The sequence below is a fragment of the Bacillus cereus group sp. BcHK124 genome (assembly GCF_027712065.1).
Taxonomy (GTDB): domain Bacteria; phylum Bacillota; class Bacilli; order Bacillales; family Bacillaceae_G; genus Bacillus_A; species Bacillus_A pacificus.
The window spans coordinates 345,176-402,846 of record NZ_JAQFPJ010000001.1 but is presented as its reverse complement, the minus strand read 5'-3'; the positions used below and the strand labels follow the sequence as shown (position 1 = coordinate 402,846).

Below are 57,671 nucleotides of genomic sequence, written 5' to 3'. Positions count from 1 at the left end.
GTCAGTCTGTCTCCATGATAATGAATTTATAGTAGTTGTTGCAAGCCTATAACAACAATTCACTTCTCTATCATTCATCGTATTTGAGAAAATATAGAAAAACAAGCCCTTTGCATAAGCAAAAGGCTTGTCATACGGAACTTTATTTTTTCTTTGATAACCAATCAGCTACTTTAGCGGCTTGATCAGCTGGAACTATATTGGCAGGCATATTGCCTTTTCCTTTCGAAAGAATTTCTTTAATTTCATCCTTTGAAAGTTTCCCACCAATTTTTTGTAAATTAGGTCCTACCGCCCCTTGTAACTGATCACCGTGGCAGCTCGTACAGCTTTGCTTCACAATATCCTCTGGCTTGGATGCTGTTTGTGCTGGCTTCCCGCCATTTTTTGCATCAGCTAACTCTTTAGATTTATTTAGCCCCTGAAATGAAAATACAAACATAACGATAATACCCAATGCTGCAATAAGAGCGAACGGAATCAGCGGATTACGTTTCATATCTCTTCTCCCCCCTCTATACCCCTAAATAGTTAGATGATTCAGTCATTTCCATTGTACTTGAAAACGCTCTATCAGAAAAGAGTAAACTACTAATCGTTAAAAATATTCCATAAATTCAGTTTATTGTTTTTTATTGTTATATCGCTTATTATTTCGATAATTATTAACGTTTCTCATCATATTTTTCACTTTTCTACATATATTTTTGTATAGAATAAACAAAATTAATCGAAAAATCGAAAAATGAGCATTTGCAAATCAAAAGACAATTCTGTAAAATAAATTACAAGAAATTGTAATCGTTGCTGACAGCTAAAGTTTAACAAAAATTAACAAAATAAAAAAGTTTACTTCACAAAAGTGAAGTAAACTTAAAGGTAGCCTATTCTAAGAAATCCTTAAGACGCTTACTACGGCTTGGATGTCTCAATTTACGAAGTGCTTTTGCTTCAATTTGACGGATACGTTCTCTCGTTACGCCGAATACTTTCCCAACTTCTTCAAGCGTACGAGTTCGTCCATCATCTAAACCAAAACGAAGACGTAGAACATTTTCTTCACGATCTGTTAGTGTATCTAACACATCTTCTAATTGTTCTTTTAGCAATTCATACGCTGCATGGTCCGCAGGCGATGTTGCTTCTTGGTCTTCAATGAAATCACCTAAATGGGAGTCATCTTCTTCACCAATCGGTGTTTCAAGAGAAACTGGCTCCTGTGCAATTTTCAAGATTTCACGTACTTTTTCTGGAGCAAGATCCATTTCTTCACCAATCTCTTCAGGAGATGGTTCACGTCCTAAATCTTGTAATAATTGACGTTGTACACGAATTAACTTATTAATCGTTTCAACCATATGAACTGGGATACGAATTGTTCTTGCTTGGTCTGCAATCGCACGTGTAATTGCTTGGCGAATCCACCAAGTTGCATACGTACTAAATTTGAAACCTTTACGATAATCGAACTTTTCAACCGCTTTAATTAGACCCATATTCCCTTCTTGGATTAAGTCTAAGAAAAGCATACCACGGCCCACGTAGCGCTTTGCAATACTTACTACAAGACGTAAGTTTGCTTCTGCAAGACGACGTTTCGCTTCTTCATCGCCTTCTTCAATACGCGTTGCAAGTCGAATTTCTTCTTCTGCAGATAGTAAATCTACACGACCAATTTCTTTTAAATACATACGAACAGGATCGTTGATTTTAACCCCTGGTGGTACGCTTAAATCATTGAGGTCGAATTCTTCTTCCGATTTTGCTATTTGGCGATTATTAGGGCCTTCGTCGTTGTCATTGTCGCCAACTAAGTCGATCCCTTGTTCACCTAAATATTCATAGTATTCATCCATTTGATCGGATTCAATTTCAAATCCATTCATGCGTTCTGCAATCTCTTCATATGTAAGAACGCCACGTTTTTTTCCGAGCTCAGTGAGTTGTTCTTTCACTTGCTCAAGGGTCATTTCAGTTTCAATTTGTTTAGAACGAGCTGGTTTGTCAGCCATCTGTTCCCCTCCTTACGCGAGATACAAACATTCATTATACTAAAAATTTATCAAAAAAGCTATTTTCTCGCTTTTTGATTTTGTAAATATGCTACATAATATTTAGCAGCCTCTACAGGATCTGTCTTTTCCATTTGTTTTATCTTGAAGATGATTTCCATCTTTTCAAGTTTTTCTTGATGACGTCTAAGCGTCTCCAAATGGCCTTGTAACACTTCTTCTGTGTATTCTGGATTAATAAATTCATCCGTCGAAATATCAGTAATAATATTTTTCAACTTTTCATCAGAGAGCCAACTTAAAAATGTTCCGACTGAAGGTTCATTTCCCTTTTCATAATATGCGTATAGTTCATATAAAATCCCTTTATGTTCTTCTGTATGAAAATCTTCTATGTGGGATTCCATACGAACGGCCACTTCTGGACTTTGCAACATATGGTAAATAATTTCTCTTTCAGCCCTTTCAAAACCTGTTAACTTCGGTTTTGCTTGAACAATTTGAGACGGTTTAGAAACCTGCTTTACTTGTTTTTGTTGTACCTTTTGTTCTTTGCGATATTGGTGCAATTGATTCAAAAGTGTTTCCATTGAATACGAAAATTCTTGCGATAATGACTTCAAATATGATTCTGCCTGCATCGCATCCTGTAACAACGATAACTCTTTTAAAACACTTTTCACATACTCTTCTTTGCCCGACTCATCTTGCAAATTTTTCCCTAAACGCAAATGATTTATTTTAAAACCAACAAAACTTATACTTGATTTCACAAGATTTTCAAAAGCAGTTGTCCCATATTGTTGCACATATTCATCAGGATCAAGCTTATCTGGCAAGGATGTAACTTTCACTTGGCAACCAACTTGCAACAATAATTGCCCTGCTTTCATCGTCGCTTCTCGCCCTGCTTTATCACCATCATAGCAAAGAACAACAGTTTCAACGTTACGTCGCAGAAGTTTTGCTTGTTCTTCAGTTAAAGCCGTTCCCATTGTCGCAACGGCTTCTTCCACACCACTTTTCACCGCAGCTAGTACGTCGGCATACCCTTCAAAAAGGACCACTTGCCCACGTTTTCTAATAAACGGCCTTGCTTGGTGGAAGTTATACAACAATTTACTTTTGTGAAAAATTGGTGTTTCTGGACTATTTAAATATTTCGGAGTGTCATCTCCTAATGCCCTTCCACTAAACGCTATCACTTTACCTTGTAACGTATAGATTGGAAACATAACTCTTCCACGGAAGCGATCATAATGACTACCATCCTTCTCGCTTCTTATGAGAAGACCAGCTTGTTCCATACTAGACAACGATAAACCTCTTTTTTGTAAGATTTTCGTTGCTGCATCCCAAGCAGGTGACGCATAACCAATTTCAAACTTCTCAATCATCTCTTTTGTAATACCACGTTTTAACAAATACGAAAGTGCTTCATTTCCTTCTTCTGTATTTACTAATAAATGATGATAATACTTTTTCAAAAGTTCATGAGCCTGTTGCATGATGACAGTGTCATCAGATATGTCTTCTTGTTGTCCTTGCCCTGATGTATACTCTGCAACCGCAATTCCATTTCTTTCACCTAGCTTTTGAACAGCTTCGGTAAAAGCCAGTCCTTCCATTTTCATTAGAAAGGAAAATACATTTCCACCTTCTCCACATCCGAAGCAATGAAAAATTTGCTTGTCAGATGAAACAGAGAATGAAGGAGAATTCTCACCATGAAACGGACAAAGGCCGAAATAGTTACGTCCCTGTTTTCTAAGTTGAACGTATTCACCAATCACTTCGACAATATCGGATGATGTCCGAATTTGTTCAACAACTTCTTCAGGAATTCTGTTCCCCATAACTCCATCTCCGTGTCGTATTTTGTATTCGATATAAATTAAAAAATTCCTTTATAATTCGACAATATTTTTTCTAAACTTATTAGAAAATGTTGTCGATCACGTTATCAAGCGATTTTGCAGACCCTTTTCTGCGTAACTTCGCAGATACGTACCTACTATATAAAATTGTATCCATTTGCTCATCTATTACAAATGTACCTCATGGAGACAATACATATGCATTTTTTCACAAGAAGACTAGCAAGCACCATATCCTATGTGATCACGAGATCTGTTTTTTGCATGTTGATACATATAAAGAAATCAACTTTTGCTTATTCAGCATCTACATAGATCCAAATTCCCTCGCTGCTTCCTTAAACGATGAGCATACGATGTGACAAACAAAATTTTGACATGAAATTTCGTTCCAACTCGCACAATTGTCAGCCTTCACAGTATATGCATCTGCATCAACTCATACCATATTGATGTTTTGCATATTTCTGTATTCTACATCCCTTCTGCGAATCCTTCCATAATGTGCGTTTTCTTGTATAGATTTTGTCGATTTAACGTAATTACATGTCATTTCTTAAATCCTATCCCTAGTTTATTCTGAAAAATTAAAGTCTAAACGTAAAATATAGGTTTTTATCACAATTTTTTATTATAATATATTTTCTTCAACTACGCTACATATCCCTTTATTTTTTCATCTTCTATTTCAGGATAGCGAAACCCTACTTTTAACATAATAAAAAGACAGAAGAATATAAGTATAACCACTTCACTATCATCTATTACGAAATCAGCAGGCACTGTGTTTCTCACGAGCGAAAAAAGCACATTCACCTTTGGTAAATGTGCTAAAACATTTTTTGGTTTTGCACTGCATTCACAATAATGTTAGCTGTTTCTTCAATCGCTTTGTTCGATACATCAATTACTTGACAATTTATTTTACTAACTACATTCTCAAAGTGATCAATCTCTTCTTTAATACGATTAATATTGGCATATGTTGCTCCATCACTTAGTCCAAGTGATTTCAATCGCTCTTTTCGAATATGATTTAACTTCTCTGGCGTAATTTTCAAACCGAAGCATTTTTCTTTAGCCACTTGATATAATTCTTCAGGGGGATCTACTTCTGGTACTAGTGGTACGTTGGCAACTTTCAAACGTTTGTTATGAGCTAAATATTGAGAAAGTGGTGTTTTTGATGTGCGCGAAATCCCAATTAACACGATATCTGCTTTTAAAATACCACGTGCATCTCTACCATCATCATACTTCACAGCAAACTCAATCGCTTCAATCTTTTTAAAGTATTCTTCATCTAATCTACGAACAACGCCAGGCTCATATCTAGGCACTTGCCCTGTAATTTCTTCAATTTGATCAATTAGAGGGCCGATAATATCATATGCCTCTACACCTTCTTTTGCAGCCTCTGTCACTAAATATTGGCGCATGTCAGGCTTTACTAACGTAAAACAAATAAGTGCTTGATTGCTCTTAGCAATCGAAATCACTTCTTTTAATGTCCCTGTATCTTCTACATACGGCACACGTCTAATATCAGGAGCAAATGGGAATTGCCCCATTGCTGCTCGAACAACCAAATCAGCCGTTTCTCCTACAGAGTCAGATACGACATATACGATTTTATTATCCATTACATTACCTCACTTTAAACAAATTACACTTATTCGTTATTTACTAAGTTTACAAACGCACGTGTAATATTTGTTTTTGTAATTCGTCCAACCACTTCTAAACCTTGTTTCGTATCTTTTACAACTGGCATCGCATCAATCTGTCTTTCTATTAATTCCATCGCAATATCATATAAAGAATCTTCTCTACGACACATCGCAATGTTTGGCATCCTTGTCATGATAATATTAACCGGAAGTGAGGTTAAATCCTGCTTCCCTAAGCTAGCTCGTAATAAATCTTTACGAGATACAACGCCTACTAATAGAGTCGATTGATCTACAACGAATAATGTACCTACATCCTCTAAAAACATAGTACAAATCGCATCGTATACCGATACATTTTTATCAATTACAACCGGTCTAGATTGATAATCTTGTACTTTAATTTTCTTAACAGCTTCAGATAATAACTGCCCCCCAGTTTTACCCGTATAAAAATAACCTACGCGTGGACGTGCTTCTAAATAACCAGCCATCGTTAAAATTGCTAAGTCTGGTCTTAGCGTTGCACGTGTTAATCCCAATTGCGCAGCAATTGACTCCCCTGTAATAGGACCGTGATCTTTTACAATCTGAATGATATGTTCTTGCCGTTTATTCAGCTCTATGATAATCACCACCTTTAATGCACAACGAAAAAAGTTATACTATCTCTTAAATATTATATACTAAATATGCTATTCGAAAAAGAAAGGATGTAAAAAGGACCGTATACGGCCCCAAATTATATTTGAAACTTATCAAGTTGTTCTAAGAAACGTCTTGATTTCAAATAAATCCCGCAATATTCATCATAATATGTATTCAATACTAAACGCATTTGTTTTTTTGTACTATCCTTCACTGATACATTGCCAAGTCTATGTAAATCGAAGTGGTAGAAAAGACGCAATAATTTATGAACGGCTTCCCCCACTGGTATACGATACTGATCTTGTTCAGCATGACGTGAGCACAGAAAACCGCCCTCCCTAACAGAGAAGGCGACAAAATCTGTTTCTTGATGACAAATCGCACATGTATCAAAGTACGGGCGCATCCCTAATACCGGAAGCATTTTCGTTTGATAAATTAATGATAATACTTCTGGATCAACACCCTCACACATATAATGCAACGTTTGATATAACATTTCAAATAAATATGGATTATGTTTTTTATCTTCTGTTGCTTTATCAGTTAACTCAACAATAAATGATGCATAAGCAGTTAAAAATATATCCTCGCGAATTTCTTTCATAGTTGAAATAATCTCGCCTTGTTGCAAAGTTCCAAGTCCAGATCCCATTTGAATAAGAAAATGACCATGTGTCATAAGTTGCGAAACAGATGCTAACCGGCTTTTCGGTTTTTTCGCTCCTCTTGCCATTGCACTTACCTTACCCAATTCTCTTGAGAATATTGTAACAATCTTGTTCGTTTCTCCGTAATCTGTCGTACGGATAACGATGCCCTCAACTTTTTGAAACATGTTCGTCACCATCCAAGGTTTGAACAAAACGGGTCAAGAAATTGGAGAGTCTAGATGCGCTAGCTCCTCTTCATGTTGATCCATCTCATCGTTTACGTCTTTTTCCATTTCTTTCAAAAGCAAATACGTCTCAATGCTTCCTGTTTTGGAGAAAAACTTCCAGGTAAAATCTAGCATAAGAATCCACCTTTCTCAATAAGCGTAGCCTATAAACCAATTTCCTTTGTTGTTATTAAATTGACCCATTTTGTCCATTTTCATGTGAGAAAAATTTTTCCTAATTTATCAAAACTCATAAAAACCAATAATCAGCGGATGAACAAAACATCCGCTGATTACAGCTTTACTCTATTTTAATACTCGTCTTCGCGGAAACCAAGGTCACGAAGCTGAGACATTTTATTACGCCAATCTTTTTGCACTTTTACCCATACTTCTAAAAATACTTTAGAACCAAGTAATGCTTCAATATCAAAACGCGCTCGCTTACCGACTTCTTTTAACATCTTCCCTTGTTTTCCGATAATAATCCCTTTTTGCGACGGACGTTCAACAACAATCGTTGCATTGATATAAACTGCCCCGCCTTCGCGTTTTTGAATTGCATCGATAACAACAGCCACAGAATGCGGCACTTCTTCACGTGTTAAATGTAGTACTTTTTCACGAATAAGCTCTGCAATAATAAATCTCTCCGGATGATCCGTTACTTGATTATCTGGGTAGTATTGTGGTCCTTCTGGTAAATACTTTTTAATTGTACCAATTAGAGCTTCCACATTATTACCGTCTAATGCAGAAATTGGTACGATTTCTGCAAAGTCGTGTAATTTGCGATATTGATCAATTAACTCTAATAATTGTTCTGGGTGAACTTGGTCAATTTTATTAATAACTAAAAATACTGGTTGTTTCGTTTCTTTTAACTTCTCGATGATGAATTCTTCACCACGACCAAAGCCTTCAACAGCATTCACCATAAATAGAACGATATCAACTTCTTTTAATGTCGTTTGCGCCATCTTCACCATGAAGTCGCCTAGTTTATGTTTCGGTTTATGTATTCCTGGTGTATCAATGAAAATTACTTGTGAATCATTTTCTGTATATACGCCTTGAATTTTATTACGAGTTGTTTGTGGCTTGTCACTCATAATAGCAATTTTTTGACCAATAATACGATTTAAAAATGTAGATTTCCCAACATTCGGTCTGCCAATAATAGAGACAAAACCTGATTTATAACCTTTTCTATTCATGTAAATCCTCCGCTAAAAATGCTCCTGGTAACAATTCTCCGACTGTTGTCTCTTGAACGTCACCATGTAAATTTGATAGGTATACTTTCGTATCCTGTTTACATAATTCTACCATAACTTGTCGACATGCTCCACAAGGAGGTACTGGACGCTTCGTATCCGCCACAATTGCGATAGCTACAAACTCTTTATCTCCTTCAGAAACCGCCTTAAATAAAGCTGTTCTTTCTGCACAGTTACATAAACCATATGATGCATTCTCAACATTACATCCACGATATACTTTTCCATCGCGCGTTAATAATGCTGCACCTACTTGAAATTTAGAATATGGTACGTACGCTTGTTTACGCGCTTCGATTGCTTCTTGAATTAATTGTTTACTATTCATATTCCCGCATCCTTCCTGTTCCCAGCTGTGAATAGATACACTCTCTTATTAAAGGCCTTTACGGCACCTTCAAAGCTTAATAAAAGCTTTGGAATGCAACTATACCACATACGGTAAAAAGATAATAGCACCAATTATAACGGCTATTATCGCAAACAACAAAACTGCTCCTGCTGCGACATCCTTTGCGACTTTCGCAAACGGATGTATATCAGCAGTCGCTAAATCTACTGTTTTTTCCACAGCCGTATTTACCATCTCTAAGCTCATTACAATTCCTATTACAATAAGTAATATCATCCACTCTACTTTCGTAATATGGAAATAAAAGCCGCAGCATATAACAATGACTGCGGCTACATAATGAATTTTCATATTTCGTTCATGACGAAGACAAAAGAATACACCTGCTATAGCATATCCAAAACTATCTATAAGTTTTCCTTTTTTCATCTTCCTAATCCAAATGCTTCTAAAATTTCTTTTTGTCTTCCAAACATTTCTTTTTCATCCTCTTCTGTCATGTGGTCATAACCAAGCAAATGTAAAAAGCCATGTAACGCTAAAAAGCCAAGTTCACGATCAAAAGAATGTCCATACTCTTCAGCTTGTTCTTTCGCTCTCGGAATAGAAATAATAAGGTCACCTAACATACGCGGCATTTCTGCGCCCACAATTTCCATTTCCCCTTCTCCCATTTCTTCCATAGCAAAGGAAATGACATCAGTAGGCTGATCTTTATCTCGGTAATCACGATTAATCTCGCGAATGCGTTCGTTATCTACAAATGTCACTGATAACTCCGCACCATCCTCTATTTTTTCCATTTGAGCTGCTTTTCCTAATATCTCACGAATTAAATTCACATATTCTTCTTTCACTTCTTCTGTTTCATCAATGAAATCAATTAATAAACTCATTCTTTCTCCTTTTCTTCCGGTGGTTCCGGATATGTAATACGCGAATGGAAAATACCATTTAACGTTTCACATAACGTTTTTCCAACGATTTGTAGTTCCTTAAATGTCAAATCACATTCACTAAATTGCCCATCTTGCAGGCGATCTTTAATAATACTTTGCACTAAATTATTAATTTGCTCTGGCGTTGGGTGATTCATAGAACGTACCGCCGCCTCAACACTATCCGCAATACCAACGATTGCCGATTCTTTAGAAGTTGCTTTTGATCCCGGATATCGGAACATCTCTTCTGTATATTTTTCTTTATCTTCTTTAATCGCCTTATAATAAAAATATTTAAGAAGCGTTGTACCATGGTGTTGCCCAGCAATATCAATAATTTCTTGCGGAATATGGTATTCTTCGAGCATCTTTACTCCATCGGTTACATGAGCAATGATAATTTCTTTACTCGTCACAGGATCTAATTTATCATGTGGATTCTCAATTCCCATCTGGTTTTCAATAAAGAATTGCGGTTGTACTGTTTTTCCTACATCATGATAATACGCCCCTACACGCGCTAATACACCATTTGCTCCAACTGCTTCACAAGCTGCCTCAGAGAGATTCGCTACCATTACACTGTGATGATATGTTCCTGGCGCTTCTAATAAAATTCTACGCAAAAGCGGATGATTCGGACTTGATAATTCCATAAGCTTCATACTCGATACAATTCCAAGTCCACTTTCTAAATATGGTAATATCCCCATAGCCAAAACGGATGAGATAATTCCTGAAAGGGAAGCCATTAATAATTGCGTACCAATTTCAAGAGGTGAAAAATTCCCATTACGTAATAATAATAACGCCGCCAAGACGACTACATTTAAGATAGATACGAGTATACCAGCTTGTAAAATCATCGTACGACGATTTTTTTCTCTTAAGAAAATACTCACTGATAATGAACTTAATAACACATAAATACCCACACTATAATTTAGTGTACTTGTTACTCCTTCATTAAACATAATACTTCCGCACACAGAAAAAATCATACTTGTTAAAAATACAAATCGATCGCCAATCATTAGTTTTACAAGTATCGTTCCCATCGCAACTGGGACAACATACGCAATTCCTGCATATTCAAGCTTTTGAAACAAACTAATAATTTTCATTAAAACAATCGTGATAGACAAAATTGTAATATACGCTAAAATGTACGGTTTGTCTTCTCTTTTCCGCTGTAAAAATAATTCAAACTGCTTATGCATAAAGTATAGTAACACACCAATGAGCACAGCTAATCCAACATAAGGCTGAAAACTATTACCTTTCTCTAATAAACCGACTAATTTCAACTGATTATACATATCACTTGAAATTGTTTCACCTTCTCTAACAATAACTTGTCCTTGAAGAATATAAACAGGTGGAACTAAATCTTCTTCTGCTTTCTTCTTCTCTTTCGTTACAGCAGGATCATAGAAATAATTTGCTGTAATCGCATATGATCCTAGTGCATTCACAGCTTCTTTCAATCCGCTATTCACATTCAGGCTTTTCATTTCATTAACAAATCGCTCTTTCGCTGCCATTTCTTCGGACATTTTAATATTTCCACCCATGATAACGCTAACAGACGTTAAAGCCGCATTCTTTGCTAATTCTAATTGATCCGGTTCTGCATTAATAAAGTATAATAAATTCTCATCCGATAATTCCTTCGTTAAATTAGATGGCAACTTCTTCTTCAACTTTTCTAATTTATTCGCATCGGTCATCTTTTTTTGCTCTTCAGGTCCAGCAGCTTTCATCTCCTGAATTACTTCATTCACCTTAGCAAAAACATCATTTACAATATCTACTCTATTTTGTTTATATTCACTTCTATATGTATATTGATCCCCGACTTTTTGAGCGGCCTCTTGTTTTTTTCTTTCCGTTATAACCTTATCTTCAATTTTAATAGGAGAATGAATTGTTTTTTTCGCAATAGAATACATATCAACATCTAATTGCTCTGGTTTCACATTATTCATAAGTGCAAAAAACAGCACTGCCCCTAATAAAACGTAAGAAATCCAACTTAGTTTTTTCGAATGTTGTAAATTACGAAACCACTTAGAAATTTCTTGAGATCTTAACATGATTTCAATACCTTCTCCTCTCTAGAAATAAAGTGAAACTATTTATAGCTTTCATTTCTTCTAGCCAACGATACTTTTAGGTAACATTTTTATACACCAGTACCTATAGTTTATTTCTCTTATCTTTTATGATAGTAAAAAATATGCCGTTCGCCAACCTTAATACAAAAAGAAATGATCCTGACAAATAGGATCATTCCATTTTATCATATGCCTCAATAATACGTTGTACCAGTGGATGCCTTACAACGTCCGTTTGTTCTAACGTAATGAATGAAAGACCTGATACACCAGATAAAATGTTAGCAGCTAGCGTAAGCCCTGATTTTACCCCTTTTGGTAAGTCTACTTGCGAAGGGTCCCCCGTAATAACCATTTTAGAACTAAAACCTAATCTAGTTAAAAACATTTTTATTTGTGCACCCGTTGTATTTTGCGCTTCATCTAAAATAACAAATGAATCATCGAGCGTACGTCCTCTCATATAAGCAAGAGGCGCGATTTCAATTACACCTCTTTCCATCATACGCTGCGTATATTCTTGTCCAAGAATATCGTGCAGAGCATCATACAATGGACGTAAGTACGGATCTACCTTCTCTTTCAAATCACCTGGTAAAAACCCTAAACTTTCTCCAGCTTCTACAGCCGGTCTCGTTAAAATGATTTTCTTTACATACCCTTGCTTTAAAGCTCTTACAGCCATTACTACAGCTAAGTATGTTTTCCCAGTCCCGGCAGGTCCTATTCCAAATACAATATCATTTTTCTTCATTGCATGAATATATCTTCTTTGTCCCATCGTTTTTACACGAATGGATTTACCCTTTGCCGTTTTAAAGATTTCTTCTTCATATAACTCTTCAAATTGAGCAATTTTCCCTTGTTGTGCGAGCTGAATTGCATACGCAACATCTCTTTCTGTAATTGACACACCTTTTCGAATAACAACAAGTAGTTGTTGTAAGATTTTTTCTACGAGTGTCACAGTTTCAACTGCTCCAGATGCATGAACAGTTTCACCTCTAGTTACGATTGATACATTCAGTTCCCGTTCAATTACTTTCAAATGAGCATCATTGACTCCAAAAAGAGCGATTGCTTCGTTAGTATTTTCCAATTGTTGGTTCATTTCTACTAATTGTTCTGCCATTACTCAGTCTCCTTGAATATCGGATTCGGATATTGGTTGTGGCTCTGCAATATTTTCAATCACAGTATAATGCAAAGTGACTTTTAGTTGATCCGCCTCAACCTCTTTACTCAAAATCTTATCACTTACAATCATAGCATGTTCATCCAATTTTTTCTTTAGTTCTTTTTCAGCCATTTCTTTCGCTACTTTCATTGCCTGTTTTTCTGTATATTCTCGGTTCGCCTCTTCCTCTTCTCGCACTACATCTTTTTCATATGCAATCGGCAGTGTAAAACCAAATAATTTCACATCATGTTTTACACTTTCCGTACGAGAACGTTTATACTTATCATGCTGAAATCCCCATATTTTTATTTTCGTACTCCCAAATGTAAGGTAATGCTCATTATACGTATTACCAGTATATACTTGAAATTGCGTCTTGAGTGGTACATTCACCTCAGATGTGTACCACGTTTCTCCATATACAATACCTTTCGCCGAAACAATCGTTGGACTCTCCTCATTACCGTATATCCCTGATACGAGAAGCTGCCCTTTTTCTACATGATCATTTTTTAAAACGACTGGTTTTCCAACTTCAACAAATGTTTTTGTAACAATCGCTTCTTTTTTTGCCACTAAATTTTGCGGCCTTTGTTCTTTTTCTTTTTTCGGCTCATTTTTTTCAACGATTTTAAAATGGTACGTCGTTCCCCTTACTTCTAGTCCTGCCCAAGTAATCGCATTAATATTGTCCGTCAAATGACGTTGTACATCTTCTACACTAGGCATTTGGAATTGTAATTTTCCTTTTTTAATACCCATTTTGTCCAATTCTTTCATCAATATATATTCTGTTTCAGGTTTCGCTCCTGTAATTTCAATTTTCCAAACCATATTCGATAATGCAATCATGCCAAAGAAGAAAATTAAAAAACCAATTAAGAATCCACTATTTTTAATTAAGCGCTTATTCCAAAATGGAAAACCGTAACGCCCAATAAAATATAGTTTACACTCATTTTTTCTATAAATCGGCTTTATTTTTTTCACATCTCGTAATAGCATACAAAAAACTAACGTTTCATCGGCAATTTTCTTAACGTCCCAAACTAATAATTTTCTACGCACACATTCGTTAACGAACCGCTCCGCTCCTCTACCTTCAATTCGTACCTTTACATATCCAAGCCACTTTATAAACCATTTATTTTTCATCTACTACCTTCACTACCTTTCCAAAAGTAGACACACTACTTTTCACTTTAATTAGCAAAATAGCTCGTACGAAAATGAAATAAAGAGTTTTATTTTCCATAAATAGCGGGATAAAGTGAGACTTTAATCAGCCCTCACCAATCGGACTTTAATGGACAGCCCGACCCCCACCTAACTTCTTTGCTTTCGCTGAATTTTGAGGCGTAGGCTTACTGCCCATTAAAGCGGGATAAACTAAATAGTAGGGGCAAATCATTAGAATAAAGAAGAAAAACTTCACATACGGAAGTTTCCCTTACTTCTCTTTCTGTTCGTCTTCTAAAAACGTCACTTGCTCAATTATCCCTTCAAGCAAAAGTTCTTCCGGAAGGATTGTTTTAATAACAAAGGACTGCCCCTTAATTAATAACTGACCATGCTTTAACAACAATCTTACTTCTTTATCTGAAAATACTAATAAACCTCGATGATTTTCTATATAGATATGCACTTGCCCAACAAGCGTGATCCGAGGTAGATCCATTAGCACATCCACTGGTAGGTCTATTTGCTTCGTTAACCAATTCTTCATTTGTTCTAATTTTTTCATCCCAAAAGACCCCCTCTCATCCCATATGTATGAAAAAAGAGCTTGTAATATCACGTCCGAACTGAAAAAAAGCATAAAAAAACGTCTCATAAGAAATGAGACGTTTTTTTATGCTAATAGCTGGATAACCAGCTTATTCACAAGCGATCCATCTGTTTTACCTTTTACTTTCGGCATAACAGCAGTCATCACCTTACCCATATCTGCTTTAGAAGTCGCACCAACTTCAGAAATTACTTGCTTGATTATATCAACTAGCTCTTCTTCCGTTAATTGCTCCGGCAAATATGCGCTTAAAATCTGAATTTCACTTTGCAGTTTATTAACAAGGTCTTCACGACCAGCTTTTTTAAATTCAAGGAGGGAGTCCTTATGCTGTTTTACTTCACGAGCTAAAACTGTTAGTTCCTCTTCTTCAGTAAGAGTATGCTGTAGTTTAATACCTTCATTTTGTAAAGCAGCCTTAACCATACGAATGACGGTTAATTTTTCTTTTTGTTTATTCTTCATCGCTTGTTTCATATCATCGTTTAAACGACCGAGAAGACTCATAACTTACACCCTCTCTTAGAATTTACGCTTTCTTGCCGCTTCAGATTTCTTCTTACGTTTTACACTTGGTTTTTCATAAAACTCGCGCTTTCTTGCTTCAGCAAGTGTACCAGTTTTAGAAACCGATCTTTTAAAACGGCGAAGTGCATCCTCCAAAGACTCGTTTTTACGAACGACTGTTTTTGACATTCTCTTTCCCTCCCTCCGAAACATCACACTTACATACTAACTCCAGCATGCAAAAAGAAACACTTCTTCAGCATGTCTTTTACGATTATAATACATTTTATCACTTCAGGTCAACTATTTGGCAGAATAAAAGAAGAATAGATGCTCTTCCTTTTTCAAAAACTATGCAGATAGCTGTTATCCTTTCCCCTGAAGGCAACTATATTTTTATCATTACACCTTTTTTCATGCAGGAACGTACGAAACAACTACTCATTTCATACATTTTCAGTACTTAACTTCTCCACTAAAAAAGAAAGCATGCAAATCGTTTCCGTTTGCATGCTTTTTTATCCCGATTGGTCCGGGCTAATAATGAGCGGGGAATGAATCCCACGCTCATTAAAGTTTCACTTTATGCGCTTGCTGATTCCTTTTTCACATCATCTTCAAGGACACGAACAAATTGCGCTTCGTTATATGGATAACCAGCTTTTGTGATTTTTACTTTCACTAGTTTACCGATTAATTCTTCTGATCCTTCAAATACAATTTTCAAGTAGTTATCTGTATAACCTACATATAGGCCTTCACGGTCGCCCTCTTTAAATTGTTCTTCTGGAATAATTTCAAGTACTTCTCCTTCAAACTGTGATGCATACTCTTTCGCTAATTGATTAGATAGTTCAATTAAACGGTGAACACGATCATTCTTCACATCTTCAGGAACTTGATCTTCCATACGCGCTGCAGGTGTTCCTGTACGTTTTGAGTACGGGAATACGTGCAACTCAGAGAAGCGATTCTCTTTAATGAAATTGTATGTTTCCATGAATTCTTCTTCTGTTTCACCTGGGAAACCAACGATTACGTCTGATGTAATCGCAAGACCTGGTAACGCTTCTTTCAAACGATCTAAGCGCTCTTGGAAAAATTCCATCGTATACTTACGACGCATACGCTTTAATACAGTATTAGATCCAGATTGCAACGGAATGTGTAAGTGACGTACAACTACTTCAGACTTATCTAACACTTCAATTACTTCATCTGAAATCTGACTCGCTTCAATAGAAGAAATACGAAGACGTTTTAATCCGTCTACTTCCGCTTCCATATCACGAAGTAATCCAGCTAAGTTATAATCTTTAATATCTTCACCGTATCCACCTGTATGAATACCTGTTAATACGATTTCCTTATAGCCTGCATCTACTAATTGCTGCGCTTGTTTAATAACTTCTTTCCCATCGCGAGAGCGCATTAAACCACGCGCCCAAGGAATAATACAGAATGTACAGAAGTTATTACAACCTTCTTGTATTTTTAAAGATGCACGTGTACGGTCCGTGAAGTAAGGTACATCAAGTTCTTCATATACACGTGTTTTCATAATGTTACGCACAGCATTAATTGGCTGACGCTCTTTACGGAATTCTTCGATGTATCCTAACATCTTTTCACGATCTTGTGTACCAACTACAATATCTACACCTGGAATCGCCATAATTTCCGCTGGAGATGTTTGTGCATAACATCCTGTTACACAAATAACCGCATCTGGGTTTTGACGAACAGCACGTCTAATAACTTGACGACTTTTCTTATCCCCTGTATTCGTTACTGTACATGTATTAATAACATATACATCAGCTTTTTTTTCATATTCAGTTCTTTCATATCCACCTTGTTTAAACAATTGCCAAATGGCTTCTGTTTCATAGTGGTTTACTTTACAACCTAACGTATGGAACGCAACAGTTGACATTGATCATCACCCCATCAATTCAAAATGATACGAAGCAGCACTTAACGCATATAACGGCGCCGTTTCTGTTCTTAAAATTCTTGGTCCTAAACTACATGGTACAAATTTATGTTCACGAAGCGCTGTAATCTCTTCCTCAGCCAAACCGCCTTCTGGGCCAAATACAATCAATAACTTTTGACCTGGTTTCATCATCGTTAAAGCTTTCGCAAAATTAGATTTCTCGCCTTGTTTCGCTTCCTCTTCGTAAGCAACAAGGCAAACATCATACTCACCACTCATTGACAGCAATTGTTTAAACGATGCTGGGGCGTGTACTTCTGGAATTTCACTTCTATGTGATTGTTCCGCAGCTTCTTTCACAATTTTTCTTAAACGCTCAACTTTTTTATCAGCTTTTTTTGCATCCCATTTTACGATAGAGCGAGATGCTTGAAATGGTAAGAATGCAGCTGCCCCAAGCTCAGTTCCTTTTTGAAAAATTAACTCTAGCTTGTCTCCTTTCGGCAGTCCACTTGCAATCGTCACGAAAACAGGAAGTTCACTTGACGCCTCTACCCATTCTACAATAGCCGTATTAATAAATTCACTGGTAATTTCATCAATTGAACATACGGCTGTTTTTCCGTTTACACAGCAATAAATGTGATCTCCAGCTGACATACGCATTACTCTTGCGATATGATGGACGTCATCACCTACAATGCGAATACTTGTCTCATTTACATATTTCTCTTCTACAAAATAACGTTGCATATAATCACCTTAGTAGAGTTTCGTTCCTTTCGTAAGCCAATACTTACGAAAAGAACGAAACGTTATCATTTTTCATATAACAAACGGCAAGTCCCTCACCTTATAGTGAGAGACTCCCCTTTTCATTATAGACTAAAATCTATATTACGCATTTCGTGCAATAATTGCTACCCAATCTTCCATTCGTAACACTTCTTCAATTGTAAATCCAGCTTTTTCTAACGCTTCAGAAATTACTTTTTCCTTCGCAGCAATAATGCCCGATGTAATAAATAATCCGCCTGACTTCACAACTCTCGCTGCATCTTCAGGGAATAATAGAATAATTTCTGCTAATAAGTTAGCTACGATTAAATCAACAGGACCTTCAATACCTTCTAAAAGACTATTTTGTCCAACAGATACAATATCATCTGTTTTATTTAAACGTACATTCATTTCTGCACTTTCAACCGCAACCGGATCTAAATCATATGCTTGAACAGAAGACGCACCTAATTTCGCTGCTGCAATACTCAGTACACCAGAACCTGTTCCTACATCAATGATCGTATCACCTTGCTGTACTGTTTTTTCTAAAGCACGGATACACATCGTTGTTGTCGGATGAGTTCCCGTTCCAAATGCCATACCTGGATCTAATTCAATAATTTTTTCTTCCGGAGAAGATGGTGTATATTCTTCCCAAGTCGGCACAATTGTGAATGTATCAGAAATTTGTACTGGATGGTAATATTTTTTCCAAGCAGTAGCCCAATCTTCTTCATTGACTTCGTTAACGGTAATATTTCCAGTACCAATTTCGATGTCGTAAGATGGAAGCACATCAATAGATGATTTTACACCTGCAATTGTTTCATGTAAAGAATCCGTTTGCGGGAAATATGCTTTTATTAATACACCTTCCGCCGGATACTCATCTGGGTTCAATGCATAAATTTCACCATATTGTTGCTCGCGCTCTTTCGTCAACTCTGCCGGATCCTCAATCGCAACTCCACTAGCACCAGCTTCATGTAAAATATGAGAGACAGCTTCTACTGCTTCTTCTGTTGTATGAATACTAATTTCTGACCATTTCACAATTTACCAACTCCATTTTTTATTTCCATTATTCCCCTTTGAAAGCACGTTTAAGCTTTCCGAATAAACTATCATCCTGCTCTTCTTGTCCTGCAAATTCACGCAATAAATCTTTTTGCTGTGAAGTTAATTTCGTCGGTACAACAACACGCACGACTACATATTGATCTCCTTGACCGTATCCACGTACGTTCGGAGCACCCTTTCCTTTTAGGCGGAATTCTGTTCCTGTTTGTGTTCCTGCTGGAATTTTCAGCTTCACTTTACCATGAACAGTAGGAACTTCTACTTCATCACCAAGTGCCATTTGCGCAAATGTTAATGGCATTTCACAAATAATGTGATCTCCTTCGCGCTCAAAGAATTCATGATTTCTTACATGAACAACAACATATAAATCTCCTGCTGGGCCGCCATTTACGCCCGCTTCACCTTTTCCAGATACACGGATTTGTTGACCATTATCGATACCTGCTGGAATTTTAACGTTGATTTTTTTACGTTTACGTACTTTACCAGAACCGTGGCATGTCGTACATTTTTCTTTAATGATTTGCCCAGTTCCTGAACAATGACCACAAGCTTGACGGTTTACGATACGACCAAATGGTGTATTTTGTTCTACACTTACTTGCCCTGATCCTGAGCAATGTTTACATGTTTCTTTTGAAGTTCCTGGTTTTGCCCCGCTACCTTTACAAGTATCACATGGATCTTCTACTGGAATCTCAACATTTAACTCTTTACCAAAAATAGCTTCTTCAAAATCTAAAGTAACTTGATATTGTAAGTCAGCACCTTGACGCGGAGCGTTTGGATCACGACGTCTGCCGCCACCGCCGCCAAAGAATGAACTAAAGATATCTTCAAAACCGAAGCCACCGCCGAAGTCTCCTCCGCCGCCAAAGCCACCGAAGCCTTGATTAGCACCAGCATGACCAAATTGATCATATTGCGCACGCTTTTGATCGTCGCTTAATACTTCGTATGCTTCTTGCACTTCTTTAAACTTTTCAATTGCATTTTCTTCTTTACTTACGTCTGGATGGTATTTTTTAGCCAAACGACGATACGCTTTTTTTATTTCATCTTTTGAAGCACCCTTGCTAAGTCCAAGGACCTCATAATAATCTCGTTTACTCATAAATTTACAACCCCCGAATCTTTCACATAAACGTAATTTTAACACCGAAAGAAAGTGCTTTGCAACAAAGTTTCCTCACTTACAGTATGCAAAGTAAAAAACTTAAGACCCTCACACATTCCTTCTCATTCGTGAAAAAAGCCAAAGCCAAGGCACGCTTGACTTTGACTTTTTGTCATCTTACTTATTATGTTTACAGTTGAATTACTTGTCTTCTTTTACTTCTTCAAACTCAGCGTCTACTACATTGTCTTTCTTCGCGCCAGCATCTTGTGCTCCTTGTGCACCTTCTGCTTGCCCTGCAGCTGCTTGAGCTTGCTCATATAGTTTAACAGTTAGTTGTTGTACGATTTCTTGTAAAGCGTCTTTTTTCGCACGGATTTCCTCAAGCTCGTTCTTCTCAATCGCAGCTTGTAATGCTTCTTTCGCTTCTGTTGCTTTTGCAACTTCAGCTGCATCTACTTTACCTTCTAAATCTTTTACAACTTTATCTGTTTGGAATACAAGTTGGTCAGCTTCGTTACGAAGTTCAACTTCTTCCTTACGTTTTTGGTCAGCGTCAGCATTTGCTTCTGCTTCTTTTACCATACGATCTACTTCTTCATCAGAAAGACCTGAAGAAGATTGGATTGTAATAGCTTGTTCTTTGCTTGTTCCTAAATCTTTTGCACGTACGTTAACGATACCGTTCGCATCAATATCGAATGTTACTTCGATTTGTGGAATACCACGTGGTGCTGGTGGGATATCCGTTAATTGGAAACGTCCTAACGTTTTGTTGTCAGCTGACATTGGACGCTCACCTTGTAATACGTGAATGTCTACTGCTGGTTGGTTATCAGCAGCTGTTGAGAATACTTGTGATTTACTTGTTGGAATTGTAGTGTTACGCTCGATTAATTTCGTGAACACACCACCCATAGTTTCAATACCTAAAGAAAGTGGAGTTACATCTAATAATAGTACGCCTTCTACATCACCAGTAAGTACGCCACCTTGAACTGCAGCACCTAATGCTACAACTTCATCCGGGTTTACACCTTTATATGGTTCTTTACCAGTTTCACGTTTAATAGCTTCTTGTACAGCTGGGATACGAGTAGAACCACCTACAAGGATAACGCGATCTAATTCACTTGCAGATAGACCAGCATCTTTTAAAGCACGACGAGTTGGTTCTAATGTTCTTTCAACAAGGTTTGCTGAAAGCTCTTCGAATTTCGCTCTTGTTAATGTTAATTCTAAGTGTAATGGACCAGCAGCTCCAGCACTAATGAATGGCAATGAAATTTGTGTTTGTGTTACACCTGAAAGATCTTTTTTCGCTTTTTCAGCTGCATCTTTCAAACGTTGAAGTGCCATTTTATCTTGGCTTAAATCAATGTTATTTTCTTTTTTGAACTCAGCTACTAAGTGATCGATGATAACTTGGTCAAAGTCATCTCCACCAAGACGGTTGTCACCAGCAGTTGAAATAACTTCAAATGTTCCATCTGCTAACTCAAGGATAGATACGTCAAATGTACCGCCACCTAAGTCATATACTAAGATTTTTTGCTCTTCATCTTGTTTTTCTAAACCGTAAGCAAGCGCTGCTGCTGTTGGTTCGTTAATGATACGTTCAACTTCTAAACCAGCGATACGACCAGCATCTTTCGTTGCTTGACGCTCTGCATCGTTGAAGTATGCAGGTACTGTAATAACAGCTTTCGTTACTGTTTCACCTAAATATGCTTCAGCAGAAGCTTTTAAGTTTTGTAAAATGATTGCAGAAATTTCTTGAGGTGTATATTCTTTACCCTCGATTTCTACTTTGTAGTCTGTACCCATATGACGTTTAACAGACATGATTGTATTTGGGTTTGTAATTGCTTGACGCTTTGCTACTTCCCCAACTTGACGTTCTTCATTTTTGAAAGCTACAACAGAAGGTGTTGTACGGTTTCCTTCTGGATTTGGGATAACCTTTGGTTCTCCACCTTCCATAACAGCTACACAAGAGTTTGTTGTACCTAAGTCAATACCGATAATTTTACTCATGGCGAATCCTCCTACTTTTATGTAAATTATTGATTTACTTTTACCATCGATGGGCGAATTACACGGTCTTTTAATTTATAACCTTTTTGGAATTCTTCCACAACCGCATTTGATTCAAATTCGCTGTCTTCTACTTGCATAACAGCTTGGTGTTCATGAGGATCAAACTGTTTACCAACAGCTTCAATCGCTTCTACACCTTCTTTTGTCATCGCTTCTAACAATTGACGATATACCATTTCCATCCCTTGTAATAAGGACTTCATTTGCTCATCATTTGCTTCCACTTGCATCGCTCTTTCAAAATTATCAAGAGCTGGCAAAATATCTGAAACAAGACTTTGTGCTCTATATTTTTCAGCAGCCTGTTTATCCATTTGAACACGACGCTTATAATTTTCAAAATCAGCTTGTAGACGTAGCATACGGCCTTCCGTTTCCGTCAGTTTCGCTTGCAATTCATCTACTTTTTCTTGTAAAAGAGCAGCCTCACTTTTTTCTTCAACAGATTCTTCGCTGTCTTCAGATGTTACGGCTTCTTCAACTTGTGCTTCTTTTACTTCTTCTTTCACTTCTTCTACAACTTGTTCGTTACGCTCTTCCACAATTTTCACCTCCTTAAAAGGTATTAGGTATCATGCATAGCATGATTACCTAAGTATAGTTATATATTACACACAGTGATGTATTGCTTATCACTTGAGCGAATGTATTCTTCTTTATTCTTTATTTTTTTAGTCCATCTGTAATTTGCCTTGTAAATAACTGCAACAAACTAATTACACGAGAGTATTGCATTCTCGTTGGACCTAAAATTGCAATTGTTCCAACCTGTTCTTCTCCGATTGAATATGTTGCAGAAATTAAACTGCAATCCTCCATAGCCGTTGAAGAGTTTTCCCTACCAATTTTCACTTGAATACCAACTTGTTTATGACGCAAAATATCATAAAACTCAGCTTCGTTATCAATCATGGTAAGTAAAGATCTAACTTTTTGAATGTCATGAAACTCTGGTTGCGAAAGCATATTTGCCTTCCCTCCAAAGTATATCTTTTCCGATAACGGAACTTGAAATGTACCATCCAATATTTTTATTGCACTATCGTAATTATGAACATACCCACGCAATACCGTAACAATCTCCTTAAAGATTTTATTATGGAGTTCCGACATTGGTACGCCCGATAGCTTTTCATTTAAAATATTAACCATTTTTTCTAAATCTGATAAATCAACAGATTCCGGAACGGTAATCGTTTTGCTTTGTACATGCCCTGTATCCGTTACAATAATAGCGACTGCAGTTTGACGATCAAGCGGAACAATTTGTACGTTTTTAAGTTTATTTGTGCTTAACTTCGGTCCAAGAACAATGGCCGTATAATTTGTAAGCTCTGATAAAATTTGAGCTGATTGTTGTGCAATCTTTTCCGCTTCAAAAATTCTTTCAGCAAATAAATCTTTAATTTGTACAATTTCATCGTTCGGTAAATTTTGCGGCGCTAAAAGATGGTCTACATAAAATCGATATCCTTTTTCAGAAGGAACACGTCCAGAAGAACTATGCGTTTTCTCAATAAATCCTAGTTCCTCTAAATCAGCCATTTCATTTCGTATAGTAGCTGAACTAAATGTAATTTCATCTTTTTTAGCCAACGTCCTTGACCCAACAGGTTGCGCTGATCCAATAAAGTCATCAATAATTGTTTGTAAAATTAAGAGCTGACGTTCCGTAAGCATCTCATCATCACCTCTGTTAGCACTCTTTGTCTTCGAGTGCTAAATCTATTAATAACTTACCAAAATTGACATTCAATTGTCAACGGAAACGTCACGAAATAATGAAACTTTTTCACGTTAATGGAACATTTAATTAGTCAATCAAAAATGATTGGAATACTTCATTCCCTAATAATTTTCCTTTTCGCGTTAAACGAACATATCCATCGCTCTCTTCAAGCAATCCTTGTTCTTGGTTGTTTTGTAACTGCTTCGCGAAAACTTGATCCATTTCCATATTAAATTTCTTTTGAAACGCTATTTTAGATACACCTTTTGTTTTTCGGAGTCCTAAGAACAACTCTTCTTCCATTTTTTCTTTCTCCGTCACCACATGAACATCTAAATACGGAAATCCGGTTTCATCGATCTTATTGAAATATTGCTTGAGCGGCCCTACATTTTGGATACGTTCTCCATTTACATAACTATGCGCTCCAGCTCCAAATCCATAATACTCTTCATTATTCCAGTATGTGAGATTATGTCTACTTTCATTATTACCTTTTGAAAAATTACTAATTTCATACTGGGTATAGCCATGTTTCTCCATTTCATCCATTACCATTTCGTACATTTTCGCTTCATGGTCTTCACCTGGAAGTCTTAATTTCCCTTTATTCATTAAGTTATAAAATACTGTTTTCGGTTCCACAATTAATGAATATGCCGAGAAATGTTGTACACCAAGCGTAAAAGCAATGTCTAATGTTTCTTTTACATCTTCTATCGTCTGTCCTGGCAGAGCATAAATAATATCTACATTTATATTTTTAAATCCTACTTCCTGCGCTTCTCTAATTGCTACAAACGCATCTTCTCTCGTATGCTTACGTCCAATTTTCTCAAGCAATTCATCTCGAAATGTTTGCACCCCAAAACTAATTCGGTTCACTCCACCTTCTAGCAATACATTTAATTTCTCTTTCGGCAAATCACCTGGATTCGCTTCAAATGTTAATTCACAATTCGGGGCAAACGGACGTAAACGACGATTTATAATATCTAATAATTTCTTTGTCTGTTCCATATTTAATGCTGTCGGAGTTCCCCCGCCAACAAAAATCGTTTTCATACTATCAAACGGTACCTTTTGAACTGTATTTATTATTTCTTTCTCTAAATACTCTAAATATTGATCGACCGGCTGGCGTTCAATAAACACTTTATTAAAATCACAATAGTGACAAATATGCTGACAAAACGGAATATGAATATATGCAGCTTGCACCAAAAATAACTCCTACCTTTCTAAAAAGAAAACCTCCGCGCTCGGGAGGCTTCTTTTACTTCTCTAACGTATTACGAATTTGTTCCATTCGCATTTTTCCCCAATCATACATCATTTCAACGATTGGTAAAAGCGACATGCCTAATTCCGTCATATAATATTCCACTCGCGGAGGAATTTCTGGGTATACTGTTCGATCAACAATCCCATCTTCCATTAACTCTTTTAATTGGTTTGACAAAACTTTATGAGAAATGCTCGGAAATAATCGTTGTAATTCACTAAAACGATGAGGCCCTTCCACACCAAGATGCCATAATATTACAACTTTCCACTTTCCACTAATAATAGAAAGCGTCAATTCCTTTTCACAATTAAAATTGCCATTTTGTATTTTTTCTTGAATATCTTTTCGAATATTTTCGGACATTAACAAACTCCTAACTCTATATGAACTAAAAAGCTCTCTCACTATTGTAAATGAGAGCTACTCAGATGTCTAAAAAGTAATTATACGTAAAAAAGAAGTCGCATAAACGACTTCTTTTTTCATTCCAACTATTAGTTGTCATCCATTTTCAGTACAGCCATGAATGCTTCTTGCGGTACTTCTACAGAACCAACAGACTTCATACGTTTTTTACCTTCTTTTTGCTTATCAAGAAGTTTACGCTTACGAGAAATGTCACCACCGTAACATTTCGCAAGTACGTTTTTACGCATCGCCTTAATTGTAGAACGCGCTACAACTTTGTTTCCGATCGTCGCTTGAATTGGCACTTCGAACTGCTGTCTTGGAATTAATTCTTTTAATTTTTCTACGATTACTTTACCACGGTCATACGCTGAATCACGGTGTACGATAAATGATAGAGCATCGACTTGCTCAGAATTTAAAAGAATATCCATTTTCACAAGTTTAGATGGTTTGTAACCAATTAACTCATAATCAAATGATGCATATCCTTTCGTATTTGATTTCAACTGATCGAAGAAGTCATATACGATTTCTGATAATGGGATTTCATATGTCAATGTAACACGCGTTTCATCTAAATATTGCATATCAATAAACGTTCCGCGTTTACCTTGGCAAATTTCCATTACAGCTCCAACATAGTCATTCGGAACCATAATTGCCGCTTTAACAAATGGCTCTTCAACACGATCGATTGTCTGTGGATCCGGCATATTAGACGGGTTATCGACAATCATGTCTTCACCATTCGTTAAGAATACTTTATAAATAACACTTGGCGCTGTTGTAATTAAATCAATTTTAAATTCACGTTCAATACGCTCTTGAATGATTTCCATATGAAGAAGTCCTAAGAATCCACAACGGAAACCAAATCCTAGCGCTTGAGATGTTTCTGGCTCAAACTCAAGAGCAGAATCGTTTAATTCTAATTTCTCTAGCGCATCACGTAAGTCGTTGTAACGTGCAGAGTCAATCGGGTACAGACCACAGAATACCATTGGATTTAATTTACGGTAACCAGGTAATGGCTCAGCTGCTGGACGTTTCGCATGTGTAATCGTATCACCAACGCGTGTGTCACCAACATTTTTAATCGATGCCGCTAAGAAACCTACATCACCTACTGTTAACTCATCACGTTGCGTAGTTTTCGGTGTAAACACACCTACTTCTGTTACTTCAAATTCTTTTCCAGTTGCCATCATACGTACTTTATCGCCAACTTTTACCGTTCCATTTACAACACGGATATACGCAATTACACCGCGGTATGGATCATATAAAGAGTCAAAGATCATACATTGTAACGGTTCTTCTGAATCACCTGTTGGTGCTGGCACTTTTTCAACGATTTGTTCTAGAATCTCTTCGATACCAATCCCAGCTTTTGCCGAAGCAAGTACAGCTTCTGATGCATCTAACCCAATTACATCTTCCACCTCTTGGCGTACACGCTCTGGGTCTGCACTTGGTAAATCGATTTTATTAATAACCGGTAAAATTTCTAAATTGTTATCAAGCGCTAAGTATACGTTCGCTAACGTTTGCGCTTCAATACCTTGCGCTGCATCTACTACAAGAATTGCACCTTCACAAGCCGCTAAACTACGAGATACTTCGTACGTAAAGTCGACGTGTCCTGGTGTATCAATTAAGTGAAGAATATATTCTTCGCCGTCTTTTGCTTTATAGTTTAATTGTACTGCGTTTAATTTAATTGTAATACCACGCTCACGCTCTAAATCCATAGAGTCAAGCAACTGAGCTTTCATTTCACGTTGTGTTAACGCGTTTGTTTTCTCTAAAATACGGTCTGCTAACGTTGACTTTCCGTGGTCAATATGAGCAATGATAGAGAAATTACGAATTTTGGACTGTCTTTTTGCTCTTTCTTCTTTGTTCATCTATGTTCTCAACTCCTAATAGTCTCGCCAATATACACTAGCACTGATTATATCAATAGAGCAGCAAAGATTCAATGAAAACTCGTGCTGCTTACGATACAAATCATTCTATTTATATCTTATGCGAACAAACCATAAGAGACAAACCTTTTTCAAATTAAAGAACGGCTGCCTTACAAACCTGTAAAACAACCGTCCTCCGTTTGACTCTTAACTAAAAATCCCTTTTACTTTCCCAACAACTATATCTGTTCCAAACTTTGTTATTTCATAGGCAACGCTTGCTATCGCCATACCCATTCCTTCTACAATATTAAAACTTTTTAAGCTTTCTAATTGTTTTTGTTTTTCAGTAGCGGAAAACGAACTCTCCAAAGTTTCTGATTCAGTGGCCTCACCTTTTGTTCCTGTCATATGAGCGATTTGTTCATACGACATTTGCTGATAACCTTTCATACTTTTCAACCCATGATTTGCAAGTGCCACCCCTGCTATTACCATAAGTAAGCATATAGCCACACTACATATACATAAAAGCGAAAAGCGACTTACATGATTATCGTCACTTCCCATCAATGTGTATATGCTCCTGTATTATCTTGGTCAATTTGATGATGCAGCGCTGCATTTAAACCACTTGCTATTACATTTGCCATATCCTCTATGAAGGCATCCACTTCTTTCGGAGTCACCATTAAATTATGACCAAGAGGAGATAACACTTCATAAATTAATTTTCTCTTCTCTTCATCTCCCAGTGTACCTACAGCACCTAAAAACATATTCCGGCTCTTTTCATCCGGCATATCCTCTTCTGTTAATTTTTTCTTTTCTCCAAATGTAAAACCAGCCGGCAACAAAGATCGGGAAGGTTTATTTCCTTCTTTCATCTCCCGGCCAAAATGTTTCAAAATAAAATCAATTGTATCGCTTGTAATCGAAACGGCATCCACCACAGTCGGAACACCAATTGCGATAACAGGAATACCTAATGTTTCTTTACTGAGTTCCTTACGTTTATTCCCAACACCCGACCCAGGATGAATTCCTGTATCAGAAATTTGTATCGTACTATTTACCCTTTCAATAGAACGAGCAGCTAACGCATCAATTGCAATGACAAAGTCTGGTTTTGTCTTCTCAATGATTCCATAAATAACATCGCTCGTTTCAATCCCTGTAATCCCCATTACCCCCGGCCGAATTGCACTAACAGGCCTAAACCCTTCTTCTACACTTTCAGGCTGCAATTGAAACAAATGTCTCGTTACCAATACATTTTCTACAACTATCGGTCCAAGCGCATCCGGCGTTACATTCCAATTTCCAAGACCAACAATTAAACAACTCGCTTCTTTCGTAACGCCAACCTCTTCTAAGAAATAAGAAAATTCTTTTGCAAAAATACGCTCTACTTTTTGTTGCAGCTCCGTATCTTGTTGACGTATACCTTGTACTTCAAGCGTTAAATAATTTCCAGGTTTTTTACCCATCGAGTCAGAGGCAGCTTCATCAATTGTAACTTTTGTAACGGTAATACCTTCTTCTTCCCTCTCTTTTACAATAACGCCTTCTATCTCTTTTTGCTCTTCTTGACGCTCTTGCAGCATTTGATGCGCCTCTACAGCAAGGTCCGTTCTAACACTATATTTACTTAAATCTAATGGTTCTTTCATCGTATCTCCTCCGTCATTCATAGTAAATATCGTTAGATTTCCCAAAGTTATATAAGGTCATTCTTTCCTTTACGTGAAATTTCATAGATATACTATTGCAATTCTCTTCACCGTTTGATAGAATATCACTTGTTCTATGTTAAGAATCGAGTCATTCGATTGCACCAGGGAGGTGAAAAGTATGGCAAACATCAAATCTGCTATCAAACGCGCTAAACTTAGCGAAGAGCGTCGTGCACATAACGCTTCTATCAAGTCTGACATGCGTTCTGCTGTTAAAACTGTAGAAGCTTTAGTTACTAATAACGATCTTGAAAATGCTAAAGAAGCTTTCAAAACTGCTTCTAAAAAACTTGACAAAGCAGCTCGTAAAGGTCTTATCCACCAAAACGCTGCAGCTCGTCAAAAATCTCGCTTAGCGAAACAAGTAAACGCGTAAGGCGTTTAAAAAACGATCCATTCGGATCGTTTTTTTATATACAAAAAAGTTCACGCTCTTAGCACGTGAACTTTTTTTGTTTCATCACATATGATTTAACCGCATTAAGAAAAACTCGAGCACAAGTTTTTTATCCATTTTTCCCGTTTTCATACTATAATCAGCTTCCGCTAATTCCATTATCACTTTTTTTAATTCTTCAAAAGAGAAAAACTTCGTTTGATTCATCGCTAATTTTACACGATATGGATGCACACCAATATGAGACGCGATTTGATTTTGACCGTAACCACGCTGCTGTAACTCTTTCACTTGATGCAGTAAACGGAATTGACTTACTAATAACGCAAGCAATTTAATAGGTTCCTCCTGCTGCGTAAATAATCCATCCAAAATTTGCATCGCACCCGCGATATCTTTTTTTACCACTTTTTCTGTCAAAGCAAACACATTTTGTTCAACTGATTTTGGCACAAGCTCTGCAACGAGTTTCGGTGTAATATCTCCGCCCATACCGACATATAACGTTAACTTGTCCATTTCCTTCGCCAACATCGTTACATTACTTCCCACAAGCCCTAACAACAAACTAACAGCCGCATGATCAATATGCACATGCACTTCATCTGCCCGAGCAACAATCCACTTCTGAACATCCTGCACTTGCATTGCATTCGCTTCTACTACATCCGCTGTTTTCTTTAATAGTTTTGTAATTTTTTTTCGTTCATCCAGCTTTTCGTAAGGCGCAACAAAAACAAGAATAGAAAAGGGAGAAGGTTCCCCAATATATTCTTCTAAAATTTTTATATTTTGTTCTAACTTTTCTTTTTGTGAAGTTAAAAAGAGTGGTGATTTTATTAATAACACTTTACGTTCTCCGAAAAAAGGAAGTGTACGTGCATCCTCAACCACATCCTCTAAATATGCTTCTTCTAAATCATATGTCACAACATTAAACTCGCGATCTTCCTCTTCAAGCGCTTCTGTTGTAATAAGCTTTATCGTTTCATTTATAAAAAACGCTTCTGTTCCATATAGTAAATATAACGGAGCAAACTGCTTCTTTTTAATCTTTTTATGTATATCACTCATACTTTTTCCTACTCCCTAACTTGGCAATATATATTTATACTAATGCCCTAGCTTTTGTTTTACAAGTACAAAGGAACAGGCAATATAACCCGTCCCTTTATTTATATTAAACGCCACGCAATAAGCCCCGGGTTTCTTATTGGTGTGCGGTAATCACCTTCCCTTTATTATTCGCAATAAAAATTCGAGTATAAGTGCCAACTGTTAACATGCTTGGAAACAAAAACTCACGTTACTTCATGATCTAAAAGTAGTAAAAACGCTCTATTTCTCTTCATATGGAAATTGTAGATTTTTTTCTGACAATATTTTATACTAAAGTGGAATGTTGGGGAGGGATTCTAAATGAATGATTTTGAACAAAACGTTCAAAGTAAACGCAATGACGCTATTGATTCAGGGGTAGGATTTATCGTCTCATTTGGTTTTTTCGCAACACTTTTCATCATTGCAACTGTTATTAAATTTATCGGTTCTTAAAGACTGCTGCTTACTGGCAGTCTTTTTTATCTATTATGTGTTTCATCATATGTGATTTTGCTGAGAAAGGTTCCGTTTTCCCCTTTAAAAACATAGGAGATAGCCCCTTGCTTATCCGTACGCCATATTTCAATCCCCCTCTTCTCAAAACGCTCTATAACGTCCTTATGAGGGTGCCCATACCTATTACGCTCACCGACAGAAATAATCGCTATATTAGGCTGTATGACGCTCAGAAAAGGTGTTGTAGATGACGTATTACTCCCATGATGAGCAACCTTTAAAACATCCGCTCGCAACTCTGGATACGTAGCTACTAAAAACTTCTCGCCTTCTTCTTCTAAATCACCTGTAAACAACCACGTTAGTCCTCCTAATTTTGCCAACATTACAATTGAAGCGTTATTTTCACTGTTCTCCTTTCCTATTGGCGCTAATACGAAAAATTCCGCTCCATTTATGCTCCAACTTTCTCCTTCTCTCACTTCTCTTATTTTCACTTCCTTTTCTAAAGCCTGTTTCTTTACTATTTTTTCTAATTCCGCATCTTGTTCCTTTCGGCCAAATACAACTTCTTTTACGGTTATATTTGATAATAACTCTTGCGCAGCACCTATATGGTCCGCATCTCCATGCGTTATAATTAATTTATCGATCTTTTTAATACCTTCCTTTTGTAAATAAGGGATCAAAATATCATTTCCGACAGAAAATTCATGCTTTTTCCGTTGCCATTCTTCCTTGTTCGGACGAATTGTTCCACCAGTATCAATAAGGTAAATCTCTTGATCATACGGGAGGCGAATTAATATTGCATCTCCCTGTCCAACATCGAGAAAGGTAACACTCCCACTTTCTCGAAAATACGGATATACATAATGGCATGTACTAATAAAAAGAAATACACCCGCAGATATAAACAGAATCCCCTTTGCCATTCGCCTTTCCCAAACCATCAATATACTAATAATACTCACGCAATATAAGGCTATAAGAAGTATAGGTGTTTGTCCGAAATTAAGATGGGTAAATGGTAAGTTTTCACAATAACTTAAAAAATCATTAGAAAGATTCAAACCTATTGATAGTACATTCGCAAGCCTTTTTGCAAGAAACGGGATGATCGGTATACATATCAAAATAACAATACTGCACGGCAATACAACGAGAGATAAAAACGGAACGTATAAGATATTTAAGAAAATACTATATGGAGAAAAATAACCGAAGTGATATAACAAAATCGGAGTACTAACGAGCTGTGAAATGAAAGAAATATAAATAGAATTTCGAATTACTCCATTACCACTCTCTAGTAAAAGCGGGGCAGATAAAAGTAAAGCAAAACTACCGACGAAAGAAAACTGAAAGCCAATATTAAACACGAGATATGGATCAAATATAAGCATACATATAGCTGTTATACTTAAAGCATCTAAGCTAGATAAACGAATAGAACACATAAAAGCAATTAACATGAAAACTCCTGTTATAGAAGCTCTTATAACAGATGGTGACGCTCCTGCTAAAATCATATATAGAGGAATGCAGAAGATAAGACATACTGTTGCTACCTCCCTTGTCACACCGCTTCTTAGCAAAATAAAATACACGATTACCATTAACAATACGATATGCGATCCTGAAATCGCCAACAAATGCACGAGACCGAATTGTTGATATTGCTCTTCAACTTCAAATGTCATTTGTTGTCTATCACCAAATACTAATGCATTCATAAAAGCGCCTGATTGCTCTGGAAACATTTCTGTAACTTCTGAGATTGCTTGTTGCCTCAAAAGAAGAATCCATTGCACGAGTGACAACGATGTTTTATGGCATTCAGAAATATATGTAGCGTCCAATATGAAATGAATATTTTGCTTATATAAATAATCACGATAATTAAACCCATGGAAATTCCGAGCTATTTGCGGTTCTTTCCTCTCACCTTCGAATACACATGATACTCCTGCATGTAATTGTCGCATTTGTTTCTTTTCCAAGGCTGATTTCATTTTGTAACTTAACTGCACTATATTTTTATTCTGATCTTCAACTTGAAATGAGAGGCGATCTCCGTTAATAAGAGGTGTATTATGTATCACTCCTCTTGTAGTTTCGTAGGACTCTCCCAGAGGCTTGTTTTGCCCTTGAACATACGTGGTGTACATAGCGCCACTTAAACACGCTACCATACAATAAAAGAAAGTTTTACGCGGAGTACGATACAAACAAAAGAAAACATTTAGAACGAGACAACAAGTCAGCCATACAACTGAAGAAGAGAAGGCAATTGCAATCCCTATTATAAATGAGATTGCAACATAGCCCCATTGTCCTTGCAACTCATACTCACTCCTTATAGCATCATTTTTGCTTTCGTGAATACATGCTGTAATTCTTCCATTGATAAGTTCTCTTTTTCTAAAGATGCAAATAGTTCTTTTAACTCCATATGACGCTTTTGATCCTCTAATGCTGCAATATCATATTCTAGTGGAACGTGTTTCACCGTTACATTCGCTTTTTCAAATAACTCTACGGCATACGGATGATTTTTATAATCCTGTGCATAATAAACTGCTGTAATACCACTTTGAATAATCGCCTTACAACATTGTAAACAAGGAAAATGCGTAACATAAATTTCCGCTTCCTCCGTTTTCACGCCAAATTTTGCACACTGTAATAAAGCATTCATTTCTGCATGAATTGTACGAACACAATGATTATCAATAACATAGCATCCATCATCTATACAATGTACGCCACCTTTAATTGAACCATTATATCCACCAGCAATAATTCGTTTATCACGAACGATTGTCGCTCCTACTGCAAGCCTTGTACATGTACTACGTAAAGATAACAAATGGCTTTGCGTCATAAAATATTGATCCCATGAAATTCGTTCCATATTCTTCACCTACTTTTTTGTCTACTTGTAGTGTAGCGAATGAAGAAAAACTTCGTCAATCTTTTACGGAATAATAATTTGATCTTTTATTTTCTCCAAAGACTTCACACCAATCCCATCAATCTCTAACAAATCTTCTATTTTTTGAAACGGACCATGTTCCTCTCGATATTTCAAAATACTTTCTGCTTTCCGAGAACCAATACCTGTAATTTTTTCAAGTTGTTCTTTAGAAGCTGCATTTATTTGAATTTTTCCCTCTCCCTTTGAAACAGCAGCTACTTCTTGCACTTGTTCGTTTTTATTCGGTACGTAAAGAATCATTTGGTCTTGTACCATTTGTGCTAAATTTACCTTCATCCTATCTGCCTCAGGCAAAAAACCACCTGCTTTTTCAATAGCATCCTTGACCCGGTCCCCTTCTTTCATTTCATACACCCCCTCTTTAACAACAGCCCCTTTCATATCAATTACAATTATTTTTTTCTGCTGCTTTGTATCCGATATTTTCGGTTTACTTTTCTTCTCTATATCTTTCTCTTGAACATCCGTTGCAATAACTGATCGCTCTGTATGCTCGTTCGTTTTCCAAAAAAGAAGAAAAAGCACAGTTCCAATAATAGCTGCTAATCCTAACCATTTCTTTGGAAAATCCCACATCATTTTTCACCTCTAATCATAAATTTATAACATCATTCATATTGTTTAGGAGAAAGCTGTTACGAAGGAGGGATGAAACATTGAACATAGGAATTATAGGGACAGGAAACATGGGGAATATACTAATCGATGCATTTTTAGAAACCCGTGCTGTCAAACCTTCGTGCCTTACGATTATTAATCGAACGCCCGCCAAAGCATATCATATAAAGGAAAAACACCCTTCTGTTCATATAGCCAAAACTATTGATGAGGTAATCGAACGATCACATCTTATTTTTATTTGCGTAAAGCCGATAGATATATACCCGATCTTGCAAAAATACGCTGAACATTTTTCTGATGAAAAGTGCTTAGTTTCTATCACAAGTCCAATATCTCCATCACAATTAGAGACACTTGTACCTTGCCATGTTGCTCGTATTATTCCGAGCATTACAAACCGCGCCCTATCCGGCGCATCACTATTTACATTTGGAAGTAACTGCTCTGAAGAATGGCAACAAAAACTATTTCGCTTATTCAAAAACATTTCTACTCCCCTTGTAATAGAAGAAGATATAACGCGCGTTTCATCTGATATAGCAAGCTGCGGCCCCGCATTCTTTAGTTATTTATTACAATGTTTCATTAATGCTGCTGTAGATAAAACAAATATTACACATGAAGAAGCCACTACTTTAGTAAGTGAAATGGTCGTTGGAATGGGGAAACTACTCGAAAAAGGGATTTTCACATTGCCTACTTTACAAGAAAAAGTATGTGTGAAAGGCGGCGTTACAGGAGAAGGCATTCGGGTTTTAGAAGAACATGTTGGGGATATGTTTCATAAATTAATCGAGCGGACACACGAGAAATTTGATGAAGATTTAAAATGCGTTGATCAGCAATTCAATAAGCACACATAATAAATACGTCATCGTCATTCCAAATCCTTTTTATAAATACTTAATTTTTCACATTACATTTTTACTTAAACTAGCACTTTCAAAATTCACGTATATCATCTTCTTATTATCCTACAACTAAAATTACAGCTTCTTTACAAAACAAAAGCAACCTTCTCGGTTGCTTTTGTTTTATCCGTTTTTCTTCGCCATGAAGAAAATACGCTCTGTTTGTTCTGTAACTTCAAGTCGCTCAAAGTCACCAGTTACACGAAGCACTGTAAAACCAGCTTCTTCAAGCCATTTCGTTAACTCTTCAACCGGATATGCACGTTGTACGTGACATTCGTCAAAACGATGGTACACATCTTCTTCTGGGTCTTGAACAAAGAATGTTAAATCATGTTCTACACTGTTTGAATCTTCACCAGGGAAGCAATTCCAAATAAGAGATATTTCTTCTCCATTCACTGTGTATGTTTCATTTTGAAATACATGATGTATTTTATATAAAGAATGTACATCAAATAAAAACAAACCATCTTGACGTAAATGATGAAACACTCTTCGGAATGTTTCTTGCACTCCATCTTCTTGCAATACATAGTTTAATGAATCACAAAAGATCGTTACACAGTCAAACTCACCTGGAACATCAAGCTCTCGCATGTCTTGTTGGTAAAAAGGAATAAAATATCCTGCCTCGCCTAGTTTTTGCTGTGCGACTGCTAACATTTCTTCCGAAAGATCGACACCGATTACATCGTAACCCTTTTGTACAAGCGGAAGCGTTACATTACCAGTACCGCATGCTACATCAAGAATCTTCGCCTCTTTCACATCCGCTTGCTGTAAGCTTTCCTCTGTGAATTCCACCCATTTATCATAGGGGACATCATTCATTAGTTCATCGTACAGCAACGCAAATTGCTCGTAGTTCATTGGCCTAACTCTTCTGTAATATCTTCACGTGGCACATCGCCCCATAGACGCTCTAAATTATAGTGATTACGCTCATCTTTATGGAATACATGAGCAACTACATCTCCAAGGTCAACTAATACCCAGCGAGCTTCGTCAAAACCTTCCATACGTTGTACGTCGATTTGGAACTCGTGTGCTTTCGCTTTAATTTCACGCGCAATTGCTTGCACTTGCTTATCTGAGTTACCGTGACAAATAATGAAATAATCTGCAATTGGTGAAATACCTTGCATATTTAGGACAACCATATCTTCCGCTCTCTTATCATCAGCTGCTTTTGCTGCTAATACTAATAAATCTTTATCTTTCATTTACTCATTTCCTCCTTGATAACTGCATTGTATGTTTGGAATGTTAATGGATAAATCGTTTGATCTTTTCCCATTAAAAATTGAATTGTTCTCTTTAGCGCAAATAATAAAGCTTGATCTATATCCGTATATGCGAGTTTACGAGCTTCCTCCACCCCTGGAAACTTTCGCCCAGGCTCAATGTAATCAGCTACATAAATTACTTTATCTAACATCGTCATTTTCTCATGACCACTTGTATGATATGTAATAGCTTGCAGGATTTCAGGATCTGTAATACCTACTTCTTTTTCTACTAAGTATGCCCCAACAGGTGCATGCCATAACTCTTTGTTATAACAAAGTAAATCTTTCGGCAAATCTTCACTTTTAATGATCTCTTCCATCTCTGAAATCGCTCTACACTTCGCATAATCATGAAATATAGCTGCAACTTCAGCTTTTTTTTCATCCACACCGTATAACTTAGCAAGTTCAATTGCTGTTTCCATTACACCAATTGTGTGTATATAACGTTTTTCATGCATTTGTTGTTTCACAATATGAAGTGCTTTCTCACGATTCATACAACCCATTCCTCTCGATATATACCTGTACTTTTTCAGGAAGTAAATATTTACATGTTTTCTTCTCTTTATATCTCTCACGTAATAAAGATGAAGAAACAGCAAACTCCGGAATTTCCACAGTGGTGATAGGATAAGGTGTATGCAATGTATACCCAGGTCTTGCAACCCCAACAAACGTTACAAGATTAAGTAACATTTCAATGTTATACCACTTCGGCAAATACTCAACCATATCTCCACCAATAATAAAATGAAACTGCACATCCGGATGCTTCTTCGTCAATTGTAGCATAGTGTCATACGTATAAGATGGGCCCTTCCTGCTTAGCTCTTCTAAACAAATAGAAAAATGTTCCTCTTCCTCAGTCGCAAGCTCTAACATTTGCAAACGACTTTCTACACTTGTAATATTCCGCCCTTGTTTATGCGGCGGAATTTGGTTCGGTAAGAACCATACTTCTTCTAAATTCAAAGCATGATATACTTCATTTGCAATGAGCAAATGTCCATAATGTGGCGGATCAAATGTACCGCCAATGATGCCAATTTTCCTCAAAAGAAACGCCCCTTCCTTTTACGTACAGCAACTCTCTTCATTCCTAACAGAAGAGAGTTACTATTAATAAAAGTTCAATTGGTTTCGCTCTCTACATCATTACGCATCAGCGATAAAAATAGCGCATGCTAATCTTTTTATCGAGGAAGCTTAATTTGTTTATTTTCTCTTGACTCTTTGTATAAAACGATTGTGCTTCCAATTACTTGAACGATTTCAGCACGTGCACCTTTTGCAAGTTCTTCTGCAACTTCACGGCGATCGAATTCACAGTTTTGTAGCACACTTACTTTAAATAGCTCACGAGCTTCTAAAGTATCTGCGATTTGTTTAATCATATTTTCATTTACTCCGCCTTTTCCTACTTGAAAAATTGGTGTTAAATGATGTGCCTGTGCACGTAAAAATCTTTTTTGTTTTCCTGTTAACATATATGTTAGCCTCCAAGCTTTCTTATAACTAATTGTTTCATTCGTTCGATATTTGGCGTACGCCCTGTCCACATTTCAAATGCAAGCGCTCCTTGATAAACAAACATATCAATACCATTTTGAATCATTGCACCTTGCTCTTTCGCCTCACATAAAATTTTCGTTTCAAATGGATTATAAATTATATCTGATACAATCGTTCCCTTATTCAACGAAGAAATTTGTAACGGCGTATGTTCGACGCGTGGATGCATACCTATTGTTGTCGTCTGAATGATAATATCATAATTCCCTTGTTCTTCTGTTGCTTTCTCTAGCGATAAAGCAACAGAATGGACAGTAGCCTTACATGCAGTAATAAGTTCCTTCGCCTTATCTACCGTACGATTCGCTACATCAATCTCTTTCACACCTACATCAGCAAGTGAAAAATAAATAGCTCGACTAGCACCGCCTGCGCCAAGTAATAAAATACGTTTCTCTTGAAGTGGTTCACTACTAATGGATTGCAGTGCTCGGACAAAACCAATTCCATCTGTATTGTAGCCAATCAATTTCCCATCCTTATGAACCACCGTATTTACTGCACCAATTTGTTTTGCTAGCGGGTCAATCTCATCCAAATAATCCATAATCGCAACTTTGTGCGGAGTTGTTACATTAAATCCTGAAATACCTAACGCTTTTAAACCTCTTACTGCTTCCCCTAGCACTTCCTCTTTAACAAGAAAGGCATGATAATGGGCATCCATATTCAAGTGTTCAAATGCATCGTTATGCATAACGGGTGATAATGAATGTCCAATTGGATTTCCGATTACACCATATAATTGTTTCATAAATCCCTCTCCATATTAAATTAAAGATTTACGCAATGAAACACTTACTCCTTTTGGTACGTGTGCAACAATTTTTGCTCCCGGTTCGTTCACAGTAACCCATCCTAATCCAGAGAATACAACATCCGTTTTTGGTTCACGAATATTAAACTCGTATTTCACTAGCTCTGGCATATTTTCTAATTCTTCTGGTGTTGGCGGGCTTAGTAAATCCCCTGCATGATTTTTATACAATTCATCTGCTTTCTCAAGCTTCGTACGATGGATTGTTAAACGATTTGAGAAGTGACAAGTAAATGCGCGACGACCGCCACTTACGTAATCAAAACGTGCCAGTCCGCTAAAGAACAATGTTTGTTCTTCATTTAATTGGAATACCATTGGCTTAATTTCTTTTGTTGGTGTAATAAGCTTTAAGCTTTGTTTTCCAACATAATGAGCCATTTGATGGTGGTTAATAATACCTGGCGTATCATATAAAGAAGATTCTTCGTCTAACGGGATATCAATTAAATCAAGCGTTGTTCCTGGGAAATGAGATGTTGTAATTACATTTTCAGTCTCATCACTAAATTCTTTAATCATACGATTAATAAATGTTGATTTCCCTACATTTGTACATCCAACAACGTAAACATCTTTTCCGCCGCGGTAATACTCAATCGCATCTGCCAGCTCAGCAATCCCTTGTCCCTTTGCTGCACTAATTAAAAAGACATCTTCTGGCTTTAATCCTAGCTGCTTTGCACTATAGCGCATCCAATGCTTTACTTTATCATGTTTTACTGACTTAGGAATTAAATCAGCTTTATTCCCAACAAGTAATACTTTATTATTTCCCACGAAACGATGTAAGCCAGGTAACCAGCTACCATTAAAATCAAAAATATCTACAATCTTAACTACTAACGCATCTGATTTTCCAATACCGTTTAGAATACGTAGGAAATCATCATCTGTTAATGATACATCTTGAATTTCGTTATAATGTTTCAATCGAAAACAACGTTGACAAATGACTTGTTCTTTTTCTAAAGATGAGGCAGGAGCATATCCCACTTCATTTTTATCTTCTGTTTGAATTTCTACACCGCAACCAATACATTTAATTGTTTCAGTCAAACTTTATTCCTCCCAGTTAATTAAACCTTTTTTCTTCATGTTTCTCATAATTCTTCGTTCAATTTTTCGATTAAAGCGCGTTACTAATCCGTCCGTTTGTGCTACTGGTACAACTAAAATTGTATGAAGTCCAACTCGGTTTCCACCTAGCACATCCGTTAGTAATTGATCTCCAATTACTACAACTTCATCTGGCTGCAACTGCATGTCTTGTATCGCACGCTTAAACGCACGGACAAATGGCTTACGTGCACTATGAATAAATGGAATGCCTAATGGATCAGCAAAGTCTTTCACTCGTTGCTCATTATTATTTGAAACGACCGTTACTTGAATGCCTTGCTCTTTCATTTTCAAAAACCATTCTTCAAGTTGTGGCGTTGCATTTGGACGATCCCATTCAATTAAAGTGTTATCTAAATCAGTAATAACACCTTTAATTCCACGTTTTTTCAAATCTTCTGGTTGAACATGATATACATTTTTCACATATTCATTTGGTAAAAATAGTTTCAATTTCTTTCACCTCTTTGAGGAGTTTTCATAAAAATTTTTCGACAACATATTTCGATATATGGCCTGTGGATAAAATTGTACACATTTTCCACATTAATTTTTCAGTTAATTTGGAATTTACTAACAATCTATACACATTTTATCCACCTAGGTATGTGGATAACCACTCGTTTGTGACTGTCATATTTTTTTGGTACATTAAATGCAACAACGAATCAATCCTTATATTATTAGGAGGTGACTCACCTTGAAAACAAAACATATGGAACAGTTATCTACTGAGTTACTCACTGAGTCTTATTATAAAGCAAAAGAACTAAAATTAAATCCCGACTTCATTTTACTTATAAAACAAGAAATTATTAGACGCTCATTAGAGGACAAGCTCGTCAAATCGTCTTGATTACATATAAAGTGAAATTTTAAGTAACTAACTTGTAAAAAGAGCCATCCTGCGATGGCTCTCGAATAAACAAGTACTCCCATCTAGGGAATTTCATCATTACGCATCTTTGTCCATAAATCTTGCTTACAGTTATAAAATCTTTTTTACTTATGAGCCAATCGAGTAGCAATTTTTTCACCAAGGCGAAGTTCTTGTCCACTCTTCAATTCTTGCACTACTTCTATCATATCTTTTTCAAACAATAACACAACCGTTGAGCCGAATGTAAAGTATGCCATTTCTTCACCTTTTTGAACAGTGTCTCTTTCATGCAGCAGCTCAATACTATTTACAAACATAGCTCCTACTTTTACAAGCGCCATATGTTCACCGTCACTATTCACTTCTGTAACAGAACGATAATTTTTTGACAATGGTTCTTTCCCGTATTCCATACCAGCTGCATTTACCGGATATGATTTTCTACCGAGTACAAATCTTTCAGTCACAGAACCAGAAAGCGGACTATGAATACGATGATAATGACTTGGGCTTAAATAAATAACCATGTATGTACCACCTGCATATCGCTGTGCACGTTCTTCATTACCTAGCATATCCACAATCGAATAACGCTTGCCTTTAATATCAAATGTTTTTGTGTCCTCAATAGGACCGTGATCAGCAAAAACACCATCAACAGGACTAACAATACTCGATGCATCTGTATCAATACTACGCTTTCCTTCTTTTAGCTTACGCGTAAATAATTCATGCAATGTTCTATATTCCTTCAAACCCTTTTCCATCTCATCTTGATTAATTTGAAACACTTTCGCATACGATGGAATAATGATAGAGCTTAAACGAGATTGTGCAAATTTACGTAATATATAAGAAGTAAAACGACCATTTGTAAGTTCGATCATAAGTCGATATAATGTACGTCGCAAATTGCGGAACCTCCTAATTAGTCTATAACTTTAGCTTTCCCTTCTTTTCCTCCTATATCATATGTAAAATTGGTTCTTATTCCCACATATCATATAGAACTGTTTCAGTATAGATGCAGAAAGCTAAGTATGGTATTATTCTTAAATTGTTTAGCACCTTCTAATATTACAGATAGAATCCGTCATTTTCAACAGTGAACATGGATTTCTTCTGAACACAACTCTTTTTCTTTCCTTATTTACAAAAAGAAAAGCAGCCCATTTTAAAATACGGCTGCTTGCAATGTACATTATTCTTTTGCTTTTTTCTCTTTCTCTGCTCTTACAAATTCATGGAACATTTTCATTAAAGCGCGCTTTTCAATTCTTGATACGTAGCTTCTGGAAATACCAAGCGCCTTTGCAATCTCTCGTTGTGTTTTCTCCTTATCAAGCCCCAGTCCAAAACGCTTCACGATAACTTCTTTCTCTCGTTCGTCTAAAATATCGATATACTCTTTAATCTTTTCTAACTCCATACTCAGCTGGATCATATCAATTACATCTTCAGACTCTGATTTTAATATATCAATAAGCGATATCTCATTCCCCTCTTTATCTTGCCCGATCGGGTCATGAAGTGAAACGTCCTTTTTCGTTTTCTTTAGTACACGTAAATGCATCAAAATTTCATTTTCAATACAGCGTGCTGCATACGTCGCAAGTTTTGTTCCTTTTCCTGCCGAATAACTCTCGATCGCTTTAATGAGCCCGATTGTACCAATTGAAATTAAATCTTCTGCATCTTCCCCTGTGTTTTCAAATTTTTTAACGATATGAGCTACAAGCCGTAAATTATGTTCAATTAACAGATTCCTCGCTTGAGCATCACCTTGCTCCATTAACTCTAAGTACTTTCTCTCATCGTCTGATGATAACGGCTGCGGAAACGCATTGTTCTTCACATAAGAAACAAAAACAAACACTTCTCGAACCATATATCCAATTGCGGCGAATAGACTCAAACCTTTCACCTCCGCCAAAATAGTGGTCTTTACTAAGTGTATGTGGGCGTGAGGTTGTTTGTGTCTGTACGATATCATTCCCATATGTTTTTAAGCATAATAGTTGTTTCATAAAGCTTCACTACGTATACTTAAACAAAAGATTGGAGAGTGAAATATGAAATATTTCATTTCCCTCTTGTACCTGAGTAGCTTGTAAGAGATGAACTCCTTGTACGCTCTTGCAAGCTACTTGTACTACAAGGAGGGATTACAAATATGAAATTTGAAAGAACACGTGCTTATACAAGACACCAACGTCAACGTACAATGCGTCGAAAAATGAATATTGCAAAACACGCATGGGGATATACTCCTGAAATTGCCGGTATTTTTGCAAAAGGAAAAGTTCACTGTTCTTGTGGAATGTGTACAATAAAGTGGAGAACAGAAGGACCGCCTGCTAGTGTACAGAAGTGGTTATATAAAATTGATACATACGAAGAATAATCGTTCTTTCTAAAAACCATTCTAAATGAACTCGCATGGCTAGGATCTGGTTCATATACAAGGTGGTACCCTTTTACTTCTTCTCCATTTTCATACTCACATGAGGAGTGTGTTAAATCTACAAATACAAGTCTCATATCTTGTCTAGCCTTCAAATTTTCTAAGACGACGTTCTCCTCAACAATATCACTTGGCCATAACGTTTTTTCTCGATAGCTTTTTGTCCATTATAATGAAAATGCATCACATCACCTAATGGATGTACTAGCACAACACACCCCGTATTCGGCAATGGATAGCCATTCACTTCTTGCATATAATTTACTTCTTTCCAACCGCGCCAATCATCCTTAACAGTTACATATGTATAAAATTCATATCCTTCTTTTGTATATTTTTTTAAGAATGTATTTGCAACCTCTCTTGCTTTATTCTCTTCTATCGCTTCCTTACCGTTCGAAAAATCTTTTTCATCCTCTATCCTAAAGTCAATTAAATTACCAGTATGTCTATTCAACGTAATCTGTATTGTTCTCTCCCCATCCTCTTTATGTTCCCACCATAATAGATGATATGGGTCATCCACACCTTCTTGATCATCTACAACAAGCCTATAATCATCTGGAATGTCAATAATATGAGCCACTTGCTCTTTTCTTTCTTTATCTTTTTGATTCATCATACCGCTCCCTTTATTACAATTTAAGGTAATTATAACAAACAAAAGAAATATAAAGTGAAACTTTAATCAGCCCTCACCAATCGGGCTTTTACGGGCAGTAAGACCCCCACCTACCTTCTTTGCTTTCGCTGAATTTTGAGGTAAGAGTCTTACTGTCCGGCAAATAGCGGGATAAACGAAAAAAGACTAGAGATATCTCTAGTCTTCTACTTCGTTTCACGATGTAACGTTACTCGCTTTAATCGTGGACAATATTTTTTTAGTTCGATGCGCTCTGGATTGTTTCGTTTATTTTTTTTAGAAATATAATTACGATCACCGCACTCTGTACAAGCTAATGTAATATTTACACGCATATGTAATTCTCCTTTCTTTTAAAGATCGCAAACTAAAACGTAATGATTACGATTTAAATATTATATAACTTCATTCTATTTGTCAATTGCAAAAAAAGACAAAAATCTGAAACAATTAGTTCATACGAAATTCACACGAATCTATTACTATAGAAATTGTACATAGTGAACTTATTAACAATCACGTTTATTTATATAGAATTTCACTTGAAAGGAGTTGAAAGTATGAAAACTAAATATCGTTTTATGATCTCATCATTTGCTGCTTGCGCCTACATGATTTGGTGTTTAGTATAATAACAACCTCACTTGTAAATAGGAAAAAGGTGTGTATATAAATGGAATATAATCAATCAACAGTTAACTACTGGAAAGCTTTTGTACTACCATATACATTTGCTTTAGAAGAGTTAAAAACTAAATTTGAAATTATGAACCGGGAAGCCCAATTTTTAGAGGATTACAACCCGTTTGAACATATAAAAACAAGATTAAAACAACCTGAAAGTATTATTAAAAAGCTTGAACGTAAAAATTTATTACCGACAGTTGAAAATGCGCAAACGCATTTACAAGACATCATCGGCATTCGTATTACATGTTGCTTCGTAGAAGATATCTATCATTTAAAAGAAGTCATTCAAAAGCGTGAAGATATGGAAATCATAGAGATAAAAGATTATATCGCTAATCCAAAACAAAATGGATATAAAAGTTTACACATGATTATTAAATATCCTTTATCACTGAATTCTGGTACAAAAGAAGTCTTTGCAGAAATTCAATTACGTACGCTCGCAATGGACTTTTGGGCAAGTTTAGAACATAAACTTTATTATAAATATGAAGGGAAAATACCTGAGTATTTAAAAGATGAACTACATGATGCCGCAATGAAAGCTGAAGATCTTGATAATAAAATGGCAACCATTCGCCAAGATATTGATGATATCGAGGCATGCTCAGATCAAATTATGTTACCACTATAAAAAAAGGTTCTCGTCAATGAGAACCTTTTTTGCGCTATTTACGGAAAGTTTCACTTTATTTCTTCTCTATCGTGCGAACCTCTTCAATTTTCCAGCCATCCTCTTCTTTTCCAAGTGCATACTGTACTTTCTTCTGAAGTGTGACCTCTCCATCTGTTTCCTTTTCTTTTGTTTCAACAACAACATATCCTGCTTTACTAGCTTTTATGTCTATATGTTCCAATTCAATTTTTTTATTTCCCTTTTGAAAAGCTGCTTCTTTTTGCGTTTTTAAGTCTTCAGCACTAGGCATGTTCTTTGAAAATAACTCCATATGTTCAGTAAGATTTTTTTCATTTGTCGTCCGTACAAATTTCTCTATCACACCTTGAATCGTTTTCTCTTCTCCTTTCGTTATTTGTACCTTTTCTTCATCTTTTGTAGTAGTAGCTTTTTGTTCTATCTGATTCTCTTTGGATTGACATCCAACTAGCAATAATACACCTATTAGAAAGGATACTATCCCTCTGAAAAAAGCTCTCATCTTCCCATCTCCTAAAAAGAAAAGTGAGGCATTTCGCCTCACTTTCGTTTATAATTAGCGTCTTCCTTTATTCGGGTCGCCACCGCCAACAATATCAAAGACACGCTTAGCGATATTTGTATTCTCTTGAACGCCAGAGAACAAGTATTTACCAGGGCCAAATGCATATACGTTTACATCTTCACCTGTATGTCCACCTGTTGTCCATCCAGTAAACGAACGCTTATTGAAAATATCTTCAATCGCATTATCAATCTTCGTTACATCTTTTGAAGGAGCTATATCATTTACCGCTTTAATTTCTTCCGGTGTTAATTGTAAATCAATATACTTTTTCAATGTTTCTTCTACGTTTGCACCTTTTGCAATCTCGTTTGCCATGAAGTCTGGTGTACGTTTTGCAGCTTTAATTGGCTCTACTTTAAAGTTATACTCACCATTCACACCTAAAGATAATCCACCTGTAGAGTGGTCTGCCGTTGCAACGACTAACGTATTTTTATCTTTTTTCGCAAACTCGATCGCTGCTTTAAATGCCTTTTCAAAGTCTTCCATTTCACTCATTGCGCCAACGATATCATTATCGTGTCCTGCCCAGTCAATTTGACTTCCTTCAACCATTAAGAAGAAACCTTTTTTATTTTTGTTTAAACGCTCAATTGCTGCATTTGTCATTTCTTCTAATGAAGGTGTTTTATCAGTACGGTCAATCATTTTATCTAAACCGCCTGGCGCAAATAAACCTAGAATTTGATCATTTTTATCATTTAACAATTGATTACGATCTGTTACATAGCTATAACCAGATTTCTTAAACTCTTCTGTAAGATTACGATCTTTTCTAACAAAGTTATTTACACCACCACCAAGCATAACGTCTACTTTATGCTTCCCTTTAATTTTCTCATCAAAATAATCATTTGCAATTGCGTCCATATTTTTACGACTAATGTCATGCGCACCGAAAGCAGCTGGTGTTGCATGTGTAATTTCAGAAGTAGCAACGAGTCCCGTTGATTTCCCTTGCTCTTTCGCTTGTTCAAGGACAGTTTTCACTTCTGCTTTATCATTATCAACTGCAATTGCCGCATTATATGTCTTAATTCCTGCTGACATAGCTGTTGCTGCTGAGGCAGAGTCTGTGATATTTTCATGTTCATCTTCCGGATATGTCTTTTGTGTTCCTACAAGATGCTTATCAAACTCTGTAGATTCCATCTCGAATGTTTTTGGATTATCTTTCATATAACGATGAGCCGTCATATATGAAGGGCCCATACCATCTCCAATTAACACAATAACATTTTTAATCTTTGCATTGCTTCCGCTCTCATCTGCATTCACTTCACTAGAACGTGTAAAATTCCATGTTGCCACCGAAGTAACTGCTAACGACGCCACAACTGCAAATGGCCATGCTTTTTTCACAAACTTTTTCACTGTATTGTCCCCCTAATTAGGTTATTCATTTCCCACTATCAAATTTAATAGAAGACTATTAAGACAAAATTAGTTATATGTAAATTTTTTGTTAACTTATGTAAATATCAGTTATAATTTGTATAAGTTTGTCTGTTCATATCAATCATCTTCCTCTTTACAATCAAAATATAAACAAGTTGGATTTCATTTAACGTAAATCTCTTACTTTAACATTTTCAATCTACTTTTATAAAAATTAATAGAAATGTGGTGAGCATTTATGAAAACAATACAGCTAGATGAATCTTTTATTTTCGATCTACTCGACCTTTGTAAAGCTGTTGGATGGTTACAAGAGAAAACATTTATGAAAAAACAATTTGAAATGTACTTTTCTCTTGGCACACTTATCGGTTATATGCATGACAATAAGCTGATTGCAACTGGAGGAGTATTTCCTTTTAAAGATAGTTTTTCTACTATTGGCATGTTAATCGTCCATCCTGATTTTCAAGGCCAGGGCATCGGGCGAACATTGCTAAATCATTGCTTAGCACACACTCACCCAAAACAACCAATTGCACTTATTGCAACAAAAGCTGGCGAGCCTCTTTATACATCATGCGGATTTCAAACAGTAACGACGATTCATCGTTTTGAGAAACAAACTACTAAAACACATATTACTCATACGCAACAAGTAAAAGAAAAAGACATTATATCGCTTATTTCTCTCGATCAAAGTACAACTGGTGCCGATCGTTCTTTACTGTATTCATTACTATTACCAAGAACAAGTCACTCTTTTAAAATTGAGAGACATAACTGTATAGAAGCTTTTTCCTTATGCATACAAAAAGGTAATATATTATGTATCAATCCACTTATCGCCAAACGAGAAGAAGATGCTATTCAATTACTACAAAAGATATGTGAATGTTGGAATGGCACAGTAAGGCTTGATGTCCCACATTCACAATTTTCATTTCGCAAATTGCTTCAAACAGAAAATTTCCAAGAAACGCTCCTTTCACCTCTTATGATCAAAAATGGTAGCCAACTTCCTGGAAATCGTAATATGCTATTTGCTATGATAGATACAGCGTTATGTTAGAAAGGGGACACCTAATTGAGGCGATTTAGCTACTTTATGGTAGGTTGTCTTACTCTTACACTATTAGTAGGATGTAGTGCAGCAGAAAAACCAGTAGAACAAGTAAAACAAGTTAAAAATACACTTACAGCAAAACTAGCTACCGAGGAAAAAATGATAGAAATAGATGGTCAAACCATTTACTTCAAAAAGATTGGTAATGAAAAACCACCTTTACTTATGATCCATGGATTTGGAGGATCATCAGATGGTTTTCAAAAGATTTACTCAGACTTAGCAAAAAATCATACAATTATTTCTGTAGATGCTTTAGGCTTCGGACGCTCATCTAAGCCGATGGATTTTTATTATTCTTTCCCAACCCATGCAAATTTGTATTATAAATTAATGAAAAAACTAGGTTACGATTCGTTTGCAATACTGGGCCACTCAATGGGCGGAGAAATTTCTCTTAATTTAACATATTTATATCCAGAAGCCGTTACCCACCTTATTTTAACTGATGCTACAGGCGGTCCTCATACACTCGTTAATAAACAAGGATCACCAAGACCACAGTTGTCGACTGATTTAAATACCGTTTCTGCTATTACAGATTATGATGAGAGCAAAGTGAAATTTAAACGTAATGATGAAGAGCATTACAATAAAATGAAATTATGGCCGAGACGTCTTCAAATTAATGCAGATGAAATAAAACAGCCAACCTTAATTATATGGGGAAGAAATGATAGTAGCGTTTCTTGGGAAGAGGGAGAAACGTATCATCAATTTTTAAAAAATAGTACTTTCCATATTATCGAAAAAGGTTATCACGCACCATTTCGTCAGGAACCACAGGAGTTTGTAGGGTATGTGAAAGACTTCTTTGACAAAAACCCTATAATAGCTGAAAAATAAGCGGGTATCTCATTTTGAGATACCCGCTTTCATATATTAAGCAGCTTGCTTTTGGCGTTTTTGAGTTTTTGAACCTAATACTTTCGGAATAACGAAACCATCTATTCCAAATTTACCAGCATTCATACCAGAAACTAGAACGAACATTGATAAAATAACCATTTCAGGATTCACACCAATTGACCCACTAAACATATAGGAAAAGTTCATTACAAGACCGAAAAAGACCGCTGTTTTTGTTAAACAGCCTACAATTAAACCAATTCCGACTAAAATTTCTCCCCACGTTACAAGTGTATTAAATAGATCAACGTTTGGAATTGCGAAATCTTGTAAAAATGATGCCCACCAAGATTGAACAGCCGGTTGTGCTCCTTTAGATTTTTCAATTGCACCTTGTAAATAACCAGTTGCATCGAATCCTTTTCCTTGTAGTTTACCGATTCCAGCCATTAACCATGTGTAACCAAGATACACTCGAATTACCGCTAACACAAAAGAAACTGCTTTGTTTTCTCTTAAAAATTGAATAACCATATCTTCCTCCTAAAGTTGTAATTAAGTTAGTTACAGATAATATAATAACATTAGTTACTTATTTTTAAAATGTTAATTATGAATAATTCGTGACATGTGTATGAAACATCAAAAACTAACGTTTATATAGTAACTTTTATTACCTGTAAAAACTTGAACATATCATACCATAAGTGATAATGGTTTTCATTGAAGAAAATGTAAAAAAAATGTGAGTTAAATGTGAAACACGTTTATTCGAATATAGAATAAACGTGTTTCACACTACTTATATAATTGAAATGTATGTGTCTCTTTATCAATTAACCGTGCTTCTTCAAAAGCCTCTCCTAACGTTTTTTCATGGTTAATAAGCCCGTAAAATAAGCGTATTGTAAACATAAGTGCTGCATTCCCATCTACATAATCTATTGATCCAATATACGATTTTGCGCCACTACGTAAGAAAGATTCTGCTAATTTTCGCTCCCCTAACGTACACCCACTATTTACAATATTTACATTATGCAATTTTGCATATTTATAAATTTCTGCTGCACCAAAGTATCCCTGCGGTTCATCTTGTTCATATATATCTTCACCTAACTCTTCCATGACAAATTTTCCTTCCTCACCATGGAAGCAAAAGACAACATAATCGATATCATTATATAAACCGTTTCCAGAAAGAATATCGACGAACTCTTTCGGTCTACCGATCCAGTACGTTATAACTTTCGCCCCAAAATATTCAAGTGATGCTCTGATTGATTGCGCCTCTAAATCCGAATTAAAGCCAACTACTAGTGCAACATTCAACATACACCCTCCATCCTATCATTAGATCTCCTCAATCCAACTTTTAAGGGATACATCCATTTCATATATACCCGTTTCTTGCAAAAAATCAGCTCTAGTTAAAACGACCTTCTGTAAATATTTCCTATATGCTGTAATTGTCCCGTCGTGAGATACAATGCAAACTCTTTCCGCACCGAGCTCATAACATAAAAGAAGAAATTCATCTACTATTTGCTGAAAGCTATGTTCTGAAATAGTATTTATACCTTCCGTCCATAACTGCTGATTTGTGTTTTTCTCTATCGAAAAATGTGGAAATGAATTTGTTATTATTCCCTGATCTACTATGTGATCACATGGTAATGTTTTCGCTCCTTCTCGATAAGGAAAAATACGCGGGGATACATATGGATGGACAATTTTTTGACAAGCTACCTTCTCACTCCATATCGCCGCCGTTTGCAAAGTTCTAAGTGTAGGGCTAGCGATTAATATATCCGTTTCTTGCAAGGGTACATTGCATTGAAGTAATTTAGCTTGATTCCTTCCCTCATCTGTTAATGATGGATTCAACCTTTGTAAACTTGCCGGCAAATCTTTTGTATGTTCTCCTTCACCGTGCCGAACAAAGACGAGTTTCATGCCCATCCTCCTCTCACTATGAAATTCTCTCACATATTTCTTCCCTATTTGATCCTTTATTCCTGCTATATACAAAACCGATATGTAAAAAACATTTGACATAAAGAATTGGAAAACATTACAATTGTATATGTAAAACACTTTTTACAGGGGGAGAGGAGAAGCATACATATGAAATGGATAACCATCTTAATTGGCATGATTATATGGGGATATATAAACGGATTTTTCAGCAGTGATAAAACTGCTAATCCTTGGATTACAGATGATGAACGGGAAACAAAAATTAAACAGAAAGCAATTATTGCAAGCTGGTCTGGTGTTTTTATGTTTTGTACCATTAACCTCTTAAACAAATGGTTAGGTGCAGGAACGAGCGATACATCACCTTACTTACCATCTTCTATCGCAACTATTTTAAAAGAAAATGTAGAGTTACAAATTTTATTTATGCTATTTATTACGTATGGCATATTTTACGTATACTATCGAAGAAAACTAAGTGCTTAACTTTCATCTCATGATTATCCTCCTAAATGGTTATAGTAATTAGGACGAAATGAAAGGAGCGATATAAAAATGAGTAACTCGAATGATTTTTTAGATACACTGCATGAAAAACAAGCAAAAGATGAACAGAACAGAAAGCGTCAGGGAAACGGCAACCCAGCGAAAAAAAAGCCAAATAAAACACATAAATAATAATAAAAAAACGTGCCTAAAATGATCTTTTAGGCACATTTTTTATTCTTCTTTTACCGAGATGACATTTCCCCAATTCCATTTCTCATAATACCACTCTGGTACATCTATATTTTCAATCCACTTCATTTCATGCTTTCCATCTCTATGAGCAAGCCATACATCTGCTTTCTTACGGTCTGAACGTATCCATATTAATTGATTGCTCTTCTTCATAAAGATTGGATGATAATCACCCTGCTTATGAGGTGGCTTTGTGATTCGATGCTGTACATTGCTTGTACTATCAACCTCATATAAAGATGGTAGTGGCCTTTTTTCTGGCAATGTTTCAAATCCTCCCTCTTTTGCTCGAGAGACGATAATTACGTTATCGTTCTTCCATGCAAAATCCCAATCAACATATCCTTGCGGCGTAAATGTGTTCTGCTGAAGTGCTGGCAGTTCTTTTACTTTTAAATGTTTATTCTCTAACGCAACTCTTCCGCTCCCTTCAATATAAGCTAATATATTTTTTGATGGTGACCATTGAAACCATTGTGCGTTTAATAACATTTGATCTACTTTTTCAAACCGACTGCCATCTGCACGAACTAAGCAAAGCGTATTACTATCAGCTGACCATGAAGCTGTCGGTACCGCTAAAAATGAAATCCACTTTTGATCTGGTGACCACTTAAAGCCACTTGCAACTAGCGCTAGGAAATCATCATGTTCATTTGGCAATGCATACAAATGTTTCATTTTATGAGGGTTCATATGGGCATCTTTTTGCACTTCATATAGCTGTGCTCCTGTCCATCCTGTTGGAAGTAAGTGTGCTTCAGAGGATACAAAAAACTTCTTTCCATCAGGATACCATGCATAATCTCCTACACCTGCCGATACATTTTCAAAATCCACATTCTTTTTTTGAACATCAAACGTATTTAACGTATTCGCAAATACAAATGCAATTGTATTCTCTTTCGGTGACCATTGATAATTTGATACTTCAGATTGCAATGGCCTAACTTTTTTTCCATCTTCCAGTCGGTACAATTCCAAGGTGTTTTGTTTCTTCCCTTTAACATAGGCAATCCATTCTCCATCATGAGACCATTTCGGCCCTATTATGTATTCACCTTTTGTTATTTGTTTTTCCTTTCCATCAATTTTAATCCAAAGGTCATGATGACGAACAAAAGCAATTTTCACACCACTATTTTCTGCTTTAATAATAGTAATTGAACTTAAAAATATAAATAATACTACGATGGCACTTACTATAACCTTTTTCATAACACCCCTCCATTTCCTTCCTAGCATTCCTCAATGTCCACCTACAATATGTAAAAAATACCTATTCGACATAATCAGAAAAAATTTCCCAAGAAATTTCAAATTCATAGAGGATTGGTATGAATTATGTCGAAAATATAGTTTAGCTAACATCCGATTATGTAATTCGAGATAAAGTGAAACTTTAATCAGTGGGGGTTTTCTTCATCCCCCACTGATTATTAGTTGAACCAATCGGACTTTTATGGGCAGTTGATCCCCCACCTAACTTCTTTGCTTTCGCTGCATTTTGAGGTGGGGGTCTTACTGCCCATTAAAGTCGGATAAATTTGCAAGATTATTTTTCTGAATATTAGCACTTTTATTAGGGGGAGTTTCAATGAAAAAAACTACATCTACACTATTAAGTATGGCGCTCGTCTTTTCCAGTTTTGGAGCTTTAAGCGCACATGCTGAATCACTGCAAAAGGAGAAGCAATTTAGTCCACAACTAAAAACAACGATTGAACAGTGGGGAGAAAATAAAATTGCGCAAAATGTTGAAACAAAAACTGCAAAAGAAATTTCAGTCATTGTAGAATTGCAACATGCACCTCTCGCAGCACAAGGTAATATTCAGCATGCTCCAGATTTACAAAGTAATCATGCACAGTCTTATCATGCCGAGCTAAAAAAAGCACAAGAAGATACGACTAAGAAAATAAAAGAAAAAGCACCTGGTGCAAAAATTAAAGAAGTGTATAATACGTTATTTTCCGGATTCTCTATTTCAGTTCCTGGAGATCAAATTACTGCTCTTGCTTCTTTACCTGAAGTAAAAGCAGTCTATCCGAACTTAACATATAAACTACATGAAACATCAAAAAGTACTACTAATGAAGAAGCACCAAACATCGGCGGACCGACAATTGGTGCAACTGAAGCGTGGAATTTAAAAGACCCATCTGGCAAACCTCTTGATGGAAAAGGGATGAAAGTAGCAATTATCGATTCTGGCGTAGACTATACACATCCTGACTTAAAAGCAAATTATATTGGTGGATATGACACAGTCGATGAAGATAATGATCCTATGGATGGTAACGTACATGGTACTCATGTAGCAGGAATTATTGCTGGTAATGGAAAAATTAAGGGCGTTGCTCCAAACGCTTCTATTTTAGCCTATCGTGTCATGAATGACGGTGGAACTGGTACAACAGACGATATTATTCAAGGTATTGAACGAGCAATTCAAGATGGTGCTGATGTGTTAAATCTGTCTCTTGGACAAGATTTAAATGTACCTGATCAACCTGTAACTTTAACGTTAGAACGTGCAGCAAAGCTTGGGGTTACTGCAGTCGTTTCAAATGGAAATGATGGCCCAAAACCGTGGTCTGTTGATGCCCCTGCCAATGCAAGTAGTGTTATATCAGTTGGAGCATCTACAGTTTCTATCCCGTTTCCAACATTCCAAGTAGCTGGTTCTACCAAAACATATCAAGGGTTACCGTTATCAAAATCGGATTTCCCAATAGGAAATGATTCTCCACTTGTATATGTTGGCTATGGTAATCCAAGCGATTATGCAAAACAAGATGTGAAAGGAAAGTTTGCACTTGTTTTACAAGGTACTTCAAGTACGTTAGTAAAAGCTGAACAAGCGAAACAAGCTGGTGCAATTGGTGTACTATTAATTTCTAACGAAAAAGAAATCAATATTATGCCTGAATACTTTGCACGAGAAAATCTAGCTCTTCCAGTTATGCAATTATCAAATGCAAATGGTGAAGAGCTAAAAAACTTAATTACAAAACGCAAGAAAAATATAAAAATTGGACAACCAGTTCCAACTGAATTAATTGGTAACTTTAGTTCTAGAGGACCATCACAAGGTAGTTGGCTTATAAAACCAGATATCGTTGCACCAGGAGTACAAATTACGAGTACTGTACCTAGAGGTGGCTATGAGTCTCACAACGGAACCAGTATGGCTGCCCCTCAAGTAGCTGGAGCTGTTGCTTTATTACGTCAAATGCACCCTGATTGGACGCCAGAACAATTGAAAGCATCTCTTGCCAATACAGCAAAAACTTTAAAAGATGTAAATGAAAATACATATCCTGTCATGGCGCAAGGATCTGGTTTAATTAACATCCCGAAAGCAGCTCAAACAGATGTATTAGTCAAACCTAACAATGTGAGCTTCGGTCTTATTAAGCCAAACAGTGGTAAAGTAAAACTGACGCAAAATATTACGTTACAAAATCTATCTAGTAAAAAGAAAAGTTTTTCAACTCGTGTGGAATTGCTAGATGCAAACACAAAAACAAAAGTAAAAACTTCTGTACCTTCATCGATTAGCATACAGCCGAATAGTAGTACCGAAAAACCATTTACTATCACTGTCGATAGTTCGCTACCCCAAGGTGTATATACTGGAAATGTGTATGTAAAAGAACAAGGTAAGAATGAAGAAACTCGCATTCCATTTACATTTAGTATCGATCCTAAAGATTACAAACGTATAGATGGACTCGAAATTATTAATTCTACTTTTAGTCCAAATGGTGACCAAATATTAGACGATAATCTCATCAACTACTATTTAGTTGCACCTGTGGATGATGTAACATTGCATGCAAATTTAGTTACAAAAGAACATGTAACGTACCAAGAGATTATCCATCAAGCTAAAAATGAAACAGCTGGATACAAACCTTTCAAATGGAATGGTACAAAAACAGATGGTACTCCGTTAGCTGACGGTCTATACCAAATCGAAGCAGTTGCCTCTAATTCTGGTGGGGAAACGAAACAAACAGCTGCTGTATTTCTTGATCGAACTGCACCTAAGTTAACATACGAAGTTGACCAAGAAAACCTTGTAATTACAGGAAAAGTGGATGATATCCTGCTAGATTGGATGACAGAATCTGGTTGGGTAGCACCTGGTATTCCAGTGAGAATGCAATATGAAATCAACGGAAATGGTGTATGGGAAAGTGTGTTCCTAAATCCTTGGGAGAAAAATTACAGCATTTATTTCGATCGTAGTCAATTACAAGAAGGAAAGAATACAATTCATATTGTAGCAACTGATGCAGCTGGAAATACATCTAATTTAAATGTTGATTTAGATGTGAAATAAAAAATTATTGTTGACAATTTTTTTAATATAGTTTTATAATACAAAACATAGTTTAGTTGAACGAATTATATATCGGCTTTGAAGGAATACTAGTAGCGACTTATATCCCTGTCTCAGAGAACTGATGGTTGGTGCAAATCAGTACATATACAAGCGTGAATTACAATTCTGGAGCTTCTTTCCCGTAATGCTTTTTATGCATGAAGAGAAAGACGGATCTTTCCGTTATCTTAAAGTGAGTGGTAAACAATTACTTGTTTACAAATAGGGTGGTACCGCGATTTTTATCGTCCCTATCGGATTTTCCGATAGGGACTTTTTTGCGTCCATCCTTTTACATAATTTCATAATATACGCATTGAAAGAATCGCAGTAATATCTTATATCCCTGTTACAGAGAGCTAATGGTCGGTGGAAATTAGCACATATATAAGTATGAATTACAATTCTGGAGCTTCTTTTTCGTAGTGCTTATAGGCATGAAGGAAAAGACGGAGTTTTTCCGTTATCATTAATTGAGATGTAAGTATATTTTCACTTACAAATAGGGTGGTACCGCGATTCTTTCGCCCCTATCGGATTTTCCGATAGGGGCTTTTTCTATTTCTCACAGAAACAAATGTTAAATAATTCCGAATCTTATGATAAAATTTTATAAGCGCTTACAATTTTGAAAGGGGG

General features: G+C 36.3%; 61 protein-coding genes, 1 pseudogene and 2 other annotated features. Of the genes and pseudogenes, 11 read left to right on the top strand and 51 right to left on the bottom strand.

Annotated elements, in window-relative coordinates:
• Positions 1-142 precede the first annotated feature (142 nt).
• From cccA to gpr, 29 genes are all read right to left on the bottom strand, one after another.
• Positions 143-499, bottom strand: a complete 357-nt coding sequence (gene cccA / locus PDK19_RS02170; RefSeq protein ID WP_000828141.1) for a cytochrome c550 — start codon at positions 497-499, stop codon at positions 143-145.
• 385 nt (positions 500-884) lie between these two features.
• Positions 885-2,012 (bottom strand): RNA polymerase sigma factor RpoD, encoded by a 1,128-nt coding sequence (gene rpoD, locus PDK19_RS02165; RefSeq protein WP_000764060.1) that lies wholly within the window; start codon positions 2,010-2,012, stop codon positions 885-887.
• Positions 2,013-2,071: 59 nt separating this feature from the next.
• The gene (gene dnaG, locus PDK19_RS02160; RefSeq protein ID WP_000528214.1) at positions 2,072-3,868 is read right to left on the bottom strand and encodes a DNA primase; all 1,797 of its coding nucleotides are present in this window, start codon (positions 3,866-3,868) and stop codon (positions 2,072-2,074) included.
• Positions 3,869-4,719: 851 nt separating this feature from the next.
• On the bottom strand, positions 4,720-5,532 hold the full coding sequence (locus PDK19_RS02155) for a pyruvate, water dikinase regulatory protein (RefSeq protein WP_000368943.1): 813 nt from the start codon (positions 5,530-5,532) through the stop codon (positions 4,720-4,722).
• A gap of 29 nt (positions 5,533-5,561) precedes the next feature.
• On the bottom strand, positions 5,562-6,194 hold the full coding sequence (locus PDK19_RS02150) for a helix-turn-helix transcriptional regulator (RefSeq protein ID WP_000583759.1): 633 nt from the start codon (positions 6,192-6,194) through the stop codon (positions 5,562-5,564).
• Between the two features lie 107 nt (positions 6,195-6,301).
• Entirely contained in the window at positions 6,302-7,048 is a 747-nt protein-coding gene (gene recO / locus PDK19_RS02145) for a DNA repair protein RecO (RefSeq protein WP_000487010.1), read from the bottom strand.
• Between the two features lie 33 nt (positions 7,049-7,081).
• Entirely contained in the window at positions 7,082-7,225 is a 144-nt protein-coding gene (locus tag PDK19_RS02140; RefSeq protein ID WP_000883924.1) for a YqzL family protein, read from the bottom strand.
• A gap of 176 nt (positions 7,226-7,401) precedes the next feature.
• A complete protein-coding gene (gene era, locus PDK19_RS02135; protein WP_001080241.1) occupies positions 7,402-8,307 on the bottom strand; it encodes a GTPase Era in 906 nt (301 codons plus the stop codon).
• A complete protein-coding gene (locus tag PDK19_RS02130) occupies positions 8,300-8,698 on the bottom strand; it encodes a cytidine deaminase (RefSeq protein ID WP_001086296.1) in 399 nt (132 codons plus the stop codon). The genes era and PDK19_RS02130 overlap by 8 nt, the downstream gene beginning before the upstream one ends.
• A gap of 99 nt (positions 8,699-8,797) precedes the next feature.
• Complete coding sequence (locus PDK19_RS02125; RefSeq protein ID WP_000715476.1) at positions 8,798-9,151, bottom strand: diacylglycerol kinase family protein; 354 nt, start codon at positions 9,149-9,151, stop codon at positions 8,798-8,800.
• Positions 9,148-9,618 (bottom strand): rRNA maturation RNase YbeY, encoded by a 471-nt coding sequence (gene ybeY, locus PDK19_RS02120; RefSeq protein ID WP_000054691.1) that lies wholly within the window; start codon positions 9,616-9,618, stop codon positions 9,148-9,150. The genes PDK19_RS02125 and ybeY overlap by 4 nt, the downstream gene beginning before the upstream one ends.
• On the bottom strand, positions 9,615-11,759 hold the full coding sequence (locus tag PDK19_RS02115; RefSeq protein WP_000946449.1) for an HD family phosphohydrolase: 2,145 nt from the start codon (positions 11,757-11,759) through the stop codon (positions 9,615-9,617). The genes ybeY and PDK19_RS02115 overlap by 4 nt, the downstream gene beginning before the upstream one ends.
• A gap of 193 nt (positions 11,760-11,952) precedes the next feature.
• Complete coding sequence (locus PDK19_RS02110; protein ID WP_000840516.1) at positions 11,953-12,912, bottom strand: PhoH family protein; 960 nt, start codon at positions 12,910-12,912, stop codon at positions 11,953-11,955.
• A gap of 3 nt (positions 12,913-12,915) precedes the next feature.
• Positions 12,916-14,115 (bottom strand): sporulation protein YqfD, encoded by a 1,200-nt coding sequence (gene yqfD, locus PDK19_RS02105; RefSeq protein WP_000792485.1) that lies wholly within the window; start codon positions 14,113-14,115, stop codon positions 12,916-12,918.
• Between the two features lie 295 nt (positions 14,116-14,410).
• Positions 14,411-14,704 carry a sporulation protein YqfC gene (gene yqfC, locus PDK19_RS02100; protein ID WP_000732266.1) on the bottom strand — a complete coding sequence of 98 codons (294 nt, stop codon included), beginning with the start codon at positions 14,702-14,704 and terminating at the stop codon, positions 14,411-14,413.
• Between the two features lie 108 nt (positions 14,705-14,812).
• Complete coding sequence (locus tag PDK19_RS02095; RefSeq protein WP_000054571.1) at positions 14,813-15,256, bottom strand: GatB/YqeY domain-containing protein; 444 nt, start codon at positions 15,254-15,256, stop codon at positions 14,813-14,815.
• Between the two features lie 15 nt (positions 15,257-15,271).
• Positions 15,272-15,445, bottom strand: coding sequence for a 30S ribosomal protein S21 (gene rpsU / locus PDK19_RS02090; RefSeq protein ID WP_000048061.1), 174 nt, complete (start codon positions 15,443-15,445; stop codon positions 15,272-15,274).
• Between the two features lie 394 nt (positions 15,446-15,839).
• Positions 15,840-17,192 carry a tRNA (N(6)-L-threonylcarbamoyladenosine(37)-C(2))-methylthiotransferase MtaB gene (gene mtaB, locus PDK19_RS02085; protein WP_000108677.1) on the bottom strand — a complete coding sequence of 451 codons (1,353 nt, stop codon included), beginning with the start codon at positions 17,190-17,192 and terminating at the stop codon, positions 15,840-15,842.
• A gap of 6 nt (positions 17,193-17,198) precedes the next feature.
• On the bottom strand, positions 17,199-17,948 hold the full coding sequence (locus PDK19_RS02080; protein WP_001190157.1) for a 16S rRNA (uracil(1498)-N(3))-methyltransferase: 750 nt from the start codon (positions 17,946-17,948) through the stop codon (positions 17,199-17,201).
• Between the two features lie 144 nt (positions 17,949-18,092).
• Positions 18,093-19,031: a 50S ribosomal protein L11 methyltransferase gene (gene prmA / locus PDK19_RS02075; RefSeq protein ID WP_000872110.1), complete on the bottom strand. Its 939-nt coding sequence runs from the start codon at positions 19,029-19,031 to the stop codon at positions 18,093-18,095.
• Positions 19,032-19,059: 28 nt separating this feature from the next.
• Positions 19,060-20,175, bottom strand: a complete 1,116-nt coding sequence (gene dnaJ, locus PDK19_RS02070; RefSeq protein WP_000043935.1) for a chaperone protein DnaJ — start codon at positions 20,173-20,175, stop codon at positions 19,060-19,062.
• Positions 20,176-20,379: 204 nt separating this feature from the next.
• The gene (gene dnaK, locus PDK19_RS02065) at positions 20,380-22,215 is read right to left on the bottom strand and encodes a chaperone protein DnaK (protein ID WP_000034690.1); all 1,836 of its coding nucleotides are present in this window, start codon (positions 22,213-22,215) and stop codon (positions 20,380-20,382) included.
• 26 nt (positions 22,216-22,241) lie between these two features.
• On the bottom strand, positions 22,242-22,820 hold the full coding sequence (grpE, locus tag PDK19_RS02060) for a nucleotide exchange factor GrpE (RefSeq protein ID WP_000392719.1): 579 nt from the start codon (positions 22,818-22,820) through the stop codon (positions 22,242-22,244).
• 121 nt (positions 22,821-22,941) lie between these two features.
• A complete protein-coding gene (gene hrcA / locus PDK19_RS02055) occupies positions 22,942-23,958 on the bottom strand; it encodes a heat-inducible transcriptional repressor HrcA (protein WP_000954951.1) in 1,017 nt (338 codons plus the stop codon).
• Between the two features lie 133 nt (positions 23,959-24,091).
• Positions 24,092-25,231, bottom strand: a complete 1,140-nt coding sequence (hemW, locus tag PDK19_RS02050; RefSeq protein WP_016718498.1) for a radical SAM family heme chaperone HemW — start codon at positions 25,229-25,231, stop codon at positions 24,092-24,094.
• Positions 25,232-25,283: 52 nt separating this feature from the next.
• A complete protein-coding gene (locus tag PDK19_RS02045) occupies positions 25,284-25,658 on the bottom strand; it encodes a winged helix-turn-helix transcriptional regulator (protein WP_001293546.1) in 375 nt (124 codons plus the stop codon).
• 131 nt (positions 25,659-25,789) lie between these two features.
• Entirely contained in the window at positions 25,790-27,613 is a 1,824-nt protein-coding gene (lepA, locus tag PDK19_RS02040; protein ID WP_001030957.1) for an elongation factor 4, read from the bottom strand.
• A 210-nt stretch (positions 27,614-27,823) separates the two neighbouring features.
• Complete coding sequence (locus tag PDK19_RS02035) at positions 27,824-28,186, bottom strand: YqxA family protein (protein ID WP_016718499.1); 363 nt, start codon at positions 28,184-28,186, stop codon at positions 27,824-27,826.
• A complete protein-coding gene (gene gpr, locus PDK19_RS02030; RefSeq protein ID WP_000662629.1) occupies positions 28,186-29,289 on the bottom strand; it encodes a GPR endopeptidase in 1,104 nt (367 codons plus the stop codon). The genes PDK19_RS02035 and gpr overlap by 1 nt, the downstream gene beginning before the upstream one ends.
• Before the next feature lie 181 nt (positions 29,290-29,470).
• On the opposite strand from gpr, the gene rpsT reads away from it, so the two are divergent.
• Entirely contained in the window at positions 29,471-29,728 is a 258-nt protein-coding gene (rpsT, locus tag PDK19_RS02025) for a 30S ribosomal protein S20 (RefSeq protein WP_001274011.1), read from the top strand.
• A gap of 84 nt (positions 29,729-29,812) precedes the next feature.
• Here the strand turns inward: rpsT and holA are convergent, their stop codons facing one another.
• A complete protein-coding gene (gene holA / locus PDK19_RS02020; protein WP_049112979.1) occupies positions 29,813-30,823 on the bottom strand; it encodes a DNA polymerase III subunit delta in 1,011 nt (336 codons plus the stop codon).
• A 345-nt stretch (positions 30,824-31,168) separates the two neighbouring features.
• On the opposite strand from holA, the gene PDK19_RS02015 reads away from it, so the two are divergent.
• A complete protein-coding gene (locus PDK19_RS02015) occupies positions 31,169-31,303 on the top strand; it encodes a YqzM family protein (RefSeq protein ID WP_000997609.1) in 135 nt (44 codons plus the stop codon).
• A 26-nt stretch (positions 31,304-31,329) separates the two neighbouring features.
• Here PDK19_RS02015 and PDK19_RS02010 read toward each other — a convergent pair whose 3' ends face one another.
• The 3 genes from PDK19_RS02010 to PDK19_RS02000 all read right to left on the bottom strand — a co-directional run bounded on the left by PDK19_RS02010 (position 31,330) and on the right by PDK19_RS02000 (position 34,886).
• The gene (locus PDK19_RS02010; RefSeq protein WP_049112982.1) at positions 31,330-33,651 is read right to left on the bottom strand and encodes a DNA internalization-related competence protein ComEC/Rec2; all 2,322 of its coding nucleotides are present in this window, start codon (positions 33,649-33,651) and stop codon (positions 31,330-31,332) included.
• A gap of 14 nt (positions 33,652-33,665) precedes the next feature.
• Positions 33,666-34,223 (bottom strand): ComE operon protein 2, encoded by a 558-nt coding sequence (locus tag PDK19_RS02005; RefSeq protein WP_000439783.1) that lies wholly within the window; start codon positions 34,221-34,223, stop codon positions 33,666-33,668.
• A 63-nt stretch (positions 34,224-34,286) separates the two neighbouring features.
• On the bottom strand, positions 34,287-34,886 hold the full coding sequence (locus PDK19_RS02000) for a helix-hairpin-helix domain-containing protein (protein ID WP_041184493.1): 600 nt from the start codon (positions 34,884-34,886) through the stop codon (positions 34,287-34,289).
• A gap of 77 nt (positions 34,887-34,963) precedes the next feature.
• On the opposite strand from PDK19_RS02000, the gene comER reads away from it, so the two are divergent.
• Entirely contained in the window at positions 34,964-35,791 is an 828-nt protein-coding gene (gene comER / locus PDK19_RS01995) for a late competence protein ComER (protein ID WP_001020541.1), read from the top strand.
• Positions 35,792-35,962: 171 nt separating this feature from the next.
• Here comER and PDK19_RS01990 read toward each other — a convergent pair whose 3' ends face one another.
• The 8 genes from PDK19_RS01990 to PDK19_RS01955 all read right to left on the bottom strand — a co-directional run bounded on the left by PDK19_RS01990 (position 35,963) and on the right by PDK19_RS01955 (position 41,098).
• Positions 35,963-36,712, bottom strand: coding sequence for a class I SAM-dependent DNA methyltransferase (locus tag PDK19_RS01990; protein ID WP_001105574.1), 750 nt, complete (start codon positions 36,710-36,712; stop codon positions 35,963-35,965).
• A complete protein-coding gene (gene rsfS / locus PDK19_RS01985) occupies positions 36,709-37,065 on the bottom strand; it encodes a ribosome silencing factor (RefSeq protein WP_000653200.1) in 357 nt (118 codons plus the stop codon). Before rsfS ends, PDK19_RS01990 begins: the two co-directional genes overlap by 4 nt.
• On the bottom strand, positions 37,062-37,631 hold the full coding sequence (gene yqeK, locus PDK19_RS01980; RefSeq protein WP_049112988.1) for a bis(5'-nucleosyl)-tetraphosphatase (symmetrical) YqeK: 570 nt from the start codon (positions 37,629-37,631) through the stop codon (positions 37,062-37,064). The genes rsfS and yqeK overlap by 4 nt, the downstream gene beginning before the upstream one ends.
• On the bottom strand, positions 37,621-38,190 hold the full coding sequence (gene nadD / locus PDK19_RS01975) for a nicotinate-nucleotide adenylyltransferase (RefSeq protein WP_001226059.1): 570 nt from the start codon (positions 38,188-38,190) through the stop codon (positions 37,621-37,623). Before nadD ends, yqeK begins: the two co-directional genes overlap by 11 nt.
• A 137-nt stretch (positions 38,191-38,327) precedes the next feature.
• Complete coding sequence (gene yhbY, locus PDK19_RS01970) at positions 38,328-38,621, bottom strand: ribosome assembly RNA-binding protein YhbY (RefSeq protein WP_000955224.1); 294 nt, start codon at positions 38,619-38,621, stop codon at positions 38,328-38,330.
• A gap of 5 nt (positions 38,622-38,626) precedes the next feature.
• The gene (aroE, locus tag PDK19_RS01965) at positions 38,627-39,460 is read right to left on the bottom strand and encodes a shikimate dehydrogenase (protein ID WP_000812093.1); all 834 of its coding nucleotides are present in this window, start codon (positions 39,458-39,460) and stop codon (positions 38,627-38,629) included.
• Positions 39,461-39,475: 15 nt separating this feature from the next.
• Positions 39,476-40,582, bottom strand: coding sequence for a ribosome biogenesis GTPase YqeH (gene yqeH, locus PDK19_RS01960; protein ID WP_000140795.1), 1,107 nt, complete (start codon positions 40,580-40,582; stop codon positions 39,476-39,478).
• A 3-nt stretch (positions 40,583-40,585) separates the two neighbouring features.
• Entirely contained in the window at positions 40,586-41,098 is a 513-nt protein-coding gene (locus PDK19_RS01955) for a YqeG family HAD IIIA-type phosphatase (RefSeq protein ID WP_000765306.1), read from the bottom strand.
• Positions 41,099-41,345: 247 nt separating this feature from the next.
• Here PDK19_RS01955 and PDK19_RS01950 point away from each other — a divergent pair, with 247 nt between their 5' ends.
• The gene (locus PDK19_RS01950; protein ID WP_000850094.1) at positions 41,346-41,501 is read left to right on the top strand and encodes a sporulation histidine kinase inhibitor Sda; all 156 of its coding nucleotides are present in this window, start codon (positions 41,346-41,348) and stop codon (positions 41,499-41,501) included.
• A 146-nt stretch (positions 41,502-41,647) separates the two neighbouring features.
• Here PDK19_RS01950 and PDK19_RS01945 read toward each other — a convergent pair whose 3' ends face one another.
• Both PDK19_RS01945 and sigK read right to left on the bottom strand, forming a co-directional pair.
• The gene (locus PDK19_RS01945; protein ID WP_001254997.1) at positions 41,648-42,436 is read right to left on the bottom strand and encodes a phosphatidylserine decarboxylase; all 789 of its coding nucleotides are present in this window, start codon (positions 42,434-42,436) and stop codon (positions 41,648-41,650) included.
• 290 nt (positions 42,437-42,726) lie between these two features.
• A complete protein-coding gene (gene sigK / locus PDK19_RS01940; protein WP_000051382.1) occupies positions 42,727-43,440 on the bottom strand; it encodes an RNA polymerase sporulation sigma factor SigK in 714 nt (237 codons plus the stop codon).
• 258 nt (positions 43,441-43,698) lie between these two features.
• Here sigK and PDK19_RS01935 point away from each other — a divergent pair, with 258 nt between their 5' ends.
• Entirely contained in the window at positions 43,699-43,929 is a 231-nt protein-coding gene (locus PDK19_RS01935; RefSeq protein ID WP_000667453.1) for a hypothetical protein, read from the top strand.
• Between the two features lie 32 nt (positions 43,930-43,961).
• On the opposite strand, the pseudogene PDK19_RS01930 reads toward PDK19_RS01935, so the two are convergent.
• Positions 43,962-44,608: pseudogene (locus tag PDK19_RS01930) on the bottom strand (YcdB/YcdC domain-containing protein); the annotation flags it as partial.
• 209 nt (positions 44,609-44,817) lie between these two features.
• Entirely contained in the window at positions 44,818-44,967 is a 150-nt protein-coding gene (rpmG, locus tag PDK19_RS01925) for a 50S ribosomal protein L33 (RefSeq protein ID WP_001265617.1), read from the bottom strand.
• Positions 44,968-45,305: 338 nt separating this feature from the next.
• On the opposite strand from rpmG, the gene PDK19_RS01920 reads away from it, so the two are divergent.
• On the top strand, positions 45,306-45,956 hold the full coding sequence (locus tag PDK19_RS01920) for a GTP pyrophosphokinase (protein ID WP_000456211.1): 651 nt from the start codon (positions 45,306-45,308) through the stop codon (positions 45,954-45,956).
• Between the two features lie 55 nt (positions 45,957-46,011).
• Here the strand turns inward: PDK19_RS01920 and PDK19_RS01915 are convergent, their stop codons facing one another.
• Both PDK19_RS01915 and PDK19_RS01910 read right to left on the bottom strand, forming a co-directional pair.
• A complete protein-coding gene (locus PDK19_RS01915; protein WP_001201022.1) occupies positions 46,012-46,479 on the bottom strand; it encodes a hypothetical protein in 468 nt (155 codons plus the stop codon).
• 54 nt (positions 46,480-46,533) lie between these two features.
• The gene (locus PDK19_RS01910; RefSeq protein ID WP_000714924.1) at positions 46,534-47,919 is read right to left on the bottom strand and encodes an alkaline phosphatase; all 1,386 of its coding nucleotides are present in this window, start codon (positions 47,917-47,919) and stop codon (positions 46,534-46,536) included.
• A 262-nt stretch (positions 47,920-48,181) separates the two neighbouring features.
• Here PDK19_RS01910 and PDK19_RS01905 point away from each other — a divergent pair, with 262 nt between their 5' ends.
• Positions 48,182-49,015 (top strand): GNAT family N-acetyltransferase, encoded by an 834-nt coding sequence (locus PDK19_RS01905; protein WP_000849425.1) that lies wholly within the window; start codon positions 48,182-48,184, stop codon positions 49,013-49,015.
• Between the two features lie 15 nt (positions 49,016-49,030).
• The gene (locus PDK19_RS01900) at positions 49,031-49,915 is read left to right on the top strand and encodes an alpha/beta fold hydrolase (protein WP_014893506.1); all 885 of its coding nucleotides are present in this window, start codon (positions 49,031-49,033) and stop codon (positions 49,913-49,915) included.
• Positions 49,916-49,951: 36 nt separating this feature from the next.
• Here the strand turns inward: PDK19_RS01900 and PDK19_RS01895 are convergent, their stop codons facing one another.
• From PDK19_RS01895 to PDK19_RS01885, 3 genes are all read right to left on the bottom strand, one after another.
• A complete protein-coding gene (locus PDK19_RS01895; protein ID WP_000236600.1) occupies positions 49,952-50,452 on the bottom strand; it encodes a DoxX family protein in 501 nt (166 codons plus the stop codon).
• Positions 50,453-50,716: 264 nt separating this feature from the next.
• Positions 50,717-51,253 (bottom strand): CHAT domain-containing protein, encoded by a 537-nt coding sequence (locus tag PDK19_RS01890; RefSeq protein ID WP_242296095.1) that lies wholly within the window; start codon positions 51,251-51,253, stop codon positions 50,717-50,719.
• 18 nt (positions 51,254-51,271) lie between these two features.
• Positions 51,272-51,976: a histidine phosphatase family protein gene (locus tag PDK19_RS01885; RefSeq protein WP_116733332.1), complete on the bottom strand. Its 705-nt coding sequence runs from the start codon at positions 51,974-51,976 to the stop codon at positions 51,272-51,274.
• 69 nt (positions 51,977-52,045) lie between these two features.
• Between PDK19_RS01885 and PDK19_RS01880 the strand changes: the two genes are divergently transcribed.
• A complete protein-coding gene (locus tag PDK19_RS01880) occupies positions 52,046-52,384 on the top strand; it encodes a hypothetical protein (protein WP_014893505.1) in 339 nt (112 codons plus the stop codon).
• Positions 52,385-52,453: 69 nt separating this feature from the next.
• Complete coding sequence (locus PDK19_RS01875; RefSeq protein WP_000071861.1) at positions 52,454-52,576, top strand: DUF4023 domain-containing protein; 123 nt, start codon at positions 52,454-52,456, stop codon at positions 52,574-52,576.
• 42 nt (positions 52,577-52,618) lie between these two features.
• Here the strand turns inward: PDK19_RS01875 and PDK19_RS01870 are convergent, their stop codons facing one another.
• Entirely contained in the window at positions 52,619-53,857 is a 1,239-nt protein-coding gene (locus PDK19_RS01870) for an eIF2A-related protein (RefSeq protein WP_074615085.1), read from the bottom strand.
• 379 nt (positions 53,858-54,236) lie between these two features.
• Between PDK19_RS01870 and PDK19_RS01865 the strand changes: the two genes are divergently transcribed.
• On the top strand, positions 54,237-56,990 hold the full coding sequence (locus PDK19_RS01865) for a S8 family peptidase (protein ID WP_074615086.1): 2,754 nt from the start codon (positions 54,237-54,239) through the stop codon (positions 56,988-56,990).
• Positions 56,991-57,059: 69 nt separating this feature from the next.
• Positions 57,060-57,288 (top strand) — a binding site (T-box leader).
• Positions 57,289-57,339: 51 nt separating this feature from the next.
• Positions 57,340-57,567 (top strand) — a binding site (T-box leader).
• Positions 57,568-57,671 lie beyond the last annotated feature (104 nt).

Excerpts from the sequence above, each read along its gene's own strand:
- PDK19_RS02125 (WP_000715476.1), bottom strand. The coding sequence starts at position 9,151 with ATGAAAAAAGGAAAACTTATAGATAGTTTTGGATATGCTATAGCAGGT.
- mtaB (WP_000108677.1), bottom strand. The coding sequence starts at position 17,192 with ATGTCAACTGTTGCGTTCCATACGTTAGGTTGTAAAGTAAACCACTAT.
- dnaG (WP_000528214.1), bottom strand. The coding sequence starts at position 3,868 with ATGGGGAACAGAATTCCTGAAGAAGTTGTTGAACAAATTCGGACATCA.
- PDK19_RS01875 (WP_000071861.1), top strand. The coding sequence starts at position 52,454 with ATGAGTAACTCGAATGATTTTTTAGATACACTGCATGAAAAACAAGCA.
- PDK19_RS02095 (WP_000054571.1), bottom strand. The coding sequence starts at position 15,256 with ATGAGTCTTCTCGGTCGTTTAAACGATGATATGAAACAAGCGATGAAG.
- era (WP_001080241.1), bottom strand. The coding sequence starts at position 8,307 with ATGAATAGAAAAGGTTATAAATCAGGTTTTGTCTCTATTATTGGCAGA.
- PDK19_RS01870 (WP_074615085.1), bottom strand. The coding sequence starts at position 53,857 with ATGAAAAAGGTTATAGTAAGTGCCATCGTAGTATTATTTATATTTTTA.
- PDK19_RS02130 (WP_001086296.1), bottom strand. The coding sequence starts at position 8,698 with ATGAATAGTAAACAATTAATTCAAGAAGCAATCGAAGCGCGTAAACAA.
- PDK19_RS01865 (WP_074615086.1), top strand. The coding sequence starts at position 54,237 with ATGAAAAAAACTACATCTACACTATTAAGTATGGCGCTCGTCTTTTCC.
- PDK19_RS02000 (WP_041184493.1), bottom strand. The coding sequence starts at position 34,886 with ATGATGTGGGATTTTCCAAAGAAATGGTTAGGATTAGCAGCTATTATT.
- gpr (WP_000662629.1), bottom strand. The coding sequence starts at position 29,289 with ATGAAAGAACCATTAGATTTAAGTAAATATAGTGTTAGAACGGACCTT.
- PDK19_RS02005 (WP_000439783.1), bottom strand. The coding sequence starts at position 34,223 with ATGGAACGAATTTCATGGGATCAATATTTTATGACGCAAAGCCATTTG.
- PDK19_RS01890 (WP_242296095.1), bottom strand. The coding sequence starts at position 51,253 with ATGTTGAATGTTGCACTAGTAGTTGGCTTTAATTCGGATTTAGAGGCG.
- recO (WP_000487010.1), bottom strand. The coding sequence starts at position 7,048 with ATGTTTCAAAAAGTTGAGGGCATCGTTATCCGTACGACAGATTACGGA.
- PDK19_RS01990 (WP_001105574.1), bottom strand. The coding sequence starts at position 36,712 with ATGAACTACGAGCAATTTGCGTTGCTGTACGATGAACTAATGAATGAT.
- yqeK (WP_049112988.1), bottom strand. The coding sequence starts at position 37,631 with ATGAATCGTGAGAAAGCACTTCATATTGTGAAACAACAAATGCATGAA.
- PDK19_RS02080 (WP_001190157.1), bottom strand. The coding sequence starts at position 17,948 with ATGCAACGTTATTTTGTAGAAGAGAAATATGTAAATGAGACAAGTATT.
- PDK19_RS02015 (WP_000997609.1), top strand. The coding sequence starts at position 31,169 with ATGAATGATTTTGAACAAAACGTTCAAAGTAAACGCAATGACGCTATT.
- rpsU (WP_000048061.1), bottom strand. The coding sequence starts at position 15,445 with ATGTCAAAAACAGTCGTTCGTAAAAACGAGTCTTTGGAGGATGCACTT.
- PDK19_RS02115 (WP_000946449.1), bottom strand. The coding sequence starts at position 11,759 with ATGTTAAGATCTCAAGAAATTTCTAAGTGGTTTCGTAATTTACAACAT.
- PDK19_RS02155 (WP_000368943.1), bottom strand. The coding sequence starts at position 5,532 with ATGGATAATAAAATCGTATATGTCGTATCTGACTCTGTAGGAGAAACG.
- PDK19_RS01885 (WP_116733332.1), bottom strand. The coding sequence starts at position 51,976 with ATGTCAAATGTTTTTTACATATCGGTTTTGTATATAGCAGGAATAAAG.
- aroE (WP_000812093.1), bottom strand. The coding sequence starts at position 39,460 with ATGAAACAATTATATGGTGTAATCGGAAATCCAATTGGACATTCATTA.
- dnaK (WP_000034690.1), bottom strand. The coding sequence starts at position 22,215 with ATGAGTAAAATTATCGGTATTGACTTAGGTACAACAAACTCTTGTGTA.
- dnaJ (WP_000043935.1), bottom strand. The coding sequence starts at position 20,175 with ATGAGTAAACGAGATTATTATGAGGTCCTTGGACTTAGCAAGGGTGCT.
- ybeY (WP_000054691.1), bottom strand. The coding sequence starts at position 9,618 with ATGAGTTTATTAATTGATTTCATTGATGAAACAGAAGAAGTGAAAGAA.
- rpmG (WP_001265617.1), bottom strand. The coding sequence starts at position 44,967 with ATGCGTGTAAATATTACATTAGCTTGTACAGAGTGCGGTGATCGTAAT.
- hrcA (WP_000954951.1), bottom strand. The coding sequence starts at position 23,958 with ATGCTTACGGAACGTCAGCTCTTAATTTTACAAACAATTATTGATGAC.
- cccA (WP_000828141.1), bottom strand. The coding sequence starts at position 499 with ATGAAACGTAATCCGCTGATTCCGTTCGCTCTTATTGCAGCATTGGGT.
- rsfS (WP_000653200.1), bottom strand. The coding sequence starts at position 37,065 with ATGAAAGATAAAGATTTATTAGTATTAGCAGCAAAAGCAGCTGATGAT.
- PDK19_RS02140 (WP_000883924.1), bottom strand. The coding sequence starts at position 7,225 with ATGCTAGATTTTACCTGGAAGTTTTTCTCCAAAACAGGAAGCATTGAG.
- yhbY (WP_000955224.1), bottom strand. The coding sequence starts at position 38,621 with ATGTTAACAGGAAAACAAAAAAGATTTTTACGTGCACAGGCACATCAT.
- PDK19_RS01915 (WP_001201022.1), bottom strand. The coding sequence starts at position 46,479 with ATGAGAGCTTTTTTCAGAGGGATAGTATCCTTTCTAATAGGTGTATTA.
- PDK19_RS01880 (WP_014893505.1), top strand. The coding sequence starts at position 52,046 with ATGAAATGGATAACCATCTTAATTGGCATGATTATATGGGGATATATA.
- PDK19_RS02110 (WP_000840516.1), bottom strand. The coding sequence starts at position 12,912 with ATGGCAGAACAATTAGTAGAAATGAACCAACAATTGGAAAATACTAAC.
- lepA (WP_001030957.1), bottom strand. The coding sequence starts at position 27,613 with ATGAACAAAGAAGAAAGAGCAAAAAGACAGTCCAAAATTCGTAATTTC.
- PDK19_RS01935 (WP_000667453.1), top strand. The coding sequence starts at position 43,699 with ATGAAATTTGAAAGAACACGTGCTTATACAAGACACCAACGTCAACGT.
- rpsT (WP_001274011.1), top strand. The coding sequence starts at position 29,471 with ATGGCAAACATCAAATCTGCTATCAAACGCGCTAAACTTAGCGAAGAG.
- yqfD (WP_000792485.1), bottom strand. The coding sequence starts at position 14,115 with ATGAAAAATAAATGGTTTATAAAGTGGCTTGGATATGTAAAGGTACGA.
- yqfC (WP_000732266.1), bottom strand. The coding sequence starts at position 14,704 with ATGAAAAAATTAGAACAAATGAAGAATTGGTTAACGAAGCAAATAGAC.
- PDK19_RS01905 (WP_000849425.1), top strand. The coding sequence starts at position 48,182 with ATGAAAACAATACAGCTAGATGAATCTTTTATTTTCGATCTACTCGAC.
- holA (WP_049112979.1), bottom strand. The coding sequence starts at position 30,823 with ATGAGTGATATACATAAAAAGATTAAAAAGAAGCAGTTTGCTCCGTTA.
- rpoD (WP_000764060.1), bottom strand. The coding sequence starts at position 2,012 with ATGGCTGACAAACCAGCTCGTTCTAAACAAATTGAAACTGAAATGACC.
- PDK19_RS01895 (WP_000236600.1), bottom strand. The coding sequence starts at position 50,452 with ATGGTTATTCAATTTTTAAGAGAAAACAAAGCAGTTTCTTTTGTGTTA.
- PDK19_RS02045 (WP_001293546.1), bottom strand. The coding sequence starts at position 25,658 with ATGTCCGAAAATATTCGAAAAGATATTCAAGAAAAAATACAAAATGGC.
- PDK19_RS01920 (WP_000456211.1), top strand. The coding sequence starts at position 45,306 with ATGGAATATAATCAATCAACAGTTAACTACTGGAAAGCTTTTGTACTA.
- PDK19_RS02035 (WP_016718499.1), bottom strand. The coding sequence starts at position 28,186 with ATGGGAAGTGACGATAATCATGTAAGTCGCTTTTCGCTTTTATGTATA.